At 53.9% G+C, this 57,671-nt stretch carries 54 protein-coding genes (1 of these 54 running past the window's edge); 24 read left to right on the top strand and 30 right to left on the bottom strand.

All coding sequences use genetic code 11. From position 1 onward, the window contains the following. Positions 1-340 carry the beginning of an AsmA family protein gene (locus tag SQ11_RS08825; RefSeq protein ID WP_041513794.1) on the bottom strand. 1,625 nt of this gene lie to the left of the window's left edge, so only the first 340 of its 1,965 coding nucleotides appear in the window; the start codon lies at positions 338-340; its stop codon lies beyond the left edge, outside the window. 360 nt (positions 341-700) lie between these two features. After that, the gene (locus tag SQ11_RS08820) at positions 701-1,426 is read right to left on the bottom strand and encodes a Crp/Fnr family transcriptional regulator (protein WP_041513793.1); all 726 of its coding nucleotides are present in this window, start codon (positions 1,424-1,426) and stop codon (positions 701-703) included. A 346-nt stretch (positions 1,427-1,772) separates the two neighbouring features. Between SQ11_RS08820 and SQ11_RS08815 the strand changes: the two genes are divergently transcribed. Next, on the top strand, positions 1,773-2,084 hold the full coding sequence (locus tag SQ11_RS08815; protein ID WP_052494117.1) for a BON domain-containing protein: 312 nt from the start codon (positions 1,773-1,775) through the stop codon (positions 2,082-2,084). A 455-nt stretch (positions 2,085-2,539) separates the two neighbouring features. Then, a complete protein-coding gene (locus SQ11_RS08810; RefSeq protein ID WP_041513792.1) occupies positions 2,540-11,251 on the top strand; it encodes a glucoamylase family protein in 8,712 nt (2,903 codons plus the stop codon). On the opposite strand, the gene SQ11_RS08805 is transcribed toward SQ11_RS08810, so the two are convergent. After that, positions 11,231-11,812, bottom strand: a complete 582-nt coding sequence (locus SQ11_RS08805; RefSeq protein ID WP_041513791.1) for a Crp/Fnr family transcriptional regulator — start codon at positions 11,810-11,812, stop codon at positions 11,231-11,233. The genes SQ11_RS08810 and SQ11_RS08805 overlap by 21 nt on opposite strands. A 254-nt stretch (positions 11,813-12,066) precedes the next feature. Between SQ11_RS08805 and SQ11_RS08800 the strand changes: the two genes are divergently transcribed. From SQ11_RS08800 to SQ11_RS08790, 3 genes are all read left to right on the top strand, one after another. Continuing rightward, a complete protein-coding gene (locus tag SQ11_RS08800; RefSeq protein WP_041513901.1) occupies positions 12,067-12,384 on the top strand; it encodes a YqjD family protein in 318 nt (105 codons plus the stop codon). A 152-nt stretch (positions 12,385-12,536) separates the two neighbouring features. After that, positions 12,537-13,571, top strand: a complete 1,035-nt coding sequence (locus SQ11_RS08795; protein ID WP_052494116.1) for an SGNH/GDSL hydrolase family protein — start codon at positions 12,537-12,539, stop codon at positions 13,569-13,571. A gap of 111 nt (positions 13,572-13,682) precedes the next feature. Beyond that, positions 13,683-14,009, top strand: a complete 327-nt coding sequence (locus SQ11_RS08790; protein WP_041513790.1) for a DUF1840 domain-containing protein — start codon at positions 13,683-13,685, stop codon at positions 14,007-14,009. A 204-nt stretch (positions 14,010-14,213) separates the two neighbouring features. Here the strand turns inward: SQ11_RS08790 and SQ11_RS08785 are convergent, their stop codons facing one another. The 3 genes from SQ11_RS08785 to SQ11_RS08775 form a co-directional block, all read right to left on the bottom strand. Then, positions 14,214-15,389 (bottom strand): hypothetical protein, encoded by a 1,176-nt coding sequence (locus tag SQ11_RS08785; RefSeq protein WP_052494115.1) that lies wholly within the window; start codon positions 15,387-15,389, stop codon positions 14,214-14,216. Between the two features lie 393 nt (positions 15,390-15,782). Further along, on the bottom strand, positions 15,783-16,580 hold the full coding sequence (locus SQ11_RS08780; RefSeq protein ID WP_041513789.1) for a PEP-CTERM sorting domain-containing protein: 798 nt from the start codon (positions 16,578-16,580) through the stop codon (positions 15,783-15,785). Positions 16,581-17,078: 498 nt separating this feature from the next. Next, a complete protein-coding gene (locus tag SQ11_RS08775; protein ID WP_041513788.1) occupies positions 17,079-19,145 on the bottom strand; it encodes an ATP-binding protein in 2,067 nt (688 codons plus the stop codon). A gap of 318 nt (positions 19,146-19,463) precedes the next feature. Between SQ11_RS08775 and SQ11_RS08770 the strand changes: the two genes are divergently transcribed. The 4 genes from SQ11_RS08770 (at position 19,464) to SQ11_RS17260 (ending at position 21,952) form a co-directional block, all read left to right on the top strand. Beyond that, a complete protein-coding gene (locus tag SQ11_RS08770; RefSeq protein WP_041513787.1) occupies positions 19,464-20,468 on the top strand; it encodes a sulfate ABC transporter substrate-binding protein in 1,005 nt (334 codons plus the stop codon). 309 nt (positions 20,469-20,777) lie between these two features. Next, complete coding sequence (locus tag SQ11_RS08765; RefSeq protein WP_041513786.1) at positions 20,778-21,365, top strand: BON domain-containing protein; 588 nt, start codon at positions 20,778-20,780, stop codon at positions 21,363-21,365. 105 nt (positions 21,366-21,470) lie between these two features. Then, the gene (locus tag SQ11_RS08760; RefSeq protein ID WP_041513785.1) at positions 21,471-21,689 is read left to right on the top strand and encodes a CsbD family protein; all 219 of its coding nucleotides are present in this window, start codon (positions 21,471-21,473) and stop codon (positions 21,687-21,689) included. A 113-nt stretch (positions 21,690-21,802) separates the two neighbouring features. After that, positions 21,803-21,952 (top strand): lmo0937 family membrane protein, encoded by a 150-nt coding sequence (locus SQ11_RS17260; protein WP_156972452.1) that lies wholly within the window; start codon positions 21,803-21,805, stop codon positions 21,950-21,952. A 112-nt stretch (positions 21,953-22,064) separates the two neighbouring features. Here SQ11_RS17260 and SQ11_RS08755 read toward each other — a convergent pair whose 3' ends face one another. The 5 genes from SQ11_RS08755 to SQ11_RS08735 form a co-directional block, all read right to left on the bottom strand. Then, on the bottom strand, positions 22,065-22,700 hold the full coding sequence (locus SQ11_RS08755) for an SRPBCC family protein (RefSeq protein WP_084226790.1): 636 nt from the start codon (positions 22,698-22,700) through the stop codon (positions 22,065-22,067). 84 nt (positions 22,701-22,784) lie between these two features. Further along, on the bottom strand, positions 22,785-24,347 hold the full coding sequence (guaA, locus tag SQ11_RS08750; RefSeq protein WP_041513784.1) for a glutamine-hydrolyzing GMP synthase: 1,563 nt from the start codon (positions 24,345-24,347) through the stop codon (positions 22,785-22,787). Positions 24,348-24,508: 161 nt separating this feature from the next. Continuing rightward, the gene (guaB, locus tag SQ11_RS08745; RefSeq protein WP_041513783.1) at positions 24,509-25,969 is read right to left on the bottom strand and encodes an IMP dehydrogenase; all 1,461 of its coding nucleotides are present in this window, start codon (positions 25,967-25,969) and stop codon (positions 24,509-24,511) included. Between the two features lie 247 nt (positions 25,970-26,216). Continuing rightward, entirely contained in the window at positions 26,217-26,564 is a 348-nt protein-coding gene (locus SQ11_RS08740; RefSeq protein ID WP_041513782.1) for an RnfH family protein, read from the bottom strand. Continuing rightward, on the bottom strand, positions 26,551-26,988 hold the full coding sequence (locus SQ11_RS08735) for a type II toxin-antitoxin system RatA family toxin (RefSeq protein WP_041513781.1): 438 nt from the start codon (positions 26,986-26,988) through the stop codon (positions 26,551-26,553). The genes SQ11_RS08740 and SQ11_RS08735 overlap by 14 nt, the downstream gene beginning before the upstream one ends. Before the next feature lie 136 nt (positions 26,989-27,124). Between SQ11_RS08735 and smpB the strand changes: the two genes are divergently transcribed. After that, positions 27,125-27,568, top strand: a complete 444-nt coding sequence (gene smpB / locus SQ11_RS08730; protein WP_041513780.1) for an SsrA-binding protein SmpB — start codon at positions 27,125-27,127, stop codon at positions 27,566-27,568. A gap of 80 nt (positions 27,569-27,648) precedes the next feature. After that, positions 27,649-28,659, top strand: coding sequence for a COX15/CtaA family protein (locus SQ11_RS08725; protein WP_041513779.1), 1,011 nt, complete (start codon positions 27,649-27,651; stop codon positions 28,657-28,659). Here the strand turns inward: SQ11_RS08725 and SQ11_RS08720 are convergent. From SQ11_RS08720 to SQ11_RS08710, 4 genes are all read right to left on the bottom strand, one after another. Then, positions 28,640-28,897 (bottom strand): hypothetical protein, encoded by a 258-nt coding sequence (locus SQ11_RS08720; RefSeq protein WP_041513778.1) that lies wholly within the window; start codon positions 28,895-28,897, stop codon positions 28,640-28,642. The two genes, SQ11_RS08725 and SQ11_RS08720, sit on opposite strands and share 20 nt — an antisense overlap. A gap of 7 nt (positions 28,898-28,904) precedes the next feature. Continuing rightward, the gene (locus SQ11_RS17255) at positions 28,905-29,066 is read right to left on the bottom strand and encodes a hypothetical protein (protein WP_156972451.1); all 162 of its coding nucleotides are present in this window, start codon (positions 29,064-29,066) and stop codon (positions 28,905-28,907) included. A 29-nt stretch (positions 29,067-29,095) separates the two neighbouring features. Beyond that, positions 29,096-29,353 carry a hypothetical protein gene (locus SQ11_RS17250; protein ID WP_156972450.1) on the bottom strand — a complete coding sequence of 86 codons (258 nt, stop codon included), beginning with the start codon at positions 29,351-29,353 and terminating at the stop codon, positions 29,096-29,098. Positions 29,354-29,468: 115 nt separating this feature from the next. Then, positions 29,469-30,359, bottom strand: coding sequence for a LysR family transcriptional regulator (locus SQ11_RS08710; RefSeq protein ID WP_041513776.1), 891 nt, complete (start codon positions 30,357-30,359; stop codon positions 29,469-29,471). A 169-nt stretch (positions 30,360-30,528) separates the two neighbouring features. Between SQ11_RS08710 and SQ11_RS08705 the strand changes: the two genes are divergently transcribed. Together SQ11_RS08705 and SQ11_RS08700 are read left to right on the top strand one after the other, a co-directional pair. Beyond that, entirely contained in the window at positions 30,529-31,425 is an 897-nt protein-coding gene (locus SQ11_RS08705) for a pirin family protein (RefSeq protein ID WP_052494114.1), read from the top strand. A gap of 59 nt (positions 31,426-31,484) precedes the next feature. Beyond that, positions 31,485-31,925 carry a DoxX family protein gene (locus tag SQ11_RS08700; protein ID WP_052494113.1) on the top strand — a complete coding sequence of 147 codons (441 nt, stop codon included), beginning with the start codon at positions 31,485-31,487 and terminating at the stop codon, positions 31,923-31,925. A 199-nt stretch (positions 31,926-32,124) separates the two neighbouring features. On the opposite strand, the gene ccmI is transcribed toward SQ11_RS08700, so the two are convergent. The 9 genes from ccmI to ccmA form a co-directional block, all read right to left on the bottom strand. After that, on the bottom strand, positions 32,125-33,450 hold the full coding sequence (gene ccmI, locus SQ11_RS08695; protein WP_041513775.1) for a c-type cytochrome biogenesis protein CcmI: 1,326 nt from the start codon (positions 33,448-33,450) through the stop codon (positions 32,125-32,127). Continuing rightward, positions 33,447-33,998, bottom strand: a complete 552-nt coding sequence (locus SQ11_RS08690; RefSeq protein ID WP_232297945.1) for a cytochrome c-type biogenesis protein — start codon at positions 33,996-33,998, stop codon at positions 33,447-33,449. The genes ccmI and SQ11_RS08690 overlap by 4 nt, the downstream gene beginning before the upstream one ends. Then, a complete protein-coding gene (locus SQ11_RS08685; RefSeq protein WP_041513774.1) occupies positions 33,995-34,519 on the bottom strand; it encodes a DsbE family thiol:disulfide interchange protein in 525 nt (174 codons plus the stop codon). Before SQ11_RS08685 ends, SQ11_RS08690 begins: the two co-directional genes overlap by 4 nt. Then, entirely contained in the window at positions 34,516-36,555 is a 2,040-nt protein-coding gene (locus tag SQ11_RS08680) for a heme lyase CcmF/NrfE family subunit (protein ID WP_041513773.1), read from the bottom strand. The genes SQ11_RS08685 and SQ11_RS08680 overlap by 4 nt, the downstream gene beginning before the upstream one ends. Before the next feature lie 96 nt (positions 36,556-36,651). Beyond that, the gene (gene ccmE, locus SQ11_RS08675; protein WP_041513772.1) at positions 36,652-37,101 is read right to left on the bottom strand and encodes a cytochrome c maturation protein CcmE; all 450 of its coding nucleotides are present in this window, start codon (positions 37,099-37,101) and stop codon (positions 36,652-36,654) included. After that, complete coding sequence (gene ccmD / locus SQ11_RS16795; protein WP_306463973.1) at positions 37,085-37,249, bottom strand: heme exporter protein CcmD; 165 nt, start codon at positions 37,247-37,249, stop codon at positions 37,085-37,087. The genes ccmE and ccmD overlap by 17 nt, the downstream gene beginning before the upstream one ends. Positions 37,250-37,278: 29 nt before the next feature. Continuing rightward, positions 37,279-38,019, bottom strand: a complete 741-nt coding sequence (gene ccmC / locus SQ11_RS08670) for a heme ABC transporter permease CcmC (RefSeq protein ID WP_041513771.1) — start codon at positions 38,017-38,019, stop codon at positions 37,279-37,281. Positions 38,020-38,193: 174 nt separating this feature from the next. Further along, on the bottom strand, positions 38,194-38,853 hold the full coding sequence (gene ccmB / locus SQ11_RS08665; RefSeq protein ID WP_041513770.1) for a heme exporter protein CcmB: 660 nt from the start codon (positions 38,851-38,853) through the stop codon (positions 38,194-38,196). Between the two features lies 1 nt (position 38,854). Next, positions 38,855-39,475 (bottom strand): cytochrome c biogenesis heme-transporting ATPase CcmA, encoded by a 621-nt coding sequence (gene ccmA, locus SQ11_RS08660; RefSeq protein WP_041513769.1) that lies wholly within the window; start codon positions 39,473-39,475, stop codon positions 38,855-38,857. Positions 39,476-39,552: 77 nt separating this feature from the next. Here ccmA and SQ11_RS08655 point away from each other — a divergent pair, with 77 nt between their 5' ends. Next, positions 39,553-39,750 (top strand): hypothetical protein, encoded by a 198-nt coding sequence (locus tag SQ11_RS08655; RefSeq protein WP_041513768.1) that lies wholly within the window; start codon positions 39,553-39,555, stop codon positions 39,748-39,750. 76 nt (positions 39,751-39,826) lie between these two features. Here the strand turns inward: SQ11_RS08655 and SQ11_RS08650 are convergent, their stop codons facing one another. Both SQ11_RS08650 and SQ11_RS08645 read right to left on the bottom strand, forming a co-directional pair. Continuing rightward, a complete protein-coding gene (locus SQ11_RS08650; RefSeq protein ID WP_041513767.1) occupies positions 39,827-40,297 on the bottom strand; it encodes a VOC family protein in 471 nt (156 codons plus the stop codon). Between the two features lie 168 nt (positions 40,298-40,465). Further along, positions 40,466-41,407, bottom strand: coding sequence for a DUF5996 family protein (locus tag SQ11_RS08645; protein WP_041513766.1), 942 nt, complete (start codon positions 41,405-41,407; stop codon positions 40,466-40,468). Positions 41,408-41,740: 333 nt separating this feature from the next. On the opposite strand from SQ11_RS08645, the gene tadA reads away from it, so the two are divergent. The 6 genes from tadA (at position 41,741) to SQ11_RS16440 (ending at position 47,383) form a co-directional block, all read left to right on the top strand. Next, positions 41,741-42,232 (top strand): tRNA adenosine(34) deaminase TadA, encoded by a 492-nt coding sequence (gene tadA / locus SQ11_RS08640; protein ID WP_041513765.1) that lies wholly within the window; start codon positions 41,741-41,743, stop codon positions 42,230-42,232. A gap of 2 nt (positions 42,233-42,234) precedes the next feature. After that, positions 42,235-42,753: a L,D-transpeptidase gene (locus SQ11_RS08635; protein ID WP_052494112.1), complete on the top strand. Its 519-nt coding sequence runs from the start codon at positions 42,235-42,237 to the stop codon at positions 42,751-42,753. A gap of 346 nt (positions 42,754-43,099) precedes the next feature. Further along, positions 43,100-44,779, top strand: a complete 1,680-nt coding sequence (locus tag SQ11_RS08630; RefSeq protein WP_041513764.1) for a CTP synthase — start codon at positions 43,100-43,102, stop codon at positions 44,777-44,779. A 103-nt stretch (positions 44,780-44,882) separates the two neighbouring features. Further along, positions 44,883-46,166 (top strand): phosphopyruvate hydratase, encoded by a 1,284-nt coding sequence (eno, locus tag SQ11_RS08625; RefSeq protein WP_041513763.1) that lies wholly within the window; start codon positions 44,883-44,885, stop codon positions 46,164-46,166. 110 nt (positions 46,167-46,276) lie between these two features. Next, the gene (gene ftsB, locus SQ11_RS08620) at positions 46,277-46,618 is read left to right on the top strand and encodes a cell division protein FtsB (RefSeq protein ID WP_306463970.1); all 342 of its coding nucleotides are present in this window, start codon (positions 46,277-46,279) and stop codon (positions 46,616-46,618) included. A gap of 378 nt (positions 46,619-46,996) precedes the next feature. After that, on the top strand, positions 46,997-47,383 hold the full coding sequence (locus tag SQ11_RS16440) for a lipopolysaccharide assembly LapA domain-containing protein (protein WP_052494111.1): 387 nt from the start codon (positions 46,997-46,999) through the stop codon (positions 47,381-47,383). Positions 47,384-47,506: 123 nt separating this feature from the next. Here the strand turns inward: SQ11_RS16440 and SQ11_RS08610 are convergent, their stop codons facing one another. Beyond that, on the bottom strand, positions 47,507-48,058 hold the full coding sequence (locus tag SQ11_RS08610; RefSeq protein ID WP_041513762.1) for a YaeQ family protein: 552 nt from the start codon (positions 48,056-48,058) through the stop codon (positions 47,507-47,509). A gap of 299 nt (positions 48,059-48,357) precedes the next feature. Here SQ11_RS08610 and nikR point away from each other — a divergent pair, with 299 nt between their 5' ends. Then, positions 48,358-48,819, top strand: a complete 462-nt coding sequence (nikR, locus tag SQ11_RS08605) for a nickel-responsive transcriptional regulator NikR (RefSeq protein WP_041513761.1) — start codon at positions 48,358-48,360, stop codon at positions 48,817-48,819. 86 nt (positions 48,820-48,905) lie between these two features. Here nikR and SQ11_RS08600 read toward each other — a convergent pair whose 3' ends face one another. Further along, positions 48,906-49,220, bottom strand: a complete 315-nt coding sequence (locus SQ11_RS08600; RefSeq protein WP_232297944.1) for a LuxR C-terminal-related transcriptional regulator — start codon at positions 49,218-49,220, stop codon at positions 48,906-48,908. A gap of 80 nt (positions 49,221-49,300) precedes the next feature. On the opposite strand from SQ11_RS08600, the gene SQ11_RS17875 reads away from it, so the two are divergent. The 3 genes from SQ11_RS17875 (at position 49,301) to SQ11_RS08590 (ending at position 53,944) form a co-directional block, all read left to right on the top strand. Further along, the gene (locus SQ11_RS17875; RefSeq protein WP_232297943.1) at positions 49,301-49,468 is read left to right on the top strand and encodes a hypothetical protein; all 168 of its coding nucleotides are present in this window, start codon (positions 49,301-49,303) and stop codon (positions 49,466-49,468) included. Between the two features lie 98 nt (positions 49,469-49,566). Next, entirely contained in the window at positions 49,567-52,749 is a 3,183-nt protein-coding gene (locus SQ11_RS08595) for an efflux RND transporter permease subunit (protein ID WP_041513760.1), read from the top strand. Further along, positions 52,739-53,944 (top strand): efflux RND transporter periplasmic adaptor subunit, encoded by a 1,206-nt coding sequence (locus tag SQ11_RS08590; protein WP_052494110.1) that lies wholly within the window; start codon positions 52,739-52,741, stop codon positions 53,942-53,944. Before SQ11_RS08595 ends, SQ11_RS08590 begins: the two co-directional genes overlap by 11 nt. Positions 53,945-54,005: 61 nt before the next feature. Here the strand turns inward: SQ11_RS08590 and SQ11_RS08585 are convergent, their stop codons facing one another. After that, the gene (locus SQ11_RS08585) at positions 54,006-54,641 is read right to left on the bottom strand and encodes a response regulator transcription factor (RefSeq protein WP_041513890.1); all 636 of its coding nucleotides are present in this window, start codon (positions 54,639-54,641) and stop codon (positions 54,006-54,008) included. Positions 54,642-54,971: 330 nt separating this feature from the next. Next, positions 54,972-56,945, bottom strand: a complete 1,974-nt coding sequence (locus tag SQ11_RS16435; protein ID WP_052494109.1) for an ATP-binding protein — start codon at positions 56,943-56,945, stop codon at positions 54,972-54,974. Between the last annotated feature and the right edge of the window lie 726 nt (positions 56,946-57,671).

Below are 57,671 nucleotides of genomic sequence, written 5' to 3'. Positions count from 1 at the left end.
GGATTTCTGGCCGCGATATCGATAATTCCGGCAGAACAATCTCCCCCCAGAGCAGTTTCCACGGGTTGATGCGGAATGAGAGTCTCTCAGTAGCGAGCATTGGCTGCCCGGTACCCCAATCGGCATTGGCAAGCGAGAGTCCTTCAACGCTGATTTTCGGGTTGAGGGACAAATTGACGTCGAGGTTGCCCCTGATTATGAATTCGCGACCGGTTTTATGAGTGACTTGCCGTTCCACATAGGGTTTCAAGATGTTCCAGTCGAACAGCGCAACCGCTATCACAACGATCGTGAATATCGCGGCGAGGGTAATCAATATTTTTCTGGAACGAGCTCTCATTGCGCGTGGAATTCATGATTCAAAGAATGCCGCAGAAGTCATTTGACATAAATACAGCGTTGACCCTCTCCAGCGAATTTACTGGTGAATTCTAGTTCTTCCGGCATATGCGGTCGGTACGTCAGCGCACATTCCTTTTTTGATTGCAAATTTTATGAAGCGCGCGTCGCATGCTTCGTTATTATTGATGCGTCATTAAGGAAGGGGCGCCGGGGCCGGAGGCCGGATGGAGCAATTCAGTGACGATGTGCCGCGGGAGCTGAAGGGAGAGAAGAGTAGAATCGTGACTTACCTGGATATTTCAACAGGCCGGTCCAAAAATTGCCGTATAACCGTGAATGATGACATTGAGCAATAGCGCTAATATTTCCGCACATCCCAGAATAGTCGATCAAATTCTTTTTTTACCACATGGTAGCATTCACAAACATGTGTTTCCAGCCCGCTCCGGTCAAGTACCATGATATGGCCCCGGCGGTAGCGAATCAGTCCAGCGCTTTGCAATTTGCCGGCTGCCTCCGTGATTCCTTCACGCCGCACACCGAGCATGCTGGCAATCAATTCCTGCGTCATGGTCAATTCCCGGCAGTCCAAACGATCTAGCGTCAACAATAACCACCGGCACAATTGCTGCTCGATCGTGTGATGACGGTTACATACCGCGGTCTGGGAGATCTGCGTCATCAGCGCCTGGGTATAACGCAGCAGCAGCCGCTGGATGGGCCTCGCATGGTTGAATTCCTCCAACATTAACGCAGCTTTCATCCTGTAGCCGTAACCTGCGGTTTGCACGGTCGCCCAACTGGGTGTGGTTTCGCCGCCCATGAAAAGTGAAACGCCGAGCATGCCCTCGTTGCCCACTCCGGCGATCTCGGAAGATGACCCATTTTCCAGGATGTAATGAAGGGAGACGATAGCCGAAGTTGGAAAATAGACATAATGAAGACGTCCGCCGGATTCACACAGAACATCGCCCAGCGGCATATGAACCAGTTCCAGATGAGATGCCAAACGTGCCAGTTCTGCCGCCGGCAGTGCAGCAAGGAGTTGATTCTGGTCAGAGTGAGATTGACGGGAGCTGGGCATTCTCTAGCTTACGGAACACTGTCAAAATTAAGTGCGGCCCGGAAAAGGGAATCAAGGGATTCGGCATATGCCGAATTCTTATTTTGCCGCCGGATCGCTTCCCCTACGAATCATGATAGCACTTCCCCGCCATACTATCTCCTATCGAGCATCCATTTTGTGCGATAGCGTACATACTATGGATGAGCTAACCCCTATCATCATTTACGTATCGTGCAGAGGCTGTGTAGGGACGCCGTTATCGTTGTAATGGGTAGTTCGAGTGAAAACAACAGAAATACGATCTTGGCAGATTCCTATAACAGATGCATGTAACAAACCCGTTTCCAACCATTCGGAGTTCAATATGATACAAGTTAACAGAATTTATACTCTATTTGCCGCCATTTTATTCATGTCTATGGTGGGTTGCGCGTCAACGTCGAAGACGGAAGGTACGGGAGAATATATTGACGATAGCGCAATCACGACAAAGGTGAAAGCGGCGATTTTCAACGAACCTACATTAAAGTCCACAGAGATCAATGTCGAAACCTTCAAAGGCGTCGTTCAATTGAGTGGCTTCGTTTCCAGCCAAGCTGATATCTCCAAGGCGGTGGAGGTCGCCAAAGGTGTCGCGGGTGTGAAATCGGTGAAAAATGCAATGCAGTTGAAATAAATATCATGGGAGGTTACGCGGTAACCTCTCTTCCGGGGATTTACCGCCTGCAAGCGAGGCTTCGGCATTTCAGAACAGTATTTTCATTTCTTGTCTGATTTATCCGCTCCGCGGTCAATAGGCACCGCATACACCGGGAGGAATTTACATAATCCCGGAATCAAAACAAGACCCGGCATGATGAAACGCCCATAGCCATTGCGGAAGGCTTGTACTTCGATCCCCTTAACACATGGATCGTGGCAACCTGGAGAAATGCAATTGAACCTAGATCCGGTAGTTGGACAGGGTGAAGTGCCCGGTTATTGGGGTATGGGACAAGACGCAACGATGCGGAATGGTTGTTCCACGGTCCCTGTGTTGACGTTTCCCGGGCCAATGAAATCATTATTGAAGGTTACGCTTCATCCAGTCCGCTCGCTTCGATTCCTCAAATCCGGCAGATTGCTAGGGACATGACCGTCTCCCAGCTTTTATTTCCGTTCATGGCGCGGTTTCGCAAAATCGGAAACCCAAGTGTTCCGCTAAGCGAGGAATTACCTCTGCGGGCCGAGCTATTCAGCGCCGACCAGATGGAGCTGTATGGGGGGATTCTTGCGGCTTCTCACGAATTATCATCAGCGCGTGGCACCGACCAACTGCTGGCGCGTCTGGATGAGAACGAAAATACGCTTCTCAACATCTGTAATGTATTGACCGAAGCGGTCACTGCTGACAAGCCGCTTACACCGGCAGGCGAATGGCTTTTCGACAATTTTTATTTGATAGAAGAGCAAATTCTCACCGCCAAACGTCATCTTCCCAAAAGTTATAGCCGTGAATTGCCTCTCGTCGCGCGTGGGCAATCCGCCAACCTTCCGCGTGTATATGACATCGCTTTACAGGCGATCTCGCATGGCGATGGCAGAGTGGATACGGAGAGCCTGAGGCGCTTTGTCATGGCATACCAGGCTGTCGCCAATCTGCAATTAGGGGAGCTATGGGCGATACCCATCATGCTGCGGCTGGCACTGATTGAGAACCTGCGCCGCGTCGGGGTCCACGTGGCGGCCGGCAGGGTTGACCGGAACGTCGCGGATGCCTGGGCTGATGAGATTACGAAGATCGCTGAAAAAGATCCCAAGAGTCTGGTTCTCGTCATTGCGGATATGGCGCGATCGGATCCACCAATGACTACGCCGTTCATTTCTGAACTGGCGCGCCGGCTGCAAGGCCAGGGTCCCGCGCTGGCGCTCCCGCTGAACTGGATTGAACAGCGGCTTGCCGAGTCGAATCAAACAATTGAGCAAATGGTGCATATGGGAAATCAGCAGCAGGCGGCTGATCAGGTTTCCATTTCCAACAGCATTAATAGTTTGCGCATGCTAGGCGCTATCGATTGGCGCGAGTTTGTCGAGACTATCAGCGTTGTCGAGCAGACCTTGCGAGAAGATCCGGAGGGTGTCTATAGCGGGATGGATTTTGCTACCCGCGATCGCTATCGGCATGCCGTGGAGCGCTTGGCCAAGGTAAGTCCCGTTTCGGAAGTCGAAGTGGCGCGCCATGCGCTCCGGTTGGCGCGCAACAGCGCCACCAAAAATGACGGGGCCGCCAGGGCGCATGTTGGCTTCTACCTGATAGACAAAGGCCTGCCCGACCTCGAACAGGCGGCACAGGTACGCTTGTCCATCCCCGAAAAATTATCGCGCGCCGCCCGCCGGTATCCGCTTCTCTTTTATGTTGGCGGGATTGCTCTGATAACGGCGGGTATGACGGGCGGTCTTTTGCTCGAAGCGTATGCCGGCGGCATAAATGGGTGGTTGCTGGGAATGGTGGGGGTATTATCGCTATTTGCAGTGAGCCAATTGGCCGTAGCAATAGTAAATTGGATAACTCAACTGCTGGTGGCGCCACACTCGCTGCCACGTATGGATTTTTCGGGGGAAATCCCTGCGGCATTTCGTACCCTGGTAGTGGTTCCAACCATGCTGACGAAAGCCTCCGACATCCCGAATCTCGTGGAGGCGCTCGAGGTCAGATTTCTGGCCAACCGCGATGATAATCTTTTCTTCGGTTTATTGACTGATTTTCACGATGCGGACCGGGAAACGCTGCCCGAAGATGTTTCTTTATTGCAGCTTGCGCGCGCAAGTATCGAAGATTTGAATAATAAGTATTCCAACTGGGCCAGGGATGAAATGGGGGCTCCGAACGAGACGGCAGACTTGGCGGCAAGGGGGACTAACGGCCCGTTTTTTTTGTTTCATCGCCCACGCCGATGGAATCCGCTAGAACGGCTCTGGATGGGTCATGAGCGCAAACGCGGCAAACTTGCGGATTTGAATGCCTTGCTGCGTGGCGCAGGAAGCGACGCATTCTCGGTAGTCATCGGCAACACAGCTGTGTTACCCGAAGTGAAATATGTTATCACGCTCGACACCGACACCCAATTGCCCCGGGAGGCGGCTCATCAGTTTGTCGGCTCAATGGCTCACCCACTGAATCGCGCGCGGCTCGACACCAACGGCGCGGAGGGAGCCGCTGGCAGGCTGGTGACCGAAGGCTATGGAATTCTGCAACCGCGTGTCGCGGTGAGCCTGTCGAGTACAAACCGGTCGCAATACGCATGGCTTTTTGGTGGCGAAGCCGGTATAGATCCGTATACGCGTATTGTCTCGGACGTTTACCAGGATTTATTCTATGAAGGTTCGTTCGTGGGTAAGGGTATTTATGACGTTGATGCGTTCGAACAAGCGCTTTGCAACCGCCTTCCCGAGAACCGGATACTAAGTCACGATCTTCTTGAAGGCTGTTATGCCCGCTCGGGTTTGCTGAGTGATGCCCTGTTGTATGAGGGTTTTCCTTCACGTTACAGCGCAGACGTAAGCCGCCGCCACCGATGGATCCGGGGAGACTGGCAACTTGCTACCTGGCTATTATGGCGCGTCCCGGGAATGGACTCGGGCCGTCATCCGAATCCGCTATCGGCGTTGTCCCGATGGAAATTGATGGATAACCTGCGGCGCAGCCTGGTTCCGGCGGCCTTGACACTGCTTCTCCTGCTGGGATGGATAGCTCTCCCTCATGCGTGGTTCTGGACTTTGGTGGTCATAGGCGTGCTGGCTATCCCTGCGATGATAACCGTTATTTCCGATCTGCTGCATAAGCCTCCCGGTATGTCGCTGCGGCAGCATGTTACCGCCACCGCGCGTGCGGCGGGGCGGCATTTCGGGCAGATATTGTTTGTACTGGCCTGCCTTCCCCATGAGGCCTATTTCAGCCTCGACGCAATTGTACGGACTCATGTAAGACTTTTGATCACGCGCCGCCGGCTTCTGGAATGGAACCCATCCCGTGAGGTCGAGCGTGAATCCGATCCGGCGATCGTTGATAAGGGGCGTACTGGTCTCGGTGCATACTTTCAATCGATGTGGATGGCGCCTGCAACCGCCGCGGCCGGAGTAATCGGAATCGTGATGACAGAACCATTTGCCTTGATCGTCGCGTTGCCGGTGTTATTGCTATGGGCGGGCTCTCCCGCGATTGCCTGGTGGATAAGCCGGCCGTTCCCCCCGCGAAGCACTGAATTGACCCTAGGTCAAAACCACTTTTTGCGTCAGGCAGCCCGCCGCACATGGTTCTTCTTCGAAACCTTCGTCGGCCCAAAGGATCATTGGTTGCCGCCGGATAATTTCCAGGAGCATCCGGTTGCGACGATCGCGCATCGTACATCGCCGACCAATATGGGTCTGGCACTCCTCGCCAATATTGCCGCACATGACTTCGGTTACATCGGCATAGGACAACTCATCGACCGGACGGCGAATACGCTCCAATCGATGGAAACGCTGGAACGGCACGCGGGTCATTTTTACAACTGGTACGATACGGAAACACGGGCGCCTTTGACGCGCTATATCTCCACGGTGGATAGCGGCAACCTCGCGGGCCATCTGCTCACACTACGCGCGGGGCTACTGGAAGCTGCAGATGCCCCCATCATCGGCGAACAGATATTCCTGGGATTGGACGATACGCTGCGGATCCTGGAGAAAACCGCTGGCGCTCCCGCAAGTTCGCTGACGCAATTCAAGCAGGCGCTGATGGCTGCAAGCGGCGTTCGCCCACTCACCATCGCGGGTGCGAGAGTCGAGCTTGACCAGTTGGCTGCCTGCTCCAGGGCGGTGGTCCACGAGATTGCCGAAGAGCAGTCTGCTGCGGGTACTGACGAAGCTCATGAATGGGCAAGGGTTTTAAATAGACAATGCGAGGATGTGCTTGCGGAATTAGCCAGCCTTACGTCGCAGTTCGTGTGGCCCGCTGCTCATGGCAGCAAACATGAGGCGGCGCGTACGGCGGAAATTCCCTCGCTGAGATTTCTTGCCACGCAAGGAAATGAGCGCGCGCGCCACCAGTTGGACATGCTCGAGCACCTTGTGCTTTTAACGGGCGAAATGGCGCAGATGGAATACGGTTTCCTATTCAATCATGCGCAACGGCAACTTGCCATTGGGTACAATGCGGGGGAACGCCGGCTCGATGCAAGTTATTATGATTTACTTGCTTCGGAGGCTCGATTGTGCAATTTCGTCGCAATCGCGCAGGGGGAGCTGCCTCAGGAAAGCTGGTTCGCTCTGGGCAGGATGCTTACATCCGCCGGGGGAGAATCCGCGTTGTTGTCGTGGAGTGGTTCGATGTTCGAATATCTCATGCCGTTACTGGTCATGCCGACATTCGACAACACGCTGCTCGATCAAACCTGCAAGGCGGCGGTGGACCGGCAAATTGCATATGGCGACGAGCGCGGGGTGCCCTGGGGCATCTCGGAATCGGGCTACAATGCCGTCGACGTTCAATTCAACTATCAATACCGCGCATTCGGTGTTCCGGGCCTGGGGCTCAAACGGGGTCTGGCTGATGATCTGGTCATTGCCCCCTATGCCTCCATGCTGGCCCTGATGATTGATCCCGAAGCCGCATGCCGTAACCTTCAGCAGCTTGCCGCCGAAGATCTTCTCGGAAAATTCGGTTTTTATGAAGCAGTCGACTACACGCCATCACGACTGCGACATGGTGAAACACGCGCCGTGATACGCTCGTTCATGGCTCATCACCAAGGCATGAGCCTGCTTTCTCTGGCATACGCATTGCTGGATCGCCCCATGCAACGGCGGTTCGAATCCGAGGCATCGTTCCAGGCAACGATGCTGCTTTTACAGGAGAGGATTCCGAAGGTGACGGCTTTCCGTTCCCAGGCCCCTGAACTGCCGGATATTCGGGCAGCCAAGGAGCTTCCGGACATGCCGATGCGCATACTTTCGAATGCCAGCACGCCCATTCCCGAAGTGCAGCTTCTGTCAAACGGCCGGTATCACGTCATGGTCACCAACAGCGGCGGTGGAAGCAGCCGCTGGAGGGATCTTGCTGTCACCCGCTGGCGGGAAGACAGCACCTGCGACAACTGGGGCAGTTTCTGCTACCTGCGCGATATGGCGAGCGGGGAGTTCTGGTCGAATACGCACCAGCCCACATTGAAGGAAGCCAAGCGCTATGGTGTTCTCTTTTCTGAAGGGCGGGTCGAGTTCCGCCGCCGCGATCTCGATTTCGACACTTATACCGAGATTACGGTATCCCCGGAAGATGATATCGAATTGCGCCGGGTTCGTATCACCAATCGGGCTTGGACGCATCGGACCATTGAGGTTACTTCCTATGCCGAAGTGGTGCTTTCGACGCCGGCAGCCGACGCGCAAGCGCCGGCATTTGGCAACCTTTTCGTGCAGACGGAAATACTGCCCGAGCGGTATGCAATCCTCTGCAGCCGGCGTCCACGCTCCCAGAGTGATCCAATACCCTGGATGTTTCATCTGATGACGGTACATGGCATCGGTAGCGAAGCGATTTCCTATGAGACGGATCGGATGGCATTCATTGGGCGCGGAAATAATGTATCCAATCCGCAAGCGATGAGCAAGGCGGGGCCGCTCTCCGGCAGCGCCGGCTCGGTTTTGGATCCGATCGTGGCAATCCGGCGGCGCGTAACCATCAAACCGGGCGAGTCCATGACGATTGATATCGTTACCGGAGCAGCCGATTCTCGTCACGCCGTCATGAATCTAGTGGACAAGTACCAGGATCCGCGTCTGTCTGATCGTGTTTTCGACCTCGCATGGACCCATAGTCTGGTTGTATTACGGCAGCTCAACGCGACCGAGACTGACGCCCAATTGTTTGGCCGCTTGGCAGGCTCGGTGCTCTATGCCAATGCTTATCTGCGCGCCGACGGCGCCGTGTTGAGCAAGAATCAGCGTAACCAGTCAGGATTATGGGGGTATGCCATTTCGGGCGATCTGCCGATTGTGCTGCTGCAGATCAGTGATCCAGCCAACATCGACCTGGTGCGGCAGTTGGTGCAAGCGCATGCCTACTGGCGTTTGAAAGGGCTGACTGTCGATTTGATAATCTGGAACGAGGATCATTCGAGCTATCGGCAACTTCTGCATGATCACATCATGGGATTGGTCGCCGGCAGTACCGAAGCCCACGTGCTCGATCGGCCGGGGGGCATTTTTATCCGCCGTGCCGAGCAGATTGCCGTCGAGGACCGTATTCTGCTGCAAACTGTTGCACGCGTGATTATCCTTGATAGTAAAGGCAATTTGCCGGAGCAGATAGCACGCCGGATTCCCGGAGAGCTTACGATACCGCCGATGAAGTGGGAGCCGGAGCGTCAGTCCGAGGTGGCGCAAAGCGTTAAGCTGCCTCAGCGTCATTTACTCTTTGACAATGGGTTTGGAGGATTCACCGCCGATGGACGCGAATATATCATAACGACCGGACGGGAGCAGACGACCCCAGTCCCCTGGTCAAATATTCTAGCAAATTCGCAATTCGGGACCGTTATCTCCGAAAGCGGCCAAGGCTATACCTGGGGAGAGAACGCTCATGAATTCCGCTTGACGCCATGGAGCAATGATCCCGTTTGTGATCCCGGCGGGGAAGTCTATTATTTGCGCGACGAAGAAAGCGGCTATTTCTGGTCACCAGCGCCATTACCCAGGCCCGGAGCGGCGCCCTATGTTACCCGGCACGGATTCGGTTACAGCGTTTTTGAGCATACCGAGAACGGTATTGTTTCCGAGCTCTGGGTTTATGTGGCACTCGACGCCTCGGTTAAATTCGCTGTATTGAAGGTTCGGAATGAATCCGGGCGATCGCGCAAGCTTTCCGCGACAGGATACGTCGAATGGGTATTGGGCGATTTACCGGAGAAAAGCAGGATGCACGTCATTACAGAGATCGATTCCGTCAGCAATGTCTTGCTCGCACGCAATCCCTACAGCAACGAGTTCTCGGCGCGAGTGGCTTTTTTTGACGCCGATGACACGGTACGCAGCGTGACCGGTGATCGAACTGAATTCATCGGCCGCAATGGCGGATTCAGAAGCCCGGCGGCAATGATAACCGCGAACGCGCTTTCCGGCCGCGTGGGACCGGCGCTTGACCCCTGTGGCGCTATCCGCGTTCCATTCGAGCTGCTGGATGGTCAATCGCGGGAGATCGTCTTTCGTCTGGGTGCCGGATCTGATACGGGGGATGCCATCAGGCTTGCGCAGCGCTTCCGTGGTGCAGGCAAAGCACAGGAAGTTCTGGGAAGCGTGCATCGGTACTGGGGACATGCGCTGGGTGCAATACAGGTGGAAACACCTGACCCGTCGGTCAATGTAATGATCAATGGCTGGTTGGTATATCAGGTTCTCGCCTGCCGTTTATGGGGGCGTAGCGGTTATTATCAATCCGGAGGGGCTTTCGGATTCCGGGATCAGTTGCAGGACGTCATGTCGCTTGTTCACACTGAGCCCACGCTTGTTCGCGAACATCTGCTCCGGTCGGCGGCACGTCAGTTTATTGAAGGCGATGTTCAGCACTGGTGGCATCCGCCGGGAGGCCGCGGCGTGCGGACCCGTTGTTCGGATGATTATCTCTGGCTACCCCTGGCGGCATGCCGTTATATCGCCGCTACCGGCGATATCCATGTGCTGGAGGAATCGGTACCCTTTCTTGAGGGACGGCAGGTGGGTGCCGATGAGGAGTCGTATTATGATTTACCGGTCCGTTCCGAACAGGTTGCGAATCTGTATGAACATTGCATGCGCGCCATTGTGCACGGCTTGCGATTCGGCGAGCATGGCCTTCCGCTGATGGGCAGCGGTGATTGGAACGATGGCATGAACCTGGTCGGATTCCATGGGCGCGGCGAGAGCGTCTGGTTGGCTTTCTTCCTGTATGACGTACTCATGCAATTTTCCAGCCTCGCCCAGCGGCATGGCGATACGGTTTTTGCCGCACGTTGCAAGAAGGAAGCCAATCTGCTGCGCAAGAATATCGAAAGGCACGGCTGGGATGGCGAATGGTATCTCCGCGCCTTTTTCGACGATGGTTCCCCGTTGGGCTCGTCCAGCAATCCCGAATGCCGGATCGACTCAATTGCACAGAGCTGGTCGGTATTGACCGGCGCTGGCGCCGACGAGCGCCAACGTCAGGCAATGGCGGCGGTGGATCAGCATCTGGTCCGGCGTGACGCCGGCCTAATTCAGCTTCTCGATCCGCCCTTCGATCAATCCGCTTTGAATCCGGGTTATATCAAAGGTTATGTTCCGGGCGTGCGCGAGAATGGCGGTCAATACACGCATGCAGCCGTCTGGACAACGATGGCTTTCGCCGGATTGGGGGATCACAAGCGCGCGTGGGAATTGCTGGCAATGATCAACCCCGTCAACCATGCGCTGACACCGGAGGCGGCGGCAATCTATAAAACCGAACCCTATGTTGTTTCAGCCGACGTTTATGCCGTATCTCCCCACACTGGACGTGGCGGATGGTCTTGGTATACCGGTTCAGCCGGCTGGTTGTATCGTCTGATGCTGGAAACGCTGCTGGGCCTTACTCTGGAGGAGGACAAGCTATATTTCAAACCCTGCCTGCCTGCGGATTGGGAGACATTTACGCTGATCTATCGGTATCGGGAAACAGTCTATCGCATTACCGTTTTTCAGATCACCGGCGAGGAGGGGAAAGAAAGTCTCACCATTGATGGGGTGGGGCAAGACAATCTTATTATCTCCCTGGCCGATGACCGGTTACAGCATTCTGTCCAAGTCCGCCTGCTAGGCCGCCCGCTGGGGTGAGCGCAAGTTGACGCCCGAAGGTGTGGTCCATTTCGAGGGGCGTAGCGCTTGCGTGACCAAGGTATCGATGTGAGTAGAGGAGGGATTGCCGGCCATGGAAATAGGGGTCCGGGGGGCCGGATGCGGATGCGCAGGGTGCATTGCGGTTTGCGCAATTCTTGCGGTCAGGCTTTGCGTATAACGCTGTAGCAAATAACGCAGCGGGCTGCCAAGCTCGAACTCTCTTCTCAGATTGGCCGCCTTAAGCCTGTAGCCATAACCACTGCTTTGCACCACTGCCCGGTTTGGCGTCGTTTTTCTTCCCATAAGCATGGCAATGCCGAATAAACCTTCGTTACCGATAACGGCAATCTTTTCCGACTCTCCGTCATCCGTTGTTGCAAGGAGTGAAATAATACTGGTGGTGGGGAAGTAGACAAGGTCAATTTCACTGCCATCCTCGTAGACAGCCCATCCCTGCGGCAGGGAAACAAGTTCAAGACATGATTTCAGGCGCTCGTATACTTCTTCGGGGAGAGCAGCCAAAAAAAGGTTTTGCTTCGGGGTATGCAGATATGACATTGGCTCCTCGCTGTTTTTTAGCTCCAACCGGTTCCTGGATGATTGACATGGGGATGACTTTGAGGTTTGGAGGCTACACTGAAATTCAGGTGCCGTATGTGCGGTTCCAGACAGACCGGATTTGCGGAAACAAAGACAGTATGAGAGTCTTGAGTTGATTCCGGTCTTTCCTGGTTGCAGGGCGTAGACCCGTGATGGGGCGTTGGTTGGATGATGCCCGGAATGCTATACTGTTTTTTTATATGGAGGATGTGATGGGTAAATATACCGCCAGAGAAAGCAAGGAAAAGCTAATTGAGGATTTTCATTCGGTGATTAACGATACCGAGGAATTGATGAAATCCGTTAGCGGCGAAAGCGGAGGCAAGGCGCAAGTCTTGCGCGATAAAATCGAACAAAACCTGACGCATGCCAAGGAATATCTACAGGATTTTGAGGATTCCGTTGTCGATAAATCAAGGATCGCGGCACGGATAACCGATGAATATGTCCATGAAAATGCGTGGCGGACCGTTGGACTGGCAATCGGATTGGGTGTCCTGATTGGTCTGTTGATCAAAAACCGTGATTGATTGATTCTTCGGTTCGAATGTGCTTACGGCGCAAGGTTTCGAGGGTAAACAAAGTGCCGCAGCGGATGTCAGCTTGACCTTATTTTCATGAAGCAAAAATTGTTGTCAGCGAAGTCGGGTTTTCATCACCAAATCGACCTGGGAGACTGATCATGAACATACGAGGATTTTTTGCTGCGTTTTTTGCCTTGCTGCTGACCGGAGGTCACGTCGGGGCGGCACCTTTCAGCGGTTTGTATTCATTCGGCGATAGTCTCTCGGATGTGGGAAGCAATCCATCCGCCGTAATGAGCCTTTATAAAACATTAGCGAATAATTGCGATCCTACTCATCCCTGCGCTCCCTTTGGCGACTATTTTGAGGGGCGCATCTCCAATGGGCCCGTCGCCACGGAATATCTTGCGGATTCTCTCTTTCCGGGAGCAGTAAGTACCTCGAATTTTCACAGCTATGCCGTAGCCGGCGCCACATCAGGCATTGGAAACTTCGGAGACGGAGGCAGCGCGACCAAAGAGGGAGATTTGATTCCAATTCCCGTACCGGGCGCGTTTCCGTTGCCGGGCATGAAGGGGGAAGTGGAACAATACATGAAGGATATCGGAAGCACCGGCGGGCAGGCAGACCCCAACGCATTGTTTTTCGTATGGGGTGGAGCGAACGACTACCTGACGCACGATTCTCCCGTTCTGGCCGCCCAAAATATTGCGGGATATGTAAGCGAGCTGGCGGGCGCCGGTGCACGACATTTTCTTGTTCCGAATCTTGGGGATTTCAGCGCTACGCCCTCGGGCAGCACCCTGGGAGAAGCCGAGAAGTCGAATGCCCAGATGTTTTCCACTGTGTTCAATAACGAGCTTGCAAGCCAACTGGGAAGCGTTAGCGCACAATTCCCGGATGCCAACATATTTCAATTTGATACTTATACTTTCTTGAATGGCGTTATCGCAAATCCCTCCGCTTATGGGCTGACCGATGTGCAAAATGCATGCCTGACATCCGACCCCTGTGCCAATCCCGACAGTTTTCTGTTCTGGGATGATTTCCATCCCACTACCCATGGGCATGCCATCCTTGCCTCCGCTTTTGCCGCTGCCGTGCCGGAGCCCGAAATGATGGCCATGTTTGTTGCCGGCCTGTTGGTGATAAGCATTGCAGGCAGAAGACGAAAGCTTGAGCATGCGGCATAAGGGTGAGAGGGCCCACGCCTGAAACTTTGGTACACCGCGGCCGTGTAGTTTCTTTCACATGCAATCGTGGTTTCCGTTTCGTGCTGCCGCGATTTTTACCGGGAACGTCCTATGCTGGTAACATTCAAATGCGACGCCTATGCCGACATCACCCTGTTTGGCGATATTGCACTGCGGCTGCTGAAGATGATGGGGCACAGCGGGACAGTGCCCGGCGCGATACTGGCCGAGGATATCCCGACCACACTCGATCGCCTGAAGCGTGCGATCGAAACAGAAAAATGGTCGGCTCCCGCCCCGCCGGAACCGGCCCGAGATGCACAAAGCGAGGGTGAGGACGATGAAGATGTGGCCCTTGAATACCGGGCTTTACCTTTAATTGAACTGCTTTCCGCGGCGGCAAAAAAAAATTGCAATGTAATGTGGCAAAAAACGTAGGCTTGTAGCCAGCTGCCTTATCCTATGTGGGACAACGAACAGAGTATTTCCTGGAAGAGCGCAAAATATCCATGGGTATCTATTCTTGTCCTCCCCTGAAGGATACCCCTGGTCCGGTAGCGATTAATCTCGTGCCGGACTTTTTCTTTTGTCTCCATTTTTGCGCTTTATAGGCAGCTATGCCTGGGTGGGGCTTTCGCCGAATCAACGACGCGAGGGAACAGGGCCAATCAGGCCATCCGGAACAAATACCGTTTTAATGCCATGATCTGGCGTTTTCTCCGTCCAGGCCATAACGAAACCTGCCCCATGCGCCGCCAGTTGCGGCACGCCAGTATCCCGCCCGCCGCTGATTTCCTTAACACGCTGGATCGGGCCCGATGAGCCATCGGTATGCAATTTGCGTAGCGCCAGGCCAGCTTTGCGGGCACCCGCGTCTGTGGCGGCGATCCAGGAAACGACCACCGTGCGATCATCGCTCCATGCGACACCCACACGTCCGAATGGATCTGCCTTATCCACCTCAACGGGCTGGCCAAAACTCTGTCCGCCATCCGTAGAGAATGCGGCGCGTATGCGCGGATGATCGTTCGCAGCGGTAAACCAGACCGCCACGACTTGCATTCCCCGTGCCGCCAGCATGGGGCCATTGACCGGGCATCCGGCAATTTCCCAGCCGTCTCCATGCAGAGGTACAGGTTTTGTCCATTTTCCATGGTGCAAACGGGCTACCCGATGATCGCGGATCTCGTTATCGGTGCGGCCGCGCCAAGCGGCCACCGGGCCCGCCTGTGTCACCGCCACAGCCGGCCAACAGCAGGTGCAGGTACTATCGTCAATCACCTGCTCCTTATCCATGCCACCATCACGATGAATGCGCGTATAGCGCAAGGCGAAATTACCGGATTTTCCCTTATGCCCGCCACGATCTTGCTTCACAACACGATCACGTCCGTCCAGCCAGATAATACCGGCATCGCCATGCACCGGAAAGATGACGGCAAAACCGTGTTCGGCGGCAGCTCCATCGCGATGCGGTAATTTGGGAGCGCTCCAGGTTACGCCAGAATCATTGGAAATGGATGTTGCGATATCGTACTCGTAAGTACGGCCGCCTTTTTGTTTGACCAGCCAATGCGCCACCCAGAATGATTTGTCGATGGCTACGACAGATGGGAAATCGCTCCAATTGATAAACCAGTCTCCGCCACGCGCGACCTCGCCCTGGCGTATCCATTTTCCATCGCGCAACAAGCCGTATTTGAGAATATGATCCTTGCCAGCAGGCTCCACCCAGCTCATCAATATCTCGCCATCGGGGAGTGACGCGAGACGAGGAAACTGCGCGTCGGCCGTGGCGGGGTTTTCAATGATCCGCATTTTGGCAGCGGATGGCTGTGCTGCTCCGCATGGGAGGGTTGCTATTGAAAGCCCGATCAGAGCGGCTGTGATATGCAGGCTGTAGCTCAAGGATTGTGATCTAGCCAAAGTAAGTAAGCGCAAGCTGACCAGGAAAGTGTAAGGGGGAAAAATCTGTTTGGGAATGTGGCATATTGCCGCGCGACAATTTGTCGCACCCGCCGGCTAAGTGCAGCCTTTCAAATCAGGATATTAAAAGGATACGCATCGTCCAGTCGACGCGTATCCGGACTTTCAGTTTATAACCTGGCCCACCACCCTCAGCCGGTGGTATCGAGTTCTCCGGGGAATGAACGAACCCGTAACGTGGGAAATGGAACGAGAGAATGGAATGGTGCAGGTGCTTCGCGGTATCTAGAGATTCCCGCTTGATCTACGCCGGCGCACCATGGCACTCATCAGCCCCAAGCCGGCCAGCAGCATGGCGTAGGTTTCCGGTTCGGGCACCACGCCGGCCACCAGAGTGCCGGTAACGCCATATTTACTCATGAGATTTGGGTTGGAGGCATCCTGAGACAGATAATCCGCGCCGCCCAGAAACACCGAGTAATCACCGGGCGCCAGGTTCATGAACGTCTGCGATACCATGCCATCCGCCGTGCCATCCGAGCCAAAACCTGTACCGTCGTAGGCATGGCCGATATATTTGAAAAAGCTCAGGGCGGCGGGTATGCCATTGGTGGTATCCGGGTCGTTGCCGATTTTCCAATCGTTCAATGCCCGGAATGAACCCTCCGTATAATCGGGCCGGTTCGCCTTGGATATATCTGAAGAATCATAATCCGCCCCCATCGGGGCAACATGCGCAAGTCCCTGAAAGAGTGAGAAACCGGGTATCAGTCCGAGTTGCGAAGTGGAAACGTTGCCACTATGGTCGGTGACCTGGGAGGTTGTCTGCCGGAATGAAAGCGTCACGTCGGTGGGGTTGAGCAAGGTAAACCGGTAGGCGAGCGTTTTATGAGCATCGCCGTAATCGGCATCTGTTCCGTCGATCCAGCCGTAATTGCCGGTCACCGCCTGGCCCGACCGGGTGGACATGGCGTAAGTATCGTCAAAGGTGCCGAAATTGCGGCCGGTATAGCCGATGTGAGCCATTGCGGGCAGGGAAGTCATACCTGCCACGAAAAGTGCGTATTTGAGTGATTTTTTCATACGGAGCCTCTTGATTAATATTGTTGGACAACTAACTGGATAATGGAAATGCAAACAGCACATCGGTCAGGCTGGTCAGCCAGACCAATACGACTGAGTATTCATTATCCATATCAACAAATCAATGTGGCATATTGTCACATGCGGCGGTTTGTCACATGCGACGCATTGTCACAGGTGACAATTGACGCAGGCCTAGGATTGGCGAGCCTGTGCCTCATGGATCTATTGAAAGTATCGCGGCTCTCATAGGAAAGGTTATGACGGAAGGGTTGCGACGAGGAAACGGAGATAAGGATGTAAGAGAAATACAATCAGGATTGATGGTGAAGGCGGCGGCATGAAATAATATGATTGCATAAGATCTCAGCGAGATCCTGAAGGATTATTTCACGATTACTTATATGACATGAGTCGAGAAGGAGGGATGGGCATGGATGAGATAAAGCGGTTGTCGATGAACCTAAGCTTGCAGGAGACAAACAGCGGCGATTTTCGCTATCGTCCTATGAGCCTGCTAATTGCTGAGATCAGTTCCCGCGGCTCCACCGGTTTGGTGAGATGTCCTTGATAACCCGCGTTTATCGCACTGATCTTGTCTTCCGGACGAGCGAATGCCGTGAGTGCGATAGCGGGCGTCTCGCCGCCATCCTCGCGGGAAAGTTTTCTCACGTCCCGGATCAACTGATACCCATTCTTCTCGGGCATGCCAATATCGCTGATGATCACATCGGGCTTGTCGATTTGTAAAAGAAGCATGAGTCCCTGTGACGCGGTCGCGGCGGTGGTCACACTGGCTTGATAGTGAGTGAGTATTCGCTTGATAAGCTCACGTGCGTCGAGTTCGTCGTCAATCACTAGCACCTTTACTCCGGAGAGCACGGAATTATCGCCTTCGAAGGAATCCCGTGTCAGGGGCGATGGCTCGTTTCTCCGCTTATCACTCGTTGCCAGCGGCAGGTTTATGATAAATGACGACCCCTTACCCGTGCCGGCGCTTTCCGCCCGGACCGTTCCACCATGAAGTTCCACCAGCTGCTTCACGATGGCAAGGCCCAGACCGAGACCGCCATACTGTCGAGTCAGCGAGGCGTCAGCTTGCCGGAAGCGATCGAAAACATAGGGCATGAAATCAGGTGAAATGCCGAGACCAGAGTCTGTGATCCTGATCTCGAGATAAGAGCCTATCTGCTCCACCATAACTTCTATCTTCCCTCCCTTGGGCGTAAATTTTATTGCATTGGACAGGAGATTCCAAAAAATCTGCTGCAGCCGGTTGGAATCGCCCGAGACGGGGCCGGTGCGCCGGTCGATTTCTTTTTGCAGGCTGATTCCCTTGGCCTGTACTGTTGGACTCACCGATTCGACCGCCGCCTCGACCAGCGCGGACACATCCAATTGCTGCATGTCGAGTCTTACCTTTCCGGAAATAATGCTGCTCATTTCGAGAAGATCCTCAATGAGCTTGTTCTGTGCGCGAGCGTTTCGTTCAATTGTCTCCAGGCCCCGATGAACGTCCTCTCCCTTCATGTTTCCGTTCAAAATAAGTTGGGACCATCCCAGAATCGCGTTCAGCGGTGTTCTAAGTTCATGAGAGAGCGTTGCCAGAAATTCATCCTTAAGCTGACTGGCCCGCTCGGCTTCATTCCTGGCCAGCCGTTCATTCTCAAGTAATTGCCTCTTCTCCGCGTCCGCCAGGATCAAGGCTTCGCCAAGCGCCGCCACTTCATTGCTTGCGCTTTGGCCATAACGGCTGGGACGAGTGCCGCGCGTGATACCGGCCACCTGGCGGCCGAGCTCGGCCAGAGGCTGCAATATCCCGAGACGGGTATAAAAAATGATACCTGCAGTAGCAAGCAGCGTAATAAAAATAAGCACCATTTCAAACATGATTTGGCGCTCAAGCCGGGCGGAACCGACGTTTGATTCGGCCAGCATGCGTTCATTGAATGAATCCAGGAATTTCTGGATCGGTATCATAATGGCAGCCTTCTTGGCGACATATCGCTCACCAAACAATAAATCCATGGCGAATTCCCGGTCGGGCGCACGGCGTACCGTGAAATTACCTTGCCCGTCATCATAAAGGCCTTTCATGGCCGCGAATGCCCGCTTTTCAAGAAGAACCAGATTGTCCGAATTCTCCTTGGATTCTTTCAACAGGGTAAATTCCTGGTCGCTGAAACCCTCCCGATGCATGAGTTCGAGCAATGGGATCTTTTCACCCTCCTCGGCAACGGGTATTTCGTCCGCCACCAGCAGGTGCGAATAGGGAGCGGAATAATTCAGAGGCCGCGCCCGTCTGCCCTCGCGGATATCAAGTATCTGGAAAAAAAACTGCTCATACTTAGGATCTTCGGTCACCACGTAATAGCGCGCCATGTTGGTGAGATCTTCAGAGCTTTGGAGGAGTTCATCGGCAAGCAGAAAGGCGCGGAACCGATGCCGTTCACTGCTGTAAATCTCTTGCTGGATGCTCAGCGAGTGAAATACCAGCGCCCCTATTCCGGTAAGTAGCAACGCGAGGGCGACATTGGAAAACTTGGTAAAGCTTTTTATATTCACCGGGGTTTACTCCGTTCGCTAGTCTCACCAACGCTGTCGCAGCCAAAATTCTATACTTGGCGGTGCCTGGATTGCCATTTATTTTCTGAATCCAGATTTCCGCCCCTCCAGGACTGGGGGCATTTCGGGCTGTGAGCTACCGTACCATGATTCATCGTAATCGTTTGAGCACGCGAGAATTTCCAGTTAGCAGAATTTCCAGTATGCACTTGCGGGGCGACGCAAGGTAAAACGGGTTACTCAATTTCTTCATTTTTATGCAACGCCCGTGAAATAAACAAATGCTAAATTTTATTTCTGGTAATTACTCTGGAGGAAATGAAAATGAGTTTATATCACTCCCGTTTTATTTTTGCGCTCCTTGTAATTCTACTTAGTTTAGGAGTGGCCGCAGCCGCTTTGCATACCATTTCTTATAACCATAAATCTGATCCCGCATGGGAAATGTATGAGGATCTCAATGAGGCATTCGCCAGACACTGGAAAGCGCGATCCGGTGTAACCGTTACGATCAAACAGGCCCATAGTGAATCGGGTGTGCCGGTACGCGCCGTTATGGATGGGCTTGGCGTTGTCACACTCGCTTTATCGTATGATGCCGAGGCACTCAAAAAGAATACCCGCTTCACGTTGCCGGATTGGCAAGGATCCTCACCGAACAGCTCGCCCTATACTTCGACCGTTGTGTTTCTGGTACGCAAGGGCAACCCCAAGCAGCTAAAAGACTGGGATGATCTCATACGGCCGGGTGTCGAGGTGATCACGTCCAATCCAAAAACTTCAAGCGACGCGCGCTGGAATTATCTCGCGGCTTGGGGATACGCGCTCCAGCAACCTGGCGGGAGCGCAGCGAATGCACTTGAATTTGTCGGGAAATTGTTTGCCAATGTCAAAACCCTGGATTCCGGCACCCGCAATGCGATGACAAATTTTGTCGAGCATGGCACCGGCGATGTTCTGCTGACATGGGAAAACGAAGCCCACCGGGTTCTCAGAGGCCACAATGGCGACAAGTTTGAGATAGTCACCCCGACCATGTCAATCCTGGCCGAACCCTCCCTCAGTATCGTGGACAACATGGTGGCGGGTGGTGAGCGCGAAGTAGCCAAGGCTTATGTTGAGTATCTCCATACCGCCAAGGCGCAGGATATCGCAGGCAAACATTACTACCGCCCACGTGATGAGAAAATAGCCGCAAAATACGCGATGCAATTTCCATCCGTGGATCTGTTCACCATTGATGAAGTTTTTGGTGGCTGGAGATTGGCGGAACTTACGCACTTTGCCAATGGCGGCGTTTTTGATCAGATACAAGCCAAATAACGCGACCTGAGCCACGCGTCATCGGCGGGACTGGTAATAAGACATGGCTTGACCCGGCCAATAGCCGGGCGATCTAGAATCATCCTCACTTCCCTTTCAAGTCTTTAGTCGCGCCACTCCCGTCGATCATCCTTTTTACTTCCCGCCGTTTGCTCTAATTGAGCAGCCAAAACTTCATTTGGCATTTTTCCCGATTATGTGTGTCACCGCACGGATCAGTTGGCATCTAAAAGGGATGATTGCAACCGTTGAGCAGAGTATGCCTGTAGCAGCCTGCCGGGAGTTTCAATTCAATCATGGAGAAAAAGCATGTATACCCAAAATAGATTACTCGTTGTCGCCATCACGCTTGTCAGCGCGCTATCCATTGCCGGTTGCGGAAAAAGCGGTGAGAAGGCGGCTGCCCCCGCAGGGCCTGAACCCGCGGCTAAAACCACGGTAGGAACGGAAATTGATGACGGCACCATCACTACCAAGGTGAAAGCCGCGCTGCTTGCCGATGAAGGTGTCAAGGGCCTTGATATCAAGGTCGAGACGCGCAAGGGCGAGGTTCAACTTAGCGGTTTTGTGGATAACCAGACCCAGATTGATCGCGCCATTGCAGTCGCCAAAGGTGTCCAGGGTGTTAAAAACGTGGATAACAAGATGGACTTAAAAACTTCCGCGACGACGATAGGCGACAAAATAGATGATGCTGTCATTACCACTAAAGTGAAGGCTGCGTTGCTTACCGATGAGGGTATCAAGAGTTTGGATATCGCTGCGGTTACGCGCGACGGCGAGGTTCAGCTTAGCGGTTTTGTGAACAATCAGACTCAGATCGACCAGGCGACGACGATTGCGCGCGGGGTTGAGGGCGTGAAGAATGTTATTAATGAACTGGAGATCAAGAAGTAAGAAAAAACACTCAATCAGCCGGAAATGCGCATCAAGCTAATGGAATGTAGAAATAGAGTTGCTACACCTTAATTATCCAATTAAACCATATGGAAGGAGTGAAAAATGAACTGGGATCAAGTTGAAGGTAACTGGAAACAATTCAAGGGTAAAGTCAAGGAACAGTGGGGCAAGCTGACCGACGATCATCTCGATGTGATTGCGGGAAAACGGGATCAGCTCTCGGGGAAGATTCAGGAATCGTACGGGATTACAAAGGAGGAGGCGGAAAAGCAGATTTCCACCTGGGAAAAAAACCAGAAGGACGTATATCCTCCTAAATAAGGAATAGAATCCGGCAGCGCTCTCCAGGCAAATTACTCTTGAATGGCGATAGTTCTTATATCTGGGCGAATGGGGATATTCATAACCAGGTTAAAACATGAAAGGAGAATATCATGCTCTATACCGTTGCTGTCGTTCTGATCATTTTATGGCTGCTGGGGCTGGTGAGTTCTTATACCATGGGTGGCTTTATCCACGTTCTGCTGGTAATCGCCATCGTGGTTGTGTTACTTAGAGTCATTAGTGGCCGCAGGCCTCTGTAGGGGATCGGGGATTCTGGTTTCCAGCACGCTCGCCGCCGGGCGGGCGTGGAGAGGAAACCTTCCCTCCGTACCCAAGAAATCTCACTCTTCATCCCGCCGAACTACCGGTACACTATCCGCTGGCGAGTACCCGTTTTCTTCTCATTATTTCGTTGGATATTTCCTGAAATTGCTTTTGCGCTTCGTTCTCGATGAAATGGGGTCCTATAAACCGCAGAATCCAGACATCAGGAATAATCTCTGCGCGGTAGACGATACGCGTGTGATTCCCCTCCGGCAATAGTTGCGTTGTTTCTTCCATTTTACGCATGCTGCCGCTGATCATGCGTTCGTGGATCTTCCTGAAAGGGGTCAAATTAATCTTTCGCACTGATTCAAGCGAAATCGTTAGAAAGGCATATTTTTCCACTGCATATTGGGCGACATGCACATCGTTGCCCGATCTTCCGACAACTTTACTGGACTGGACGCTGGAAATAAAATTGGGTATGTTATCGAAGTCTGTCAGCACTGCCCAGGCCAGCTGGGGCTCGACCGGAACAGTAAAAGTTGCGTTTATGATGATTTGCTCACCATCATTTTCAACTTTAACCCTAATGTCGGTATCGTGCCGCTGGGCAATCTGGGGGACCGGATTCACCCCTGATGACGCGTTTAATTTCTCTGCCTGTTTTTCCCCTTCGGCCAGCACCGGCTCGCCGAGAAACAGGAGCGGCAGAAGAGCGACGGATATGGCATTTATCTTCATCGAATAGGATTATAGAACTGGTTTCGTAAGATTAAAACCAATATCCTTTATCGAAGTTGCTGAAAAACTTCGATTGATGCAAATTTACTCCCACTCAATGGTTGCGGGTGGCTTGCCGGAGATATCGTACACCACGCGATTGATGCCGCGAACCTCATTCACAATGCGATTGGAAATCCTAGCCAGCAGGGCATAGGGGAGCTCCACCCAGTGGGCAGTCATAAAGTCTTCCGTTTTTACCGCTCTCAATGCCACCACGTAATCGTAGGTGCGTCCATCGCCCATTACGCCCACGGACTTTACCGGCAGGAAGACGGCAAAGGCTTGCGATGCTTTTTCATACCAGCCGGAAGTACGTAATTCTTCGATAAAAATCGCATCGGCATGCCGCAGCAACTCGGCGTATTCGTACTTGACTTCCCCCAGAATGCGAACACCTAGGCCAGGGCCGGGAAAGGGGTGGCGATACACCATATCGTGCGGCAGGCCCAGCGCGAGGCCAAGTTCACGCACCTCATCCTTGAACAGTTCACGCAGGGGTTCCAGCAACTTCAAATGCAGTGTGTCGGGTAGACCGCCTACATTATGATGGGATTTGATGGTATGGGCTTTCTTTGTTTTACCGCCGGCGGATTCAATCACATCCGGATAAATCGTTCCCTGGGCAAGCCAACGGGCATTGGCGATCCGGGCGGCTTCGCGCTGAAATACTTCTACAAACTCCCGGCCGATGATACGGCGCTTTTGTTCGGGATCGGCAATGCCTTGCAGGTGGCCGAGAAAGTCTTCGCCGGCGTCGACGTGGATGACTTTTACACCCAGGTTCCTGCTAAACGTATCCATTACCTGCCGGGCCTCGTTTAACCGCAACAGGCCATTATCCACAAATACGCAAGTAAGCTGTTTTCCGATTGCACGATGAATAAGTGCCGCTGCGACCGATGAATCAACACCCCCAGACAAACCCAGAATGACTTCATCCATGCCCACTTCAGAGCGAATTCTGCCGATCGCCTCCTCCATGAAATCGGGCATGTTCCAGTCATAACCGACTCCGCAAATCTCATGTGCGAACCGCTCGATAATGGCTTTACCTTGCAGGGTATGGGTGACCTCGGGGTGGAATTGCATGCCATAAAACTTGCGAACCTCATCGGCTATGGCCGCATTCGGCGTGGCGGCATTGCTGGTCATCACCTTGAAACCGGGAGGAAGCGCCGTTACCTTGTCGCCATGGCTCATCCATACATCCAGAACTGGCTCGCCTTCCGCATCGGTACGATCGTGAATATCACGCATCAGCGCGGTTTGACCTCCCGCCCGCACCTCAGCATAGCCAAACTCCCGTACTTTCGAGGTTTCGACCGCGCCGCCCAGCTGCGCCGCCATCGCCTGCATACCGTAGCAAATTCCCAGTACTGGAATATCTAGCTCGAAAACAATTTGCGGGGCGCGCGGCGTTTCGTCCTCCGCAACGGAATCGGGGCCGCCGGAAAGAATGATGCCTCGCGGTGCAAAGTCATGGATGAATTGCGAACTGACGTCGCATGGATGAACTTCGCAATAGACATTGGTTTCCCGGACGCGGCGGGCAATCAACTGGGTATATTGGGAACCGAAGTCCAGGATGAGTATCTTTTGATGCATGGGGCGCGTCAGAAATCCTTAAATCGCAGTTTCAAACAGGCAAAACCACGGGGAAATGTCAAAAATGACTAGATTAGCGTCAGGCAAGGGGCGAGGAGGCGCATAGTATTCATATGCCACGATGAGCAACGCGGCATTGCGGCAATCTGGTCACTTTTTAACTATTCCACGTGATAATTGGGTGCCTCCTTGGTAATCTGGACGTTATGAACGTGCGATTCGCGGATACCGGCGGAGGTGATCTCGATGAACTCGGCTTTGGCATGCATGTCATCAATGGTCGCACAGCCGAGATAGCCCATGCCCGAGCGTATCCCGCCGATGAGCTGGTGGATCACGGCGATTACGCTGCCTTTGAAAGGTACGCGCCCTTCCACGCCCTCGGGCACCAGTTTCTCCGCATCCTTTTCGGCCTGCTGGAAATAGCGATCGCTTGAACCTTGCTGCATGGCGGAAAGCGAGCCCATGCCGCGATAGGTTTTATAGGAGCGTCCCTGAAAAAGCTCGATTTCCCCGGGTGATTCCTCTGTACCTGCGAACAATCCACCCAACATTACAGAGCTGGCGCCGGCTGCGATTGCCTTGGCGACATCCCCGGAATAACGGATACCTCCATCCGCAATCAAGGGCACACCGGTATTGCTCAATGCGTCCGATACATTCTTGATCGCGGTGATTTGCGGCACGCCCACACCGGCGACAATGCGCGTGGTGCAAATCGAGCCAGGGCCTATTCCGACTTTGACACCGTCGGCACCGTGGTCGACCAGCGCCCTGGCCGCGGCGGCGGTGGCGATATTGCCGCCAATGACCTGAATTTGAGGAAAGCGTTTCTTTACCCACTGTACCCGCTCAAGCACGCTCTGGGAATGACCGTGAGCCGTATCCACCACAATCACGTCCACTCCTGCCTCGGCCAGGGCCTCCGCGCGTTCCTCGCTGCCTTCGCCGACACCAATCGCGGCTCCGACGCGCAAACGACCCAGGTCATCCTTGCAGGCATTGGGATGCTCCGAGGTTTTGACAATGTCCTTGACGGTGATTAATCCGCATAATTCGAAATCGCTATTCACCACCAATACTCTTTCCAGCCGGTATTTATGCAACAATGCCATGGCTTCTTCGCGCGTGGTGCCTTCCTTCACCGTCACCAGCCGCTCTTTCAGCGTCATGATATTCTTGATGGGCTGATCCAGGTTGGTTTCGAAGCGCAGATCCCGGTTGGTGACGATACCCACGACTTTCGAGCCTTCCACCACCGGCAAACCGGATATCTTGTACTTATGAATGAGACTGAGCACCTCACGCACCGTCATGTCCGGGGGAATGGTGATGGGTTCCTTGACCACACCGCTTTCGAAGCGTTTGACTTTGGCGACATGCGCCGCCTGGTATTCTGCCGGCATATTCTTGTGGACGATGCCGATGCCGCCTTCCTGCGCTAGGGCAATGGCAAGCCGCGAGTCGGTTACGGTATCCATGGCGGCGGAAACCAGCGGGATATTGAGAGAAATTGCGCGAGTGAGCCGAGTGGCTAAATTAACATTGCGTGGCAGAACCACGGAGTGGGCGGGAAGCAGCAAAACATCGTCAAAGGTCAGGGCTTTTTCAACCAATCGCATGATATTGATCCTTCACAAAGCGGCATTATAGCGAAACACGGAGGTTACGGGGACCCTGATCTTGATGGTTCGTGATCCTGGTGTAGAAGAATCTCCCCATAACCGTGAAAATCGAAGAGTAGGGAAAACCTATTTAAATGGCGGCGTCGATCCGGAAAATGAGTAATCAACCGCCGGATTTAGAGTTATCGAAAGTCATGAGAGAGGGGTGCACCGGAATCGGATAGCTGCATTGTCTGCCCGCCATTTACAGGCGCCCGCTCTTGGATGTATCCATGCCCACCATTCTATTTTTCTTCATTGCCTTGAAATCTTCCGTGCGTTTTCTGCGAGCCTCTCTAGGATCGACGGCCAATGGCCGGTAGATTTCCACACGATCGCGATCACGCAGGATCGCATCGGCTTTGACCAGTTTGCCAAATACGCCCAGCTTGTTTTGCGAGAGGTCAATTTCCGGACATAGGCTGATGATTCCGGAAAGCGCCACTGCTTGCCGCGCAGTGGCGCCAGCCGGCAAACTCAACCGCCGCATAAGCTGATTGTCGGGCAATGCATAAACGACTTCGATCTCTATTGCGCATTCAGGAATGTCCATAGACCGCTTCCGCCCGTGCGATAAATGCTTCCACGAAACTGTTGGCGATAATGAAAAACACCGGCCCTACCAGCTTCTCCAGAAATATGTGCGAGAAGGTGTAGTGTAGGCGGAACTCTATCTTGCAGGCATCTTCCGCCAGAGGGATGAAACGCCAATGGCCATCCAGGTTCTGGAAAGGTCCGTCCAGCAGGGTGATGTTGATCAATTCCGGGGGATACCGGGTATTCTCGGTAGTGAAGCTGTGCTTGATATGATGATAGTTGATCATGACGGTCGCGTGGGTAACGGTTTCGTTCTGATGGCGAACGGATGAACCGCCGCACCACGGCAGAAAATCGGGATACGCTTCGACTGCGTCAACCAGCGCAAACATCTGGCTCGCGGAATAGCCGACCAGAACTGATTTCTCTATATCAGCCATGGAATAAACCTGAATCCGGCATTTGACTGCTCATTTCACACTCATTTATCATCCCGGCGCTATGATCCACCGAGACCCCATTGAAAGCTGTTAAAATACACGAAACCCGCGTGGAACTCACCCTTTTTCTTGCCACATGAGTATCGTTCAGAATAAGAAAGCTTTTCACGATTATTTCATCGAGGAGAAATATGAAACCGGCGTGGTTTTTGAAGGTTGGGAGGTCAAAGCAATCCGCGCGGGACGGGTGCAGATAAAGGAAGCGTACGTCATAATCCGCAACAGTGAATTGTTTCTTATTGGCTGCCATATCAGTCCTTTACCGACGGCATCCACCCATATCCACCCGGACCCGGTCCGTACCCGCAAATTGTTGCTGCACGCGGATGAAATCAAACGGCTCATTGGTAAGGCCGAGCGCGCTGGCTATACTCTGGTGCCGCTGGATATGCACTACAAGGCCGGGAAAATCAAGCTTGAAATAGGGCTGGCCAAAGGCAAGAAACAGCATGACAAACGCGAATCCGAGAAGCAGAAAGAGTGGATGCGTGACAAGCAACGCCTGATGCGCGCGAAATAACCGCCCGCATGCCGCATTCGATCTGTTTCCAGTCAGCCATGAATCATTAACTTCCGCCTATCGCAAATTTCTATTTTATCATGCAAAAACCCATTGCCATCTGGTTGTTGAGCTGCTGCGCGCTGGTATTTGCCATGGTGGTTGTCGGCGGTGTAACGCGGCTTACCCACTCAGGGCTTTCCATCGTCGAGTGGCAACCCATCGTCGGCACGATTCCTCCCCTCAGTCAAAGCGATTGGGAAGTGCTTTTCGAGAAATACCATCAGACACCTCAATACCAAAAAGTCAATCTCGGCATGAGCCTGGAGGAATTCAAGGGCATTTTCTGGTGGGAGTATTTTCACCGGCTGCTTGGACGCGTTATCGGATTGGCCTTCTTCATTCCATTTGTATATTTTCTCGCCCGGAAAGGAATTGACCGGCCATTGGGCCTCAAGCTGACAGGAATTTTCGTGCTGGGTGGATTGCAGGGCGCGATGGGATGGTATATGGTAAAAAGCGGTCTGGTTGATAATCCACATGTCAGTCAATATCGGCTGACAGCCCATCTGGGGCTTGCATTCATTATTTATGCCGCGATGTTCCGGGTGGCGCTAGGGTTGCTTTCTCCTGCCGACATATCGCATGGGAACATAAAGTTGCGAGGTTTGCGCCGCTTCTCCCTGGGACTTACCACACTTATTTTCGTCATGGTTCTATCGGGAGGGTTCGTGGCGGGTATCCATGCGGGGCTGGCCTATAACACCTTTCCATTAATGAACGGCCACATCATTCCACCCGAGATATTCATGCTGGAGCCATGGTATCGCAATTTTTTCGATAACATGGCGACGGTACAATTCGATCATCGCCTGATCGCATGGACATTGGCGATTCTGGTACCCATTTTCTGGTTTAAATCCAAAAATCTGCCGCTTCCCGGTTCGGCCCATCTTGCCTGCAATCTGCTATTGATCATGCTGATGGTGCAGATAAGTCTCGGCATTGCCACTTTGCTGCTGGTTGTTCCGCTACCGCTGGCGGCAGCCCACCAGGCTGGCGCGCTGCTGCTGTTTACCGCCGCCCTTTGGGTCAATCACCAGCTTCGCTAGTTAAAAATGACGAGATAGCCGCCATGCGGCGTTGCTCGTCGTTGCATAGGAAAACTATGCGCCTCCTCGTGCCTTGCCTGGCGCCAATCTCGTCATTTTTAAGGGTTTGCTGGACCGCCATGTGGCGTTGCTCGTCGTTGCATAGGAAAACTATGCGCCTCCTCGCGCCTTGCCTGGCGCCAATCTCGTCATTTTTAAGGGTTTGCTGGACGCCATGTGGCGTTGCTCGTCGTTGCATAGGAAAACTATGCGCCTCCTCGCGCCTCGCCTGGCGCCAATCTCGTCATTTTTAAGGGTTTGCTGGACGCCATGTGGCGTTGCTCGTCGTTGCATAGGAAAACTATGCGCCTCCTCGCGCCTTGCCTGGCGCCAATCTCGTCATTTTTAAGGGTTTGCTGGACCGCCATGTGGCGTTGCTCGTCGTTGCATAGGAAAACTATGCGCCTCCTCGCGCCTTGCCTGGCACCAATCTCGTCATTTTTAAGGGTTCGCTGGACAGCCATGCACGTTGCTCGTCATTGCATAGGAAAACTATACGCCTCCTCGCGCTTTGCCTGGCGCCAATCTCGTCATTTTTAAGGGTTTGCTGGACCGCCATGCGGCGTTGCTCGTCGTTGCATAGGAAAACTATGCGCCTCCTCGCGCCTTGCCTGGCACCAATCTCGTCATTTTTAAGGGTTCGCTGAACAGCCATGCACGTTGCTCGTCATTGCATAGGAAAACTATACGCCTTGGCCATCTCAGGCGGAGGGCCGCCTCCGCAGCCTCCCGATCCGAAGGCGCATGAGTTGACACGACTGCGCACGTTTTTATCTTTGCTTCAATTTTTCCACGAACCACCGGCCCGCCGGCCCGGGCGGCGTATCCTTGCGGTGAATCGCGTACATGGAAAGCCAGGTGCCGGTAACAGAATACGGCTCCAGTTCGATACGAACCAGGGTTCCGCGCGACAGATCGTCCTCGACCATTGGCAGGGGCATATTGCCCCAACCCAAACCCGCCCGTAAAAATGCGTGTTTCGCGCCCAAGTCTGCGAGCCGCCAGGTTTGTGACGCAAGAACGCCGAAAGTGCGCCCGTCCGTCAGAGTGGAACGATCGGTAAGAACAAGCTGCATGTGATTGGCCGCATCGGTTCGGGCAACGGCACCCGCTTGTTTCGCCAATGGGTGAGACGGCGCCGCAACCGTCACCATTTGCACACTCAATAGATAATCGGAAGCGCAGTCTGCCGGCACCTCGGGAACCTGGCCGGTTATCCCGATGCGGCAGCGTCCATCCAGAACGGGCTGCATCACCGCGCCAAGCGCCTCGACATATAGATGCAGCGGCATCGCGGGGAAAGCTTCGTGAAATTCGCCCACCGCCGCGGTCAATGCTGCAATGGGATACATCACATCGACAGCGACGGCCAATTCCGGTTCCAACCCCTCTTCCAGGGTTCGCGCCTTTGCCTTGAATGCGTCCATGCTACTGATGACGACGCGCGCATTCGTGAGCAATGCCTTCCCTGCCTCTGTCAGTTTAGGATAGCGGCCGCTTCGATCAAACAAAGTAAACCCTACTTGCAGTTCCAGATTGGCCAGCGTTTGGCTTACGACCGACTGCGCCCGGCGCAATTTGCGACCGGCAGCCGAAAAACTTCCCTCATCCGCGGCAGCTATGAATGTGCGCAGCTGATCTAAGGACATCGCATCGAGCATCTATCTCTCCTAACGATATGTTGTATCTAAATATATAGTCTTCACAGATATTAATCCAGTATTTAACATGTCACTTCAGAAATACGGAAACACACTCAAGCAATCCAGATACGTGCTCTCGAGATCGAAACACGCATGCTAGAAGGACATAAATCAAGTGGAGAAAAAAATGAATGCAATCGTTGAAGGCACACTCTTTTTCAATAGGAATACCCTTTCCGAGCGGCGTGTGCGTGATCGCACCCAGGGCAGCAACCATGGGGGCTTGACTCGTCTCGTCAGCCCATCCGATCTCGGTAATCTGATCAAGCCTTTTGTGTTTCTCGACTACTTTGACGTGGCGCCAGGTGGACCCCCGATGAACATGCATCCGCATTCTGGCATCGCGACCGTGACTCTGCCGCTGTCAGGAAAGACCGGGTATTACGATAGCACCGGCAAGCAGGGAATACTGTCCGCGGGCGGCGTCGAATGGATGAATGCTGGCGGCGGGGTATGGCATGGCGGTGGCATTGCCGGGGGCGAACGCTTGAAGGGTTATCAACTATGGGTGGCATTGCCCCCGGAAGACGAAAACGGATCAGCGTATAGCCGGTACCTTTCTCCGGAGCAAGTGCCGTCGAGCGGCCCGGCGCGCGTCATTCTCGGCCGGTACGGCCAGGCGGAGAGCCCGATCAGGACTCGCATGCCGATGAATTATCTGCACGTACGCCTGAAGGATGGCGAACGCTGGCACTACCAGCCGCCAGCCGGTCACATCGTCGCCTGGGTTGCTACGCACCGGGGAAAACTACGCACCGCGGACTGGACGCTGCAAAACGAGATTGCTGTATTTGAAGAGTCAAGCCAAGCCATCGATTTCGGCGCGAATGGAGATACCGAATTTATCCTTGGCTCTTCCATCGGGCATCCCCACGAATTGGCCCTGGGTTACTACTCCGTGCACACGAGTTCTGAGGCGCTCGAACGTGGCGAGGCTGAAATCAGAAGGATCGGCCGGCAGATTCAATCTGAGAACCTACTCAATCGAAAACGCCACATTCGGGTTCCTGAGTATTCCGCCTGAAGCCGCCACGTCGTCATATCCGGATCCCTCAATTAATTACTCTTACTTAAGGAGTTGCCATGAACAGCAATGAAAAAGCACTTCCCGCCCTTCCAATGGTCGGTCGCCTGATGATGGCGGCAATCTTCCTGATAAGCGGCTTCGGTAAAGCCGCCGCTCCGCAAATGACCATAGGCTATATCGCGTCGATCGGCTTGCCTTTTCCGGCACTGGTGCTGGCGATCGCCATAGGCGTGGAAATCATTGGCGGCCTCATGCTCGCATTGGGCTACAGGACACGCATTGCCGCACTGGCTTTGGCTACCTTTACCGTGGCCGCGGGTGCATTGTTTCATAACGCCATCGGCGACCAGACCCAATTCATCATGCTGTTGAAGAATATCGCGATAACGGGTGGGCTGCTCCAAGTAGCGGCCTTTGGCGCCGGCGCATTCAGCATTGATACGCGTCGCGGTTACGGCCTGGAAAATATGAAAACCCATTTCCGGCCACAGCCATGAACGGTCTTGGCAGGGAAGAATCCGTGCACCCCAATACGACTTTCAGGGTGCAATGATAATTAAGCGGACGGTAATTGTGGTGGGGTATTGGGGTGGATTATCATCCGGCGCAATGTGCGTTGCTTATTAACGTTCCACGCATTATTGCACCCGATGTTTTGGTATGGATAACTTCTCGGGAATTACGCGGTAGCCCGGGTCAGGGTAACGTCTGATCGATTACCACATCAATCCCCTTGGCACCTACCCTGACGGGTTGGCTCAAGCCTTGCAGATCGCCACTTTGCGGCATGGGAGATCCGGATTTTGAGATTCTGGCACCTACCACCACTTCATCGGGAAAGCTGGATAGCTGCACGCCGGATCTGGCCATCGAGTCGTTCAGCGAGAAAGTCGCTGGCAAGTCCTTGACCTGCAGGCGCAGCGTCGCCAGCGGCGCCCTCGGACCCGCCTTGGCGCGCGCAAAAACATACAAGCTGTCATTGGGAGACGCCTTACCGGCCATGGCGGGGCTCAATGTTACTTTTCCGGAAAGCGTGCCGTCACCCGACGCAGCGGCGCCCGCGGCGGCGGCCTGTCCCGGCTTGTTCCCGGCGGGCGGAGGATTTTGACCTCCCGGCGCCTGCTCCTGTGCCCTTGCCAGTGTGCTGCCTTTTCCTGCAGCCAATGATTTTGCTTCGGCAATACTGTTGCTTACAGACTGTGCCAACTCGGACTCCGGCGGGACGAGTGCCAGTAATTGTTCCCAGTATACGGCCGCCTGGCTGAATCTTTTTTGCTCAAATTCGGCCGTGCCCGCCAATGCCAGCGCCTTGGGATTCTTGGGGTCGAGACGCAACGCCTTATTGATCAGTTCCAGAGGTTGCCCCATCAGGCTTCCATTGTTCGTCATCGCAACAATATCGGCATAATCGGTCAGGAGTTCCGCGTTTTCCGGGACCATGGCCATCACTTTCTCATAGGCAACCTTGGCGTCGGGAAAGCGCTGCATGATTGCATAGGTTCGTCCCAGCATGATCCAGCCTTCCACATCATCCGGCTGTTCCTTGAGGCGTGCGGTCAGGTTCTCCAGTACCGTCGAAAAATTCTGATGACCTCCTTCGTCCGTCATTCCCCCCATGGGCATTTGCTCGGCAGCGGGCTGCGGGGTAAGCGCCCGCGTATTGCCCAGCCAGAGATACAGTGAAACCGCCAGCAGCGGTATTGCCAGTACCACCAGTGCAATGGTCGCGACATTACGGTTGCCGCCGGCCATCAGCGTAGCTGTTGTCATGGATTCTCCGTCGGGAATGTCTTCCAGCATCCGCTGTTGCAGTTCCCGCTTGCTTTGCTCGTATTGCTCGCGTGTCAGAGTATCGCTGCGCAAATCGTTATCGAGTTCGGCCAGCTGATCACGATAGATACTGATATTGGTGGAGTTGCGTGCCGTGCCGGTTTGATGATTTTTCTTTCTCAGCAGCGTAGGAAGCACGAACAGCAGAGCACCGACAATAAAAATGCCGGCTACAACCCAAAATGATGTCATGCGTTGTTACCCTTGCCTTCCTTTAGCAAGGCTTCAGCCTGCTCGCGCTGGTGCTCGGATAGCACCGGGTCTTCAATCTGCCTGCGGCGGCGTTTGAGATAAACCACCAGGAGTACCGCCCCTATTGCCAGAAAAATGAACGGGCCAAACCACAAGAATAGTGTTGTGGATTTAACCGGTGGGCGATAAAGCACGAAATCGCCATACCGGGCGACCAGAAAATCGATAATTTCCTTGTCGCTCTTGTTTGCTCTCATTTGCTCACGGATTTCACGTCGCAGGTCGTTGGCAAAATCCGCCCGTGAACCCGCCAGCGATTCGTTCTGACATACGAGGCAGCGCAGATCTTCAGATAGATGAATCATGCGCCGCTCAATCTCCGGATCCTCCGCCACCGGCGCGGCTTCTTTGGCCCAACTCGAAGGAAGTGCGAGCACCAAGACGAGCAGCAGGAAAATTCTACTTGCCTTGAGAAGTTCGCCCCGCCTTCCGGCGCGGGTTTGGCGGCAGCCCAGGTCCAGCGGACCGGATAGAAACATCAGACTCATCCCTGTAATTCCCTTACCAGTGGCAGAATTTTTGTCTCCAGTGCCTCTACCGTTACCGGGCCAATCTGTTTGTATCGAATAACCCCATTCTTGTCGATCACATAGGTTTCCGGAACGCCATAGACACCATAGTCAATACCCGTTCGCCCTTCCGGGTCGCGGATACTGACCGTATAAGGATCACCGAATTGCCTTAGCCACTGCAAAGCCAGGTCGCGCTCATCCTTGTAGTTCAGGCCGTAGACGGGCACTATCCCTGATTTGGCCAATTCAACCAGCAACGGGTGTTCCTCGCGGCATGAAACACACCATGAGGCCCAAACATTCAAGAGCCATACCTTGCCAAGATTGTCCTTGGATGTAAGCGTCTTTTCCGATTCATGCAATTGCTCCAGCTGGAATTCGGGAGCGGGCTTTCCGATCAACGGCGAAGGCACCTGACGCGGATTGAGGCCCAGACCAATCAGCAGAAAAGCGACCAGTACGATAAATGCTACCAGTGGCAGCAGGAAACGCATCATGCCTTCCTGCCTCCCGGAATCAGAGGCCCAGCCGGCGCTCTTCTGCCGACCGGGAGTTTCTTGCCGGCAACTTTCCTGTCGTCGATCTCTTCACGTTGCTTGCGTATTGCCAGGCGATACCGCCGGTCGGTGACCGCCAACGCGCCTCCGAATGCCATCAGCAAACATCCGAACCAGATCCAATCCACAAATGGCTTATGGTAAACCCGCACCACCCACGCTCCATTTTCCAGCGGTTCACCCAAGGCAACGTAGAGGTCGCGCAATATACCCGTGTCTATCGCGGCCTCGGTCATGGCCATACCCGATGCGGCGTAAACCCGTTTTTCCGGTTCCATGCTGCGAACTTTTTCGCCGTTACGCAATACGTCTATGTCACCCATATCGGACATGTAATTGGGACCTGCCACTTTTTTTGAGCCGTTGAAACGGAACGTGTAGCCGCCGACTTCGACCGTATCGCCGATTTCCATGCGCACGTCTTTTTCGGTTTCATAACCCCCGACCACCGTTACGCCGATAATGAATACCGCTATGCCCAGATGCGCGAAATGCATGCCGTAATAACTGCGCGATTGCGCGGCAAGCTTCGCGAACAGACCTTGCTTGCCGCTGTTTTGCATGCGCTGAAGCAGGCTCACCACTATGCTGGCAATGACCCAGAAAGCCAGCAGTAAACCGAAACTCACCCATGGTTTCCATTCACCCATGACAAACGGCATCAACAGCGCGGTGACGACACTCACGCCAAACGCCCAGCGCAGACGTACCGCCAGCTCAGGCAGGCTTGCCTGCTTCCAGCGCGCAAGCGGACCCACCCCAATCAGGAAAACTGCCGGCGCCATCAGTGGCACGAATACCGCTTCGAAGTAGGGCGGCCCAACCGATATCTTGCCGAGTTCAAGCGCGTCCATCAGCAACGGATAAAGGGTACCCAGAAGAATGCTGCCCGCCGCCACCATCATCAACAGGTTATTGCCAAGCAGCAACGATTCTCTCGATAGCAGCTCAAATTTCCCGCCCAGGCCAATCTTGGGCGCCCGCCAAGCGAATAACAGCAAGGAGGCTCCGATGACAACAACCAGGAATGCCAGGATGAAAATACCGCGCTTGGGGTCGGTTGCAAAGGCATGAACGGATGTCAACACGCCCGAGCGAACCAGGAATGTACCGAGCAGACTCAAGGAAAATGCGCATATTGCCAGCAGCACGGTCCAGCTCTTGAAGCTGCCGCGTTTTTCGGTTACCGCCAGTGAGTGAACCAGCGCGGTTCCTACCAGCCATGGCATGAAGGAGGCATTTTCCACCGGGTCCCAGAACCACCAGCCGCCCCAGCCGAGCTCATAATAGGCCCACCAGCTGCCCAGCATGATGCCGATGGTGAGGAACAGCCATGCGACGGTGGTCCATGGGCGGGACCAGCGCGCCCAGGTTGCATCCATCTGACCGCTCAGCAGCGCAGAAATGGCGAAAGCGAATGCGACGGAGAATCCCACATAGCCCATATAGAGCATGGGCGGATGAAATACCATGCCGGGATCCTGCAGCAGGGGATTAAGATCACTGCCCTCCGGGGCGCCGGGCAGCAGGCGGTCGAAGGGATTGGAAGTAAGGAGCAGGAATAGCAGAAAACCCACGCTGACCAGTCCCATCACACCCAGCACCCGCGCCACCATTTCATTCGGCAGGCGACGGCTGAATACGCTGACGGCAACCGACCAAGCCGACAGCATGAAAACCCACAGCAGCAATGAGCCTTCGTGCGAGCCCCAGGTCGCGGCGAAACGATACTCCAGCGGCAGCTTGGAATTGGAGTTCTGGGCGACGTTCATTACCGAGAAATCGTTGTTGACGAACGAGTAGGCCAGGCAAAAGAATGCGATGGCGATAAACACAAACTGGCCCTGAACCACGGGCCGGGCCAGCGCAATCCATGAGGGAATGCCGCGGGCCGCACCAATAACAGGCAGGGTACCTTGTATCAGCGCCAGCAGCAGCGCGAGGATCAGAGCGAAATTACCGAGTTCTGGGATCATGGTGAGTTATGGATTATAAGTTGGAGAATCGGACTTATGGCCATGGTCGGCCTGTTTGCATCAGGGAGAAAATTTTATCGCCTCGCGAGCTGGCGGTTATTGCACCAGCACCGTTTTTCGTGCCTTATCTGCTTGTTCCAGGGCGCTTGCCGCTTCCGGCGGCATGTAGTTTTCATCGTGCTTGGCAAGTACCTCGTCCGCGCGGAAAACGCCGTTTTCAGCCAGTTTTCCCTGGGCGACAACACCTTTGCCTTCTTTGAACAGGTCGGGAAGAATACCTGTATAGACTACCGGAATCACTTTCGCGGTGTCGGTCACGACGAAATTCACCGTCACGCCATCGGCCTGACGCCTGACGCTGCCTTCTTCGACCAGGCCGCCGATGCGAAAGCTCCTGCCCACAGGAGCTTCGTTGGCCGCCACCTGGGTGGGGCTGAAGAAAAATACCAGATTGCTTTGAAACGCATTCAATACCAGTATGGAAGCAACACCCAGCGCAGTCACGCCGGACGCGATTATTGCCAATTTTTTATGACGCGGTTTCATTTGTTTTCTCTTGTTTAGTTGACTGATGAATCAGACTGAGATGCCGGAGCAAAGTTCGCTTGCGGTTAAAAACAAGAATAATCTCTCCAACTATGCAAATAAGCGCCACCAGATAGGACCCCCACACGTAGAATCCATATCCGCCCATATCCAGAAAATCCGACACGCTGGCCCAGTTCACCGCGCGGCCCCTTGCAACTCACCTACCCACACGGTGTGACGTTCACGTTCCAGGATAACGGCCCGCGTGCGTATCAGCACGACGGCAATCGCGTACATCCAGCATGCGAGCGACATGATCAGCATGCCGGTCAGCATGGTGGTGGCCATTTTGGGAGATTGAGTAATGCTTACGGAGGCACCCTGATGCAGGGTATTCCACCATTTTACCGAGAAATAAATGATGGGTATATTCACCACGCCCACCAGAGCAATCATCGCCCCGGCTTTGTCGGCGCGACGCGGATCGTCGATTGCCGCCTGCAGTGACATGAAGCCGATGTAAAGGAATAACAGAATCAGTTCCGAAGTGAGCCGCGCATCCCATACCCACCATGTTCCCCACATGGGCTTGCCCCACAGCGCACCGGTCCACAATGCCAGAAAGGTGAACATTGCCCCGGTCGGCGCAATGGCCGTGGCGATCATGGAAGAAAGCCGCGTATTGAAGGCAAGGCCAATGCCGGACCACATCGCCATCACCACATAAAGGAACATGGACATCCAGGCGGCGGGAACATGGATGAAAATGATGCGATAAGCCTCACCCTGTTGAAAATCGGTGGGGGCCACAAAGAAGCCGATATAAAGCCCTGCCGCGCATAATAATATTGCGGCAATGGAAAACAGCGGGATCATTTTACCGGCAAGAAAATAGAAACTTGCCGGAGAAGAATATTTGAACCAGTTTATCGCCATGTTAAAAAATACTAATTCCGTATCCTAGGTTTTGCGCTTCAGGTGCGTAACTCGCAATTTTAAACTAAAAACCTCGAATTCAGAATTGGTTTCTTTAGGAACTCCCTGAATAAGTCCTTGCGGGTCTCCGCGGGTGCCGGCAACCCGATGTGATGAGTATTTCCCGAGAGTCCTTTACTCCATTGAAATTCTTAGCGACAGAGCCGCCGTCCATGGCGCCAATACCAGGGATGCCAGCAGGAAGGCCCCCAGCAGCGACATATGCGCGCCAGCTCCCAAGCCGGCGGTGCTTGCCTCTACCGCGCCCGCGCCAAAAATCAATACAGGAATATAGAGTGGCAATACCAGCAGCGAAACCAGTACGCCGCCGCCACGCAATCCCAAGGTGAGCGCCGCGCCGATTGCGCCAATCAGGCTTAGCACCGGCGTTCCCAGCAGCAGCGAGGCGGTCAGCACCAGCAGCGCGTCTCCGGGCAGGTCATACTGGATACCCAGCACGGGCGCCATCAGCACCAGCGGCACACCCGTTACCAGCCAGTGGGCCAAGGCCTTGCCCAGTACCAGGAGAGGGAGCGACTGGGGCGAGAGCAGCATCTGTTCCAGCGTGCCATCCAGATGGTCGCTGGCAAACATCCGTCCCAGCGATAACATCGAGGCCAGCAGCGCGGCCACCCATACCACACCCGGCGCCATGATCCGGAGCATGGCCATCTCCGGCCCCACGCCGAGGGGGAAGAGGCTCACGACGATGACGAAAAAAAACAGCGTGGTCAGGACATCCGACCGCCGCCGCATCGCAAGCAGAAGGTCACGCTGTATTATCCAAAGAAACATATCAGGCGAGCTGCAAGCGCTGGGTTGTAAGGGCGGCTATCTCGATCTCCTGGTGGGTTGTCATCACGATCATGCCACCGTGTTCCAGATGCTGTTCCATCAGGCCTTGCATCAGCTTCACGGCGGTGGTGTCGAGCGCCGTCAAGGGTTCATCCAGTATCCATAACACGGTCCCGCATACCAACAGGCGCGCCAGCGTGACCCTGCGCCGCTGTCCTTGCGACAATACCTTGGCCGGCAATAATTCGCGCCCCCCCAGCCCCATGTGCTGCAACGCGTCATGGGCTTTACGCTCATCGATTTCGACACCTCCCAGCGCACTGGAAATGCGCAGGTTCTCAATGGCGGTCAGATCGTCCTTGACGCCACCCAAATGCCCGAGATAGCTCATTGCCCCGTAATAATCACTCCCCAGAGTGCGAATTTCAGTGCCATTCCAACGGATTTCGCCATGGGCGGGCGCCGCCAGCCCGCACAGCATGCGCAGAAGACTGGTTTTGCCACTGCCATTGGGCCCCTGAACCTGCATCAATCCGCCTGCTTCGAGCGAGAAATTGACGTCACGGAATAATCGGCGGTCGCCGCGCACACATTCCAGTTGGTTTCCTTCCAGCGTTGGCATTTGTCGAAGGCAAAAAAAGCGGGATTATAGCGTATTGGGAAGCAGTGAGGCGCAGGGTGCAATAAACGTGGCAAGGGATGGGCGCCATACGCGCAGCATATCGTATTGCGCCGCATGTCTGGCAATATCATCCCATGGATGATGAAGGCGTGACGTTGTCATATCCGGCGCGCCGCTTCTCCCGGCGAATCCATGTGCGGGGTGAGCGAGTCGTCACCTTGCCGTTGCGGCAGATTGACAATGCGCAGGTATGTGCCGCCCGGATGCCGATATGACGATAATCAGGCAGGGGAAATATATATTGGGAATCGGTGTGCAGCGCAATGGGCTGCGCTTATTGGCGTCTATATTTTACGTGCTTTGTTTGCACGCTGACTCGGCGCGCCGCCTGATTTCATCCGGGGAGACATCTTCCTTGTGAGTTGCGATGAACCAGATATGCCCAAAGGGGTCTTGCAGCGTACCCATCCGGTCACCATAAAATTGATCTTGCACGGGCCTGACGACCTTGGCGCCCGCGTCAACGGCCCGGGCAAAAAGCGCGTCAACATTTTCCACGTACAGATGCAGACCCACAGATGTGCCGCCGGATGATTGCGGGTTCCGGAATGCACCTTCCGTACCGCAATCGTCAGCCATCATGATGCGGGAATCGCCAATTTTGATTTCGGTGTGCCCGATCTTGCCGTCAGGCAAAGCGACTTTGAGTAATTCCGTTGCGCCAAATGCCCGCTTGTAAAACTCAATAGCCTCAGCCGCACCCTTGATCAGCAGATACGGGGTCACGGCGTGGTAATCATCGGGGATGGGTTTGGTGGTCATATCTGTGTTCCTTTTGAGTGAAGTTGGACAAAATTGTCCTGATCTGAATAAGATGCTTTCTCGATACCCTACCTGTTTCTTAACCTTGCCAGATGCTTATCAGGCGCTTCCTCCCATTAGCCGCTGGATAAGACAGGTGGACGCATATCCGGTCCACAGCGTTTTTTGTCATGTTTGGGTAATCTTTCGTTCCAGCGCGGGGCGATCCCAATTCGCCAGCGTAGCGGCAGCATCGTAAGTGGTCTGGAGAAAGAGGAGGAGCACTTGCCGCGGGTTTTCGGCTGTTCGTACCGCTTCGTACGGAAGAATAAAGAAACCGAGCTTGTCATGGAAATAGGCCGCCTCTGGTTGAACGGGATATTTATCGAAACCGGCGGGAGAGGGGTAAGCATAAGCATAGAAAGCGGCCTCTCCTAAGCCCATTCCGGGCCAAAATCCCGCGCTCGATACTTCATGCGAATACGCGTCTTGGGTTACCCGGACAGCGACATTGGGTGCGCCTCCAGGATGCTTCGGCGCGGTTCGCCCGGAAAACCGGGTGACAGCCAGATCAATTCCTCCCCAGAAGAAATGCACCGGGCTCACCTTGCCTATGAAGCGGGCGCGGAAATCCTTAAAGATACAATCGGCATGCACGAGCGCATGCCAGAAACGGGAAACGATCTCAGCATCGTAGCTCGCATGCTGATGATCCTGCTCGAACGGGATTGCGACTTCCACTTCAACCGGCCGGGCGAGGATCTTGATCTCGATCCCCAGTTCGCCGAGTGCTCGCATGGTTTTGCGGTAGAAGCTGGCGACCGACATAGGCTCAAGAGCGAACGACTGATCGGTTCCCGAGGACGTGGTGATCCGCAGCATGTGGGTGATAAAATCGAAGTCGATTGCAAACGTGAGCATTCCGTAAGGAATGGGCGAGGTAGTAAGGCCGCGCGTGGTAACATAAAATGTGGATCCCCAGCAGTGGTTGATGTCTGGTGAAAGCGACAACCGGATTTTGCCGATGACCTGTATCCACATATGGAGAGTGGTGCAGGTGTCCTGCCAATCCTCCAGCGGAGGCAGCTTGGGCCAATCGCTGCGAGCGTCGACTGCATAATGGGCTGCCATAGTCATTCTCTCCTGTGTCGGCAAGCGCAGCACGGTGGTCTTTGCGTAGTGAGGGTATCGCGTGTACGGCGTTACCTCACCTGGATTCGCTCGCGTGGATCTAGGGAATCCCCGAGCAAGTGGTGGTCACGTTGCTGGAAAATCGGCACCTATTCAGTGATTTTGGATCCTAGAAAGGTCATTTAGGATTTCGCCTCCTTAAATGGTATAACCACTCATATCATTTCTAGGTCGAATTGTTATAAATAGCAAGGCACTTAATTAAATCGGGCAGGATCGACACACCAGCCACGGGTACAAAACCAGTAATGAGCATTTCGTCACGATCGATAAATGAATACATCCCAACCGTCGGATATTGACTTCATGCGTTCGGCCCTCGAGCTTGCGGAACAGGCACAAAATGCGGGCGAGGTGCCGGTGGGTGCCGTGGTGGTGAAGAATGGGACGATTATCGGACGGGGTTACAACCGTCCGATCACGACAGCCGACCCGACTGCCCATGCGGAGGTAATGGCGATGCGCGATGCGGCACAGCATCTGGGTAATTACCGATTGGCGGAGTGTACCCTTTACGTGACGCTGGAACCTTGCGCCATGTGCGTGGGAGCGATTTTTCATGCGCGTATTGCACGGCTGGTGTATGGTGCGCCAGACCCCAAAACGGGCGCATGCGGCAGCGTGATCGATCTGCCGAAAGAGGGCCGGCTTAATCATCATATGCAGGTAATTGGCAATGTGCTGGCGGAGGAGGGGGGTGGTAGGTTAAAACAGTTCTTTGCGGGACGGCGCAAAGTGACAGCGAATGGCGGTGAAACGGGATAAGGATGAGAATCGTAATCAATGTTCCGCCTCAGGAACTGGATTTATATGACGATAACGAGAATGTTATACGGCACTACCGTATTTCCTCCGCGAGAAACGGGGTAGGGCAGATAAACGGTAGCTTCCGCACGCCACTGGGAAAACACATCGTTCGCGCCAAAATCGGCGCGGATCAACCGGTCAATACGGTATTCGTGAGACGGCGGCCCACCGGTGAAATTTACACGCCGGAACTGGGCGCCAGCTTTCCTGGCCGTGACTGGATTTTAACGCGTATTCTGTGGCTTTCCGGCTGCGAGCCCGGCTTCAATCGCCTGGGGGCGGTGGATACCATGCGCCGTTATATCTACATCCATGGCAGCCCGGATAGCGTGGAAATGGGCAAGCCTGGTTCCATCGGCTGCATTCGCATGCGCAACCAGGATTTGCTGGAATTGTTCGATCTGGTGAGCCCGGGAACCGCAGTGGATATCAAGGCTGATACCGCTGATGCCTTTATGGCTGCCGCTGATCTTGAGTGAGAGATAAAGGGAGCGCCGGTCGATAAGGACGATCGCGAGCCAAAGAATAAAGCCCACGTAACCCGGTATTTTGATGGGTTACGCTACATTTTCCATCCTATCCAACCTGACGAGCCAGCGGTCTGCGGCCCTATATGCCGCATTGCGCCCATACCTGGCCACCGCCACTACCACAAAACTGCAACGAACCTTTCGTCAATGTACTTTCTGTCATAAATGACGGGTATAAAGGATGAGGTTAAGTGATGAATGGGCGTCATCGGAGGATTCTTTGTGAGGGAGAAAACCCGCTTTACTATGCCGGTTAATTTGTTCGGGCAGGCCTTTTCGGGTATCATTAGCAGCCATGACAAAGTATGTATTTGTGACCGGTGGCGTGGTGTCTTCTCTCGGGAAAGGCATCGCGGGCGCCTCCCTGGCAGCTGTCCTCGAAACCCGTGGCATCAAGGTTACCTTGCTTAAGCTGGATCCCTATATCAACGTGGATCCCGGCACCATGAGTCCATTCCAGCACGGTGAAGTGTTTGTCACTGAGGATGGAGCGGAAACCGATCTCGACCTGGGACACTATGAGCGCTTTATCAGCGCCAGGATGAGCCGACGCAACAATTTCACGACCGGCCAGATTTATGAAAGCGTGATCAAGAAGGAGCGGCGCGGCGACTACCTGGGCGGTACCGTGCAGGTTATTCCGCACATCACCGACGAAATCAAGCGGCATATCCGGGCAGGCGCGGGCGATGCCCAGGTTGCTATCGTCGAGATTGGCGGCACGGTTGGCGACATCGAATCCCTGCCCTTCCTTGAAGCCATTCGGCAGATGGCGGTGCAACTTCCGCGCGAGGACACCTGTTTTATTCATCTCACCTTGCTTCCCTATATCACTTCGGCAGGAGAACTCAAAACCAAGCCGACCCAGCATTCGGTGAAGGAATTGCGCGAGATCGGCATCCAGCCGGATGTATTGCTGTGCCGTGCCGACCGTGAATTACCGGCGGATGAACGCCGGAAAATTGCATTGTTCACCAATGTGCGGGAAGAAGCCGTGATTTCAGCGGTGGACGCGGACAGCATCTACAAAATTCCTACGTTGCTGCACGAGCAGATGCTGGATGAAATTGTTTGCCACAAGCTGAGTCTTCTGGCAAAAGCGGCCGATTTGAGCGTCTGGAAGAAGCTGGTGCATGCGCTGGAACATCCTGAGCGCACGATAGAAATCGCCCTGGTGGGAAAATATGTGGATTTGACCGAGTCGTATAAATCCCTATCGGAAGCGTTGATTCATGCCGGAATTCATACCCGCAGCAAAATCAAGATCCACTACACGGATTCGGAAAATATCGAGAAACGGGGAATTGATTGTCTCGCCGGCATGGATGCGATACTGGTTCCCGGTGGATTCGGCAAGCGCGGGGTAGAGGGCAAGATCATGGCCATCCGCCACGCGCGTGAAAATCGTATTCCTTATCTCGGCATCTGCCTGGGCATGCAGCTGGCGGTGATCGAATACGCCCGCAACAAGGCCGGCATGGAAGGTGCGCACAGCACCGAATTTAATCCCGATACACCTTATCCCGTGATTGCCCTCACCACCGAATGGCATACGCGTGAGGGTCAGAGGGAAGTCCGCGACGCCCAATCGGATCTTGGCGGCAGCATGCGGCTGGGCGGGCAGGAATGCCTGCTGAAAGACGGATCGCTGGTACGGAAAATTTATGGGGCGGACAAAATCATAGAACGGCATCGCCATCGTTATGAAGTCAACAATGAGTATATTCCCCGGCTGGAGCAGGCAGGGTTGCACATAAGCGCCGTGTCGGCGGGAGAAGGCTTATGCGAAATGGTCGAGTTGCCGCAAACTGAGCATCCCTGGTTTGTCGCCTGCCAATTCCACCCTGAATTTACCTCCACGCCCAAATCGGGCCATCCATTGTTCACGGCATTTATCAAAGCAGCCATTGATTTCGCGGAAAAGCCTGCTGCATCCGAGGCAGTGGTTTCCGGCAAAATAAAAAATATCGCTTAAGCGCGAGCGAGCTGTGAAAGAAGCCAATGATGGGTTGCGCTTCGCTCCCCCCATCCTATAGAAACCTAATAAAATTTAAACAAATGACCCAGGGAAAAATAGCATGAGTGCAATTGTAGATGTCATCGCGCGCGAAATTCTTGATTCGCGCGGCAACCCCACCGTTGAAGCGGATGTATTGCTCGAATCCGGTGTACTGGGACGGGCAGCCGTTCCCTCTGGTGCGTCCGTCGGGACCAGGGAGGCGGTCGAATTGCGCGACGGGGATGCGCAGCGCTATTTCGGCAAGGGTGTATTGAAGGCGGTGGAGAACGTCAATACCGAGATTGCCGAAGCCATCATGGGGCTGGATGCCATGGAACAGACTTTTATCGATCGGACGCTGAACGATCTCGACGGCAGCGGCAACAAATCAAGACTCGGCGCCAATGCGGTTCTTGCGGTTTCGCTGGCAGTGGCAAAAGCGGCAGCGGAGGAATCCGGTTTACCTTTATACCGCTATCTGGGTGGCGCAGGATCGATGTCCATGCCCGTACCCATGATGAATATCATCAATGGCGGGGCTCATGCCAATAACAGGCTCGACATGCAGGAGTTCGTGATTATTCCGCTGGGGGCGCAAAGTTTTCGCGAGGCGTTGCGTTGCGGTGCCGAAATATTTCATACATTGAAGGGTCTGCTGGACGGCAGGGGGATTAATACGGCGGTGGGCGACGAAGGCGGATTCGCCCCGAGTCTGGATAATAACGAGGCGGCGTTGCAGCTGATCGTGGAAGCCATCGAGCAGGCGGGTTATTTGCCGGGCCCGGATGTGGCCATCGGACTGGATTGCGCCAGCTCGGAATTCTTCCGTGATGGGAAATACCATCTGGTATCGGACGGATTGAGTCTGAACTCCGAGCAATTTGTCGATTATCTCACCTCCTGGGTCGACAAGTATCCCATCATCAGCATCGAGGATGGCATGAGCGAGCACGACTGGGACGGCTGGAAGCTGCTCACTAGCCGGCTTGGAAAATCGGTGCAGCTGGTGGGGGATGACATCTTCGTGACCAACAGCGGCATCCTGAAGGAAGGCATCGCGCAAGGCATAGCGAATTCCATCCTTATCAAGGTCAACCAGATCGGTACGCTTACGGAAACGTTTGCCGCCATAGAAACTGCCAAGCGCGCGGGCTATACGTCGGTGATTTCGCACCGTTCCGGTGAAACCGAAGATACCACCATCGCCGATATTGCCGTTGCCACCAACGCGCTGCAAATCAAGACCGGCTCGCTGTCCCGCTCTGACCGTCTGGCCAAATACAACCAGTTGCTACGCATCGAGGAAGATCTGGGCGACGCCGCGAACTACCCTGGACGAGGCGCATACTATCAGTTGAGATAAGGATAACCGCGTAATCTCGATATGCCGTGCCAAGCTTTCTGGTCGGCTCGTTTTTACGGCCCGCTGTCAACCGGATGAGCTGGCAACGCCGGCAGGAATTGCCTGTATAAATGACGATTGGTAGAGATATCCCGGTGAAAGTGCTGAGTCTTATACTCGTTGTTCTGATTGCCCTGCTGCAATATCCGCTATGGCTGGGCAAGGGGAGCTGGCTGAAAGTATGGGAATTCGATCAGCAGGTGTTGGCGCAGCATGAAATCAACCAGAAATTGCAAACCCGCAACGCCACGCTGGACGCGGAAGTGCGCGATCTCAAGCAGGGTTCCGACGCCATTGAGGAGCGTGCCCGCAGCGAACTGGGAATGATCAAGAAGGATGAGATCTTTTTCCATCTGCTGGAAGATAACAAAAGAAATACCTCACGAGTGGAATCCGGTGAGGCAAGCCCGTGAGGCGATAACAAGCAAAATAAGGCGATTTTTGCGTGAGCAAGCAGAACAAACGTCATCTCGACTGTAGCCAGTGCCAATGGCGGTCAGCGCAAGTCCTGATCGGTCTGGACTAGGTTCCCAGCCCAGACCGATGACGAAACCCGGTTCATCTTTCCTTCTTTTCTTGACCCGCTATTGGCCTTAAATCGTCAAAATCCACCCTCATCCGGTCGCGTTTCGTTTTCGATTCTTCAGGTCCGTCAGACTGCCAGCATGGAAGAGTCATCGTATTCTTGCTATTCTTGCTTTACAGGTGATCCGCACTATATTCTTTCTGCCAGGAAAACCGGGATAGTCGGAGCTTCGCCAATGATAGTAATCGGATAGCGGGACAAAGCCATGCATTTGCTTCTAATAGTGGGTATCGTTCTTGCCATCGGTGTCGTGGGGTTCGCTCTGCAGAACAACGTACCAGTGACGGTGTCCATGGCCTTATGGAGTTTCGATGGTTCTCTGGCCCTGGTACTGCTGCTCGCAATGGGCCTGGGGGTGCTCATTGCCGGGCTGTTTTCATCGCCCAGCATGATAAAAGGCCGGTGGACGCGCTTACGGCTTCGGAGCCGGGTTTCGCGTCTGGAACAAGACAAGATAGCGCTGGAGCGGCGTATTGCCGAACTGGAAGTTGAGCTTGAGAAGCTGTCGCCAACACCTGTTCACGAGGAGCCGGAACGTTTTCCCGGATTAAAGTCTTTATTTCTAAGTGGCCCCGGGAAACCTAAAGAATAAACGAATTATCCTAAATCCGTTAGGGCGGGGTGGCGCGCAATTGTAGGGACGGCGTGAGTGCAATGGACCGCTTTTGTGTTGTCAGCATGGTGCGGGCAAGAATGCATGGTGACGAAAGTCATTTCAAACCGGCGGCGGGCTCTGTAGCGTCACCAGTTCAAGCAGCACGGATACAGTATCATCGGCAAGCCAAATCTGCCCTTCCTGAATGGTGCAATTCAAGCGCATGCTGCGCTGCGCCTGCTTTGCGATGGCGCGGCTCGCTTCCAGTGGCAGATTGATCACGGTCAAGTTCCCGATCTGCTCAAGTTTGCCGCGGCATTGGTTCCACCACGTGCCGGCGATACGGCCGCCGTAGGTGTAAATGAATACCTGCCTGGCGCGGCCGCAGGCTTTGCGGACCAGTTTTTCATCCGGGAGACCCACATCTATCCAGACTTCGATGGCGCCCGTCAAATCCTTTTGCCAGAGATCGGGCTCATCACATGTGCTCAGACCGTTGCCAAACGACAGTGCTTCATGAGCGTGGAGCGCGAAGGCCAGTAACCTCACCATCATGCGTTCATCGGTTTCCGACGGATGGCGGGCGAGCGTGAGCGCATGATCCCGATAATAGTTGCGATCCAGGTCCGCAATTTGCAGATCGGCCTTAAAAATGGTTGCTCCAAGAGCCATATGCGTATGCGTCGTGGTGTGGAGTTGATGGGGAACTTTTATCCTGCCTGGAGCGCGGGGGAATCGCGAGCTGGCCCATTGATAATAATGTAGGGAATCCCTGACAGGAAATTCATTTATCCCTACATTATGTTTCAACACTCCCTGACAGACGTTTCCGTTATCCGTGTGTTACTTTTTGACCGGCTTACAAGTCATGTATCGGAACTCTCAAGGGGAAGGTCGCAATAGATGCGCGAACAAATCCTGATAAATAAAAGAAATTATTATACAAACAAAAAAACTTGGAGTAGGTAAACATGGAACGTCTCACTATATCGCTTAATGATCAACTCGCGGAGCAGTTTGATGTGGTAATGCATAAACGCGGTTATTTCAATCGTTCGGAAGCCGTACGTGACCTGATACGTGATCTGCTTGATACCGTTCGTTCAGAAGAACATGTCGAGGGTCATTGTATCGCCACGCTCAGCTACATATACAGTCATCACGAAAGTGAGCTGGCCAGTTCGCTTACCGCGGCGCAACATGATCATCATGACCTTACGCTATCGAGTATGCATGTGCACATGGATCATGACAATTGCCTGGAAGTAACCGTTCTGAGCGGGACTATCAAGAATGTAAAAGACTTTGCCAATCATATTATCGCTACACGCGGAGTACGGCATGGCAGGCTGCATCTTTTACCGGTTGAGATCGAACAAGAGCAGTATTCTCCTGATTCAGTACGGCATGTTCATAGCGCTGCTCTTGCGTGATTAACGAAATCAGGCATTATGGGTAGTGCTCAATCGAACCTGTGTAACCGGCTAGTCCAGCAATTTGTGCTCGGCCACATAGCGGATCAATCGGGCATTGTCTGCATGGTCATTTTTTCCGGGATATGGGCACGATAAGTACTCACGGTTTTAGAGCTTAATGCCAGTTTTTGCGAAATTTCGATTAAAGATACGCCGAGGGCGATAAGCTTGAGGACATTGAACTCCCGATCAGAAAGCGTGGAACGGGGCAGAATTGCCGAGGTTGGACCGAGATCGAACAGCAGTTTCTCTGCCAATTCCGGGTCTATGTATCGCCTCCCCTTCGCCAGGCGCCGGATTATGGATATCAGCAGATCGGTGAAGCTGTTTTTGGTGAGATAGGCGGATGGCGTATTCATCCTCGTGATACGTGCTTAACATCAGTAGTTGATGCTTCGCTTTACCGCTCGTTATCCGTTTTAGCACCTCCAGGCTGTTCATGCCCTGGCATGTTGACATCCAGCAATGCCATATCCCATCCACCCTGGCGCATTTTTTCCAGGGCATCGAGTTCACCTGTCGCTTCGCCAGCGACTACGATATCGGCCGTTTCGCCAAGAATCCGTTTCAGCCCATCATTCCATTAGTTGCAGTCTTCGGGAACTAGATCTAGACAAGGTATGGATTCATGCGATGACATCCATTACTCTGGGAGGCTTGATTACACACTTTTAACGCAACGCACTAATTTTCTCACTATTTCTCATGATTGAGATCGTTCGCGTTGCCCTGCGGCGACCGTATACATTTGTTGTACTAGCGCTTCTGCTCCTGATCATCGGTCCGCTTGCAACGCTTCGCACGCCCACCGATATCTTCCCGGATATTCGCATTCCGGTGATTGCGGTTGTCTGGCAGTATACCGGGCTGCCGCCGGATGAAATGGCGGGACGAATTACGACCCTGTTCCAGCGCTCGTTGACAACGACCGTCAACGACATCGAGCACATCGAAGCGAACTCGTACGCCGGTTCCGGCATCATCAAGGTTTTTTTTCAGCCGGGCGTAGATATAGCGGTTGCGAACGCGCAAGTCACGGCAATTTCGCAGACCGTTGTAAGGCAAATGCCGATGGGTACGATGCCCCCGCTGATTCTCAACTATAACGCGTCGACGGTGCCAATTCTTCAGCTGGCACTTTCCGGCAAGGGCCTGTCCGAGCAAGTACTGGCTGATCTCGCACTCAACTCGGTCCGCACGCCGTTGATTACCGTGGCCGGTGCAGCGATTCCTTTTCCGTACGGCGGAAAAACGCGCCAGATACAGATCGATCTCGATCCGCCAGCACTGCAGGCGCGTGGATTGACTGCGCAGGATGTCGGCAACGCACTTGCCGCACAGAATCTGATCACGCCCATTGGCACGCAGAAGATAGACGCATTTGAATACACACTGCAATTGAACAGTGCGGCATCCGTAATCCAGGACCTCGGTGACCTGCCGATCAAGGTTATTAACGGCTCAACGATTTATATCCGCGATGTAGCACAGGTACGCGATGGCAATGCGCCGCAGACCAACATCGTGCATGTTGACGGTACACGCTCCGTAGTGATGACGGTACTGAAGAATGGCATGACTTCAACGCTTGCCATCGTCGCTGGTATCCGGTCGAAGCTGGCCGAGATCAAGCCGGCTTTGCCGGCCAATCTCCAGGTTGTACCCATCAACGACCAGTCTTTGTTCGTGCGCGCAGCAATCAAGGGTGTCGCCTTGGAAGGCGCCATCGCCGCGGTACTGACAAGTATCATGATATTGTTATTTCTCGGCAGTTGGCGCTCTACGGTTATTGTTGCGGTGTCGATTCCACTGTCGATCCTCGGTGCGATCATCTGCTTGGCGGCGCTCGGCGAAACCCTTAACATCATGACTCTTGGGGGGCTTGCGCTAGCCGTTGGCATTCTCGTCGATGATGCCACAGTGACCATTGAGAGCATCAACTTGCATTTGGAAGAGGGCAAGGATGTCGAGACTGCCATTATGGACGGTGCCACGCAAATCGCGACCCCGGCGTTCGTCTCGCTGCTGTGCATTTGCATCGTTTTCATCCCGATGTTCTTCCTGGAAGGTGTTGCGCGTTTCCTTTTTGTACCCATGGCAGTGGCAGTGATGTTATCGATAGCATGGTCATTCCTCCTTTCGCGTACCCTGGTGCCGACCATGGCGAAATATCTGCTTCATCCGCATGCGCCCCACGACGAACAGGAACAACCGCTGCGCAATTCGCTGGTGCGTTTTCAGCGTCGCTTCGAAGCACGTTTCGAGCATGGGCGTGCCCGCTACCGCGAATATCTCACCCTCGCCCTGGCACACCGCCGCATATTCGTGATCTGTTTTCTCGCTTTCGTGCTCGCCTCATTTTTACTGCTACCATTTCTCGGCCGCAACTTTTTCCCAGCGGTCGATAGCGGCCAGATCCTAATGCACGCGCGTACCCAGGTCGGGACACGGGTGGAAGAAACAGCGAACCAGTTCGCCGAGATCCAGAAAGCCATTCGTAAAATCATTCCACCTCACGAAATTGAAGTAATAGTCGACAATATCGGTCTACCGCCCAGCAGCATCAACCTGACCTATAACAATACAGGAGTAATGGGTACGCAGGATGGCGACATTCAGATCGCGCTGAAGCAGGGCCACCAGCCCACTGACGGCTATGTGCGCAAGCTTCGTGAAGAGCTTCCGCGCCAGTTTGCCGGAGTCACGTTTTCTTTCCCGCCGGCCGATATCGTCAGCCAAATCCTGAATTTCGGTTCGCCAGCGCCAATCGAGCTGCAGATTCGCGGCAATGATCTGGATGCAAGTTTTGATTACGCCAACATGCTGCTGCCGAAAATACGCGCGATCACCGGCATCGCCGATGTGCGTATCCAGCAGTCGCGCAGAAAACCAGTCTTTGATGTCGATGTCGACCGTACGCGCGCGCAACAGGTCGGCATTACCATGCGCGACATTGCCACCAGCCTGGTGGCCAGCCTTGCCGGCAGCAGCCAGGTAGCCCCGACCTTCTGGTTGAATCCGCGAAATGGCGTGCAATATCCGATCGTAATACAGGCGCCGCAATACCGCCTTGATACACTCGCCGCGCTTGCCAATCTGCCCGTCGGCGGCAGCGATGGCAATTCTCAGGTGCTCGGCGCCCTCGCCGACTTCACACGTACCAGCGGCAATGCGTTGATCAGCCAGTACGACATCCAGCCAATGGTGCAAATCCATGCAACGACGCAAGGACGTGATCTCGGTGCAGTGGCGGTCGAACTGCGCCGCGTTCTCGCCGATACAGCAAGTAAAGTGCCGAAAGGGTCGACCGTTTCTTTGCTCGGCCAGGTACGCACAATGGAGAGCGCATTTTCGGGCCTGTTGTTCGGCCTGCTTGGAGCCATTGTGCTTATTTACCTATTGATTGTAGTGAACTTCCAATCGTGGGCCGATCCCTTCGTTATTATCACCGCATTGCCGGCAGCGCTTGCCGGCATCGTCTGGATGTTGTTCGTGACGCACACGCCGATCTCGGTGCCGGCATTAACCGGCGCGATCATGTGCATGGGGGTGGCAACCGCGAATAGCGTGCTTATGATCAGCTTTGCGCGCGAACGTCTTGACGCGCTCGGCGACGCGACTGCTGCCGCGCTCGATGCCGCATTCGTGCGTTCGCGGCCGGTTTTGATGACAGCCCTGGCGATGATCATCGGTATGGTGCCGATGGCACTGGGCCTGGGTGAGGGCGGCGAGCAGAATGCACCGCTCGGCCGCGCGGTTATCGGCGGCCTGGTTTTCGCAACGGTCGCTACACTGATCTTCGTCCCCGTCGTTTTCAGTATCGTGCACGACAGGCCCGGCAAGAAGTGCGCCCCGGGCCCCGTTGCCGGAGAAACACATGCCGCCTGATACCTCGGTTCCTGATGTGGTGCTGCGCAAATTGCGCCTCGCAGGTATTGTTGCTGCGGTCATCGTTATCATCATCGTCATTGCCGGTCTTTTCCAGCGAGCCTCAAGCAACGAGCAGCTGCGGAATTGGACCGACGAGCAGGCAATACCGTCCGTTGCTATTCTCAAACCTGGCGTGCAGGGCGATATGCCCACTCTTGATCTGCCCGGCCGACTGGAACCCTATTCGCGCGCATCGCTATATGCTCGTGTCAGCGGCTATCTGAAAAGCTGGAAAGTCGATATTGGCGCTCCGGTCAAGGCGGGTCAATTGCTCGCCGAAATCGAGACTCCGGATCTTGACCAGCAATTGATGCAGGGGAAGGCCGATCTTGCCAGCGCGCAGGCGAACGCGTCGCTCGCTGAAATCACCGCAAAACGCTGGCAGCTGCTGGTGAGTTCGAATTATGTGTCGAAACAGGCGGCCGATGAGAAAATGGGCGACTTCATGACCAAGAAAGCATTGGCAGACTCTGCTCGGGCGAATCTCGACCGTTTGCAAGCACAGAAAAATTTTACCCGCATCGTTGCACCATTCGATGGCCTCGTCACCGCGCGGGGAACTGATATCGGCGCGCTGATCAATGTCGGCAACGGCGTGGGGCAGGAACTTTTTGAAGTATCGAAGACGAACACGTTGCGCGTCTACGTAAATGTGCCGCAGATCTACGTGCCAAGTATCCCACCTGGGACTAAGGCAAGAATCACGGTACCGGAACACCCAGGCAAGATTTATTCTGCTGCCGTTGCCTCATCGGCGCAGGCGATCAATATCGCGTCGGGCGCAACATTGATGCAGATTCTGGTCGATAACGCGAACGGAGAGCTGCTGCCAGGTGCATTTGCCAACGTAAGTTTCGATCTGCCTCACAATGTTGTTGTGCTAAGCGTGCCGGCGAGTGCACTGATGTTCGACAAGTCAGGTCTCCGCGTTGCTACGGTAGGCCCCGGCAACAAGGTTATGCTTAAGACGGTCACGATTATGCGCGATCTGGGCAAGGTCATCGAATTGAGATCGGGACTTGTCCCCGATGATCGTGTTATCGAAAATCCGCCGGATGGTATTGCTGAGGGTGATCTCGTGCGCATCGCCGACATCGCGAAAAAGGCCGGTGACGCGGAGAGTGTGTCCGGCAGTAGCAAGGGCGTCTACTGAGATGTAGGAACCCATACATAAACTAGTCAAGAATGATCAATACTGGGTTGACATGAACTGGCTATTCCAGCAATTTGTGCTCGGCCACATAGCGGATTAATTGGGCATTGTTCTGCATGTTCATTTTTTCCAGGATGCGGGCACGATAAGTGCTCACGGTTTTAGAGCTTAATGCCAGTTTTTGCGAAATTTCGATTAAAGATACGCCGAGGGCGATAAGCTTGAGGACGTTAAACTCCCGATCGGAAAGGGTGGAATGGGGCAGAATCGCTGAAGTTGGACCGAGATCGAACAGCAGTTTCTCCGCCAGTTTCGGGTCTATGTATCGTCCTCCCTTCGCCAGGCGCCGGATTACGGATATCAGCAGATCGGTGGGGCTGTTCTTGGTAAGATAGGCGGATGCGCCTGCGCGTATCGTCCTGATAGCGTATTCATCCTCATGATACGTGCTTAGCATCAGTATTTGATGCTTGGCATCATCGCTCATTATTCGCTTCAGCACTTCCAGTCCATTCATGCCCGGCATGTTGACATCCAGCAATGCCACATCCCATCCACCCTGGCGCATTTTTTCCAGGGCATCGAGCCCATCGGTCGCTTCGCCGACAACTACGATATCGGCCGTTTCGCCAAGAATCCGTTTCAGCCCATCCCGGAAGAGCCTATGGTCATCAGCCAGAAAAACATTGATTATCATGCTCATGCCTCATCAAAACCGGTTGATATTCGAGGACCTTATCGACTTGTCAATGCCCGAATAAGAATGTACCAAAATAACAGGATCCGGAGTTACCAGCCAAGTTAATAAAAAGTGGGGCCGGGCCTCCAATTTTACTCATATAATGGGCCACCGATCCGGTTGCTTCGCCCCGGACATATCCATTCATTCAACAACAGCAAATTCGATGTCGTCAGCGTGTCGCCGTGTCCGTGGCAACAGCGGAACATCGCGAATAAGATTTCTGTGGGTCAATCGCGTAAATGGCGCCTAGTCGGTTTGATGCGGATTAACGGTTCTTGCGGCAAGTCATGAGATCCTTTCGTTTTGTTTTATGGGTATATGCAGGCTAACCAAGGTTCCTTGCCGGGGTGTGCTGGTGATATCAATGCCGCCTCCCAGCACTGCTGCCCGTTCGCGCATTCCAAGCAGGCCAAATGATTTTTTCCTAGAGGCATCCGTGGAATCAAATCCCTTGCCATCGTCGCGTACTTCAACAATGAGATCGTTCGCATTGCGCGACAGGGTGATTTCGACATGGGTTGCTTCGGCATGCCGTGCCACATTGGTCAGGGATTCCTGCACAATCCGAAATATCGCTACCGTCTGATCCTCATCCAGATCAACCGGAGCTTGCGTCAAATGCAACCTGCAGCTTATGCCGCTATGTTTCCTGAATTCATCTGTCAATTTCTTGAGGGCCGATATGATTCCCAGACCCAGTGAAGCCGGACGCAGATGCTCGGCGACACCGCGCACACTCTGAGTGGCTTTATCCACCAGTTCCGACATATTGCGCCTGATGATTTCCACCTTTTCTTTTTTGCTGTTTTCCACGCCTTTCAGCAATGAGAGTTCCAGATGCAGTGCCGCCAGGAGTTGGCCCAGTTCATCATGAATCTCGCGGGCGATGTATTTACGGTCCTCTTCCCGCATCCGTTCCACATGCGCTGCGAATTCACGTATCGCCGCATCGCGTACCCGCAACTCACGCTCTACGAGAATACGTGCTTCCGCCTGCTTGCGTTCCAGCCACTTCCCCAGATCGTCGCCGATGACATCGATCAGGTTCTGCTCCTCAGGCAGCAGGAAGGGCTGCTCTTCGCTATAAGATACCTCCATCCGACCATGAGGCTGACCATAGACCATGATCTGCTTGCATAATCCGCGCGCATGCTCTTTATCATATTGACCGGAAACAAATTGCTTGCCGTCGATTTCAATCATGATGGTGGAGATATGCGGGAATTGCATGGCCGCGATCAGGTTTACAAAAATAGTCCTGCAAACCTCTTCCAGCGACCCGGATTCCATCCCGCGGCGGATCGCGTAGAAACAGTTGATTTCCTTCAGCCGCTCGCGTAGCGACCCCTCGACCTGCTTGAGCTTGATGATTTCATGTTCAATGGCTTCCGCCATGGTATTGAAGCCAGCGCCGAGCTCGGCGATTTCATTGTGGGTGGAAATATCGCAGCGGGTAGAATAGCTGCCCTGGGCGATGCTGCTCGCCTGGCGGCTGAGATAATCGAGCGGGCGGAGGATATTGCGGCGCATATAGACAGTAGCCACCGCCACGACAAACAGCGCAGTACAAAGCACTGCCAGTATCAGCAGGATTTGCTGCTGGAATTTGGACTGCAGGTCGCTCAAGGTGGTTTGAGTGCGGTTATCCAGCTCGCGCATGAATTGGCTGATGGGGGCCATGATTCTGGCTTTTTCCGCTTTATAGCGTTCGCCAAACAATAAGCTGATGGCGAAGCCCCGATCCGGTGCGCGCGATACGGTAAAATTTCCGTGCCCGTCGTCGTATAGTCCTTTAATGGCCGCGAAGGCCTGTTTTTCCAGACTAACCAGATTGTCGGAATTCTTCTGTGCTTGTTGCAGCAGATCCAGTTCACGCTTACTGAAACCTTCGCGGCGCATCAAATCCATCAAGGAGATAGCCTTGCCCAGCGCGGTGGGGACGGGAAGGTCGGTTACGTTCCAATAGGTAATCGGATAATCCCGGGGGCGTGGCCGCTTGCCATTACGGATGTCGAGAATCTCGAAAAAAAAGCGTTCGTAGACCGGATCGCCAGTAGTGGCATAGCTGCGAGCCATCTTGGTGAGGTCTTCGGAGCTCTGGAACAGTTCATTTGCAAGCTGCAGGGATCTGTGTTTCTGGCGTTCGGCCGCGGTGATGTCATCCAGCGTGCCGAGCACCTGGGAGGAGAGCAGGATCAGCAGGCTGAGCACCAGTACGATGAAGATAAGACAAAAATTGGTAAAAAGGCCGATCCTCATGTTTTCCCTGTATCTTAATAAATCAGGTCATTGTCTTGCCCGTGGCCCTATTCTGCTTGCAGCCGCGTGCTGTCCATTCTTCCGCGGCTTTTGTTCCGGCCGGTACTTGAGTAAAAATGTATCAAATAGCGGGTCAAAAGTGTACTTGCCAAGTTAAAGGGGCCGGGATTCTGGTTAGAATCGGATTGAGGTGCACACCAGTAAAGCGTACTCTATTTCGAGTCTGCAAGGCGCATGGGATGGGCTCGGCAATGATGTTGTATCAGCGATAGAAATCCCAAAACTTGGGGGCTCCTTGGTTAACGAGTTTAAGCGGGTTCGGCAGTGGGAGGCGGAGAAGGGCTCGTCCAAAAGGAAGTATGCAGTGTCAAGAGCGCGGTAGTGTCAGGCTTCAACGCCTCCACGATGGCTCCAGTTTGATCCGAATTACGATTCGTCACAAAAATAAAGAGAATCTTCCTACACAGAATTTATAGTTTGTGGGTATTTTTTATGACTAATAGTAAAAAACCCTTCATCATTATACCAATCCAATTACTAAACATAAAAAGGAGATTCCGAGAGATGGAAAATCTTGAAAAGGGGGGGGGTAAAATGGTCAGCTATAAATTAGCATCGGCTGAGGATTCTTCGCAAAAGAGCGACGTCTGGAAGCAAAGGAATAATTTTTTCGCCCAAGCAGCATGGGTGACAGCATTGATAGCCGGTTTTCTGTCATTATCTTCG

The sequence above is a fragment of the Nitrosospira sp. NpAV genome (assembly GCF_000832065.1).
GTDB lineage: Bacteria > Pseudomonadota > Gammaproteobacteria > Burkholderiales > Nitrosomonadaceae > Nitrosospira.
The sequence above is the reverse complement of the archived record's forward strand: the minus strand, read 5'-3'. Positions and strand labels throughout refer to the sequence as shown.

Coding starts and splice junctions, on each gene's coding strand:
- SQ11_RS08820 (WP_041513793.1), bottom strand. CDS start 1,426: ATGCCCAGCTCCCGTCAATCTCACTCTGACCAGAATCAACTCCTTGCT.
- SQ11_RS08815 (WP_052494117.1), top strand. CDS start 1,773: ATGATACAAGTTAACAGAATTTATACTCTATTTGCCGCCATTTTATTC.
- SQ11_RS08810 (WP_041513792.1), top strand. CDS start 2,540: ATGACCGTCTCCCAGCTTTTATTTCCGTTCATGGCGCGGTTTCGCAAA.
- SQ11_RS08805 (WP_041513791.1), bottom strand. CDS start 11,812: ATGTCATATCTGCATACCCCGAAGCAAAACCTTTTTTTGGCTGCTCTC.
- SQ11_RS08800 (WP_041513901.1), top strand. CDS start 12,067: ATGGGTAAATATACCGCCAGAGAAAGCAAGGAAAAGCTAATTGAGGAT.
- SQ11_RS08795 (WP_052494116.1), top strand. CDS start 12,537: ATGAACATACGAGGATTTTTTGCTGCGTTTTTTGCCTTGCTGCTGACC.
- SQ11_RS08790 (WP_041513790.1), top strand. CDS start 13,683: ATGCTGGTAACATTCAAATGCGACGCCTATGCCGACATCACCCTGTTT.
- SQ11_RS08785 (WP_052494115.1), bottom strand. CDS start 15,389: ATGCGGATCATTGAAAACCCCGCCACGGCCGACGCGCAGTTTCCTCGT.
- SQ11_RS08780 (WP_041513789.1), bottom strand. CDS start 16,580: ATGAAAAAATCACTCAAATACGCACTTTTCGTGGCAGGTATGACTTCC.
- SQ11_RS08770 (WP_041513787.1), top strand. CDS start 19,464: ATGAAAATGAGTTTATATCACTCCCGTTTTATTTTTGCGCTCCTTGTA.
- SQ11_RS08765 (WP_041513786.1), top strand. CDS start 20,778: ATGTATACCCAAAATAGATTACTCGTTGTCGCCATCACGCTTGTCAGC.
- SQ11_RS08760 (WP_041513785.1), top strand. CDS start 21,471: ATGAACTGGGATCAAGTTGAAGGTAACTGGAAACAATTCAAGGGTAAA.
- SQ11_RS17260 (WP_156972452.1), top strand. CDS start 21,803: ATGCTCTATACCGTTGCTGTCGTTCTGATCATTTTATGGCTGCTGGGG.
- SQ11_RS08755 (WP_084226790.1), bottom strand. CDS start 22,700: ATGAAGATAAATGCCATATCCGTCGCTCTTCTGCCGCTCCTGTTTCTC.
- guaA (WP_041513784.1), bottom strand. CDS start 24,347: ATGCATCAAAAGATACTCATCCTGGACTTCGGTTCCCAATATACCCAG.
- guaB (WP_041513783.1), bottom strand. CDS start 25,969: ATGCGATTGGTTGAAAAAGCCCTGACCTTTGACGATGTTTTGCTGCTT.
- SQ11_RS08740 (WP_041513782.1), bottom strand. CDS start 26,564: ATGGACATTCCTGAATGCGCAATAGAGATCGAAGTCGTTTATGCATTG.
- SQ11_RS08735 (WP_041513781.1), bottom strand. CDS start 26,988: ATGGCTGATATAGAGAAATCAGTTCTGGTCGGCTATTCCGCGAGCCAG.
- smpB (WP_041513780.1), top strand. CDS start 27,125: ATGAGTATCGTTCAGAATAAGAAAGCTTTTCACGATTATTTCATCGAG.
- SQ11_RS08725 (WP_041513779.1), top strand. CDS start 27,649: ATGCAAAAACCCATTGCCATCTGGTTGTTGAGCTGCTGCGCGCTGGTA.
- SQ11_RS08720 (WP_041513778.1), bottom strand. CDS start 28,897: ATGCAACGACGAGCAACGCCACATGGCGTCCAGCAAACCCTTAAAAAT.
- SQ11_RS17255 (WP_156972451.1), bottom strand. CDS start 29,066: ATGGCGGTCCAGCAAACCCTTAAAAATGACGAGATTGGCGCCAGGCAA.
- SQ11_RS17250 (WP_156972450.1), bottom strand. CDS start 29,353: ATGGCTGTTCAGCGAACCCTTAAAAATGACGAGATTGGTGCCAGGCAA.
- SQ11_RS08710 (WP_041513776.1), bottom strand. CDS start 30,359: ATGCTCGATGCGATGTCCTTAGATCAGCTGCGCACATTCATAGCTGCC.
- SQ11_RS08705 (WP_052494114.1), top strand. CDS start 30,529: ATGAATGCAATCGTTGAAGGCACACTCTTTTTCAATAGGAATACCCTT.
- SQ11_RS08700 (WP_052494113.1), top strand. CDS start 31,485: ATGAACAGCAATGAAAAAGCACTTCCCGCCCTTCCAATGGTCGGTCGC.
- ccmI (WP_041513775.1), bottom strand. CDS start 33,450: ATGACATCATTTTGGGTTGTAGCCGGCATTTTTATTGTCGGTGCTCTG.
- SQ11_RS08690 (WP_232297945.1), bottom strand. CDS start 33,998: ATGAGTCTGATGTTTCTATCCGGTCCGCTGGACCTGGGCTGCCGCCAA.
- SQ11_RS08685 (WP_041513774.1), bottom strand. CDS start 34,519: ATGATGCGTTTCCTGCTGCCACTGGTAGCATTTATCGTACTGGTCGCT.
- SQ11_RS08680 (WP_041513773.1), bottom strand. CDS start 36,555: ATGATCCCAGAACTCGGTAATTTCGCTCTGATCCTCGCGCTGCTGCTG.
- ccmE (WP_041513772.1), bottom strand. CDS start 37,101: ATGAAACCGCGTCATAAAAAATTGGCAATAATCGCGTCCGGCGTGACT.
- ccmD (WP_306463973.1), bottom strand. CDS start 37,249: ATGGGCGGATATGGATTCTACGTGTGGGGGTCCTATCTGGTGGCGCTT.
- ccmC (WP_041513771.1), bottom strand. CDS start 38,019: ATGGCGATAAACTGGTTCAAATATTCTTCTCCGGCAAGTTTCTATTTT.
- ccmB (WP_041513770.1), bottom strand. CDS start 38,853: ATGTTTCTTTGGATAATACAGCGTGACCTTCTGCTTGCGATGCGGCGG.
- ccmA (WP_041513769.1), bottom strand. CDS start 39,475: ATGCCAACGCTGGAAGGAAACCAACTGGAATGTGTGCGCGGCGACCGC.
- SQ11_RS08655 (WP_041513768.1), top strand. CDS start 39,553: ATGGGCGCCATACGCGCAGCATATCGTATTGCGCCGCATGTCTGGCAA.
- SQ11_RS08650 (WP_041513767.1), bottom strand. CDS start 40,297: ATGACCACCAAACCCATCCCCGATGATTACCACGCCGTGACCCCGTAT.
- SQ11_RS08645 (WP_041513766.1), bottom strand. CDS start 41,407: ATGGCAGCCCATTATGCAGTCGACGCTCGCAGCGATTGGCCCAAGCTG.
- tadA (WP_041513765.1), top strand. CDS start 41,741: ATGAATACATCCCAACCGTCGGATATTGACTTCATGCGTTCGGCCCTC.
- SQ11_RS08635 (WP_052494112.1), top strand. CDS start 42,235: ATGAGAATCGTAATCAATGTTCCGCCTCAGGAACTGGATTTATATGAC.
- SQ11_RS08630 (WP_041513764.1), top strand. CDS start 43,100: ATGACAAAGTATGTATTTGTGACCGGTGGCGTGGTGTCTTCTCTCGGG.
- eno (WP_041513763.1), top strand. CDS start 44,883: ATGAGTGCAATTGTAGATGTCATCGCGCGCGAAATTCTTGATTCGCGC.
- ftsB (WP_306463970.1), top strand. CDS start 46,277: ATGACGATTGGTAGAGATATCCCGGTGAAAGTGCTGAGTCTTATACTC.
- SQ11_RS16440 (WP_052494111.1), top strand. CDS start 46,997: ATGCATTTGCTTCTAATAGTGGGTATCGTTCTTGCCATCGGTGTCGTG.
- SQ11_RS08610 (WP_041513762.1), bottom strand. CDS start 48,058: ATGGCTCTTGGAGCAACCATTTTTAAGGCCGATCTGCAAATTGCGGAC.
- nikR (WP_041513761.1), top strand. CDS start 48,358: ATGGAACGTCTCACTATATCGCTTAATGATCAACTCGCGGAGCAGTTT.
- SQ11_RS08600 (WP_232297944.1), bottom strand. CDS start 49,220: ATGAATACGCCATCCGCCTATCTCACCAAAAACAGCTTCACCGATCTG.
- SQ11_RS17875 (WP_232297943.1), top strand. CDS start 49,301: ATGCCCTGGCATGTTGACATCCAGCAATGCCATATCCCATCCACCCTG.
- SQ11_RS08595 (WP_041513760.1), top strand. CDS start 49,567: ATGATTGAGATCGTTCGCGTTGCCCTGCGGCGACCGTATACATTTGTT.
- SQ11_RS08590 (WP_052494110.1), top strand. CDS start 52,739: ATGCCGCCTGATACCTCGGTTCCTGATGTGGTGCTGCGCAAATTGCGC.
- SQ11_RS08585 (WP_041513890.1), bottom strand. CDS start 54,641: ATGATAATCAATGTTTTTCTGGCTGATGACCATAGGCTCTTCCGGGAT.
- SQ11_RS16435 (WP_052494109.1), bottom strand. CDS start 56,945: ATGAGGATCGGCCTTTTTACCAATTTTTGTCTTATCTTCATCGTACTG.